We start from the raw sequence: 57671 nt of genomic DNA, 5'->3' as shown, positions 1-57671 counted from the left end.
AATATAATAAAATGGGCGCTTGCATGGGGGGGAGCTAATTGAATACTTTTGTCGGATAAAAGTAAATTTTGTATTGATAAAATTTTACAAGCACCCTGTTCTATGAAATCCAGCACTGCTACCCCTTCCTCGCAAAGAAGCGGTGAAGGCTATGATATTTTCAAAGCTTATTTGAAAATTCTGCCGATACTGCTCATCTTTTGCGCCGGACTCTCACTGCCGCATGTGGTACATGCACAAACACGGTACACCCACGATTTTTCTACCCCAGCGACCCTAAGTGGTAAAACACAAGATTGGCCATGGAATACTACTGCCACGGTGAATATTGGTGGAGTGGAGTATGTACTAACCAATATCATAAATGACAGCTGGGTGAATAGGAGTAATGGCGGGGCCAATAATAGCGCCAGTTTATCTTTTAGTCCATACAGTACAACTGGTGCAACAATAAAACGCAAAGACGGCCAGCGATTCAAATTCTATGGACTCTGGCTAAGTTATGTTTGCTCTGGCGGTGCCTATACCCCACCTCACCTTACCGTGACCTATAGCGGAAGTAACTTGCCGCAGGATGTATTTAACCAACAAAGCCAACAGGGATTGGTGCTTTCAAAAGATGTGGAGGTTAGTTCGGTAACATTCTACTTTTCTGGGCTAAATACCTTATACCTCGATAACCTGGTCGTAGGACCTGCTGGAGCAACCTTATCCAGTAATGCCAATCTCTCTAACCTGGCTCTCTCAGGTACTACGTTGTCACCGGCATTCAGCGCTAATACAGTCAACTACACGGCAAGTGTAGCCAATGCAGTAACATCGGTTACAGTTACTCCCACTAAAGCCGACGCCAATGCTACCGTGAGTATCAACGGAACAGTGCTGACTGGTGGCGCTACTTCCAGAGCAGTTAATCTGAATGTAGGGGCTAACACAATTACTGTTGTTGTCACTGCCCAAAACGGAAGCACTAAAACCTATACCGTTACCATAACACGGGCTGCTGCACCATCAGCTCCCCCTGTGGCTGGGTATGTCAATGCGCTTCAGTTCGACGGTGTAAACGATTATGTAGAGATTCCTTCTCAACCTTCCAACCAGTTCAACTCTGAAACAGAATTTACTGTTTCGCTTTGGTTCAAGGCAAACAGTATGAGCAGAGCTGGTCTTTTCAGCAGACCTTCAGGCGGTGGTGGCGATATGCAGTTCTGGCTAAGTGCAGAAAACGGCACATTTACTTACGGAATCGACAAACATGGCACTGGCTGGACCTGGCTCGGTACTGGAACGGCTTATAAACTGGGAGAGTGGGTACAGGTAACCACTGTAAGGCGCAATGTCGGTGGCGAGCGCAGAATGGAAATCTATGCCAACGGCGTTTTAATTGGTTCAGATAGAGTAAACCACGCATCTTCAGCATCCAATGCATCTATACGTATTGGTACTGTCATCAATGCAGACGGTGGCTTTGCCAACGGACAGATAGACAACGTGTCGCTTTGGAAAAAGGCGCTGACTGCAGCAGAAATCAAAACACTTGGAGCCACTACCCTGAACGGCAATGAAGCGGGGCTAGCAGGTTACTGGCGCTTTGATGAGACATCGGGCAATATCGCGTATGATGCAACATCAAACGCAAACCATGGCACACTCAGAAATATGGATCTGGCAAATGCCAGAGTTAGATCAACGGCTGGTGATATCATCACCAAAAAGAATGTAGCCTACGCTGGCAAACTGACTGGTAGTGACCCCGAAGGTAAGCCTCTGACCTATGTTATGGTTATGGGTTCAACTAAAGGCACGCTCGTACTCAATCACAACACAGGAGCCTTTACCTATACGCCAAGAACTGATGCTGTTGGCGCTGATAATTTCTCTTACAAGGTTAGCAACGGAACAACCGAATCGAATACAGCTACTATTAATGTAACGATCGTTGAGCTGGCCGCCCCATCGGTGCCTGACCTGCTAAGCTCCAGCGATACAGGTATAAGCAACAGCGATAACATCACGAACGATAACACGCCAACTTTTTCCGGAAAAGCGGCGCCTGGCTACAACGTCACCCTGTATTCCGGAACTAATGCGCTTGGAACTGCTCAGGCTGATGCCTCTGGTAACTGGACAATAACAACAACCAGTAGCCTGGCAGATGGGGTCCATACCATAACAGCAAAAGCAGTAGATGGTACAGGAAGTCAAAGCCCTGCTTCAGCCGCCTTAACTGTAGTGATTGATACAACGGCTCCCAGCACGACCATAACCTTTATCTTGGCGGCTGTTACAAACGCCACCAGCGCTACCTTTCACTTGATAAGCGACGAAACTGCCAGTACCTTCCAGGCAAGCGTGGATGGCAGCGCCTATACCACCGTTACCACACCGCTTTCGATAACAGGATTAAGCGAAGGCACGCACACCGTGCAGATTCGGGCCATGGATGCAGCCGGAAATCTGGATCCTACGCCGGCCTCCTATACCTGGACGGTAGACGCGACGGCACCGACCGTGACAAGCATCAACCGCCACAACCCAGCATCAGCAGCTACTAACGCCAGCACCGTTACCTTCCTGGTTTCCTTCAGCGAGGCTGTTACTGGCGTAGATGCAGCCGATTTTACGCTGACAGCTACAGGAAATGCAGCAGGATACGTAACAGGGGTAAGTGGAGCGGGAAATAGATACGAGATAACAGTCTCTGACATAAGTGGAAGCGGCATCCTGCGTTTGGATATGAATGCGGGTGGAACCGGCATCACAGATGTAGTAGGAAACGGGCTGAGCGGAGGCTATACCACTGGCCAGACGTATACAATTGATATCACCAGCCCGGTTATCACCTCCGTTTCTGTACCTGCCAACGCCACATACAGCGCAGGTCAGCAGCTGGATTTCGCTGTTAACTTCAGTGAAGCCGTGACTGTAGATACCAATAACGGTACCCCAGCGCTTGGCCTTACGATAGGCGCAGCTTCCCGGCAGGCGTATTACCTTAGCGGCTCGGGCACAACAGCGCTGACCTTCCGCTATACCGTGCAGCCAGGCGAGCAAGATACAGATGGTATCACACTGGCAGTTGGCGTTACCCTGAATGGTGGAACAATAACCGACGCGATCGGCAATGCAGCTGTCTTGTCGCTGAACGGGGTGGCCTCAACAGCCGGTGTTTTGGTCGATGCCGTTGCGCCGACCATTACGTCTATCACCCTTCCAAACGACGGTGTTTATAACCTGGATCGGGAGCGCTATCTGCTGTTTAGTGTAGCGTTCAGCGAAAACATGCAGCGCACGCAGGGTTCTTACCTTGAGCTACGAGTAGGAACACAAATCCGAAAGGCTACTTTAGACTGGGCCTATGAAAACTCTGCTTATTATGCCTATGCGGTGCAGGAGGGTGAGCAGGGGACAGGCCTGGAAGTGCTGGCCCTGAAATCGGACGCTACAATGCCGACCGATATGCAAGGCAATGCACTGAGCACTGGCTCAACGTTCCCAATAGTACGCAGCAATGTGCGTGTAGACGGTATTCGTCCACTTATCACGGGGCTAACGGTGCCAGCCAACAAGATCTACAAGCAGGGCGAGCACCTGGATTTCACGGTGCGCTTCAGTGAGAAGGTAGAACTCCGCGAGGCAGGTCCCATATTCGGTCCCCTGAGCGCCAGAGCTACAAGCGAGCCGGAACTGGAGTTGCCAGAACCACCAGCGGACGGAAATCCTTTTATTCCGCTCAAGATTGGTGAAAAAGTAGTGCTGGCCCTGTACAACCAAGGAAGCGGCACTGAGCAAATCTCTTTCCGCTATACCGTGCAGGAGGGAGAACTGGATATGGATGGTATTGAGGTAGCCCCGATGATTGTGACGATAGATAATCTCATTCCTGGTCCAAGACCTATGGAAAGTAGCTTGCCTGCCCTTGGCGGGTTTACCATTACTGACTTGGCAGGTAATCACGCTGATAATCTGGAGTTTGGGAGTGTTCCTTCCACCACTGGTGTATTGGTAGATGCTGTTGCCCCCTCGGTGGCAACAGTCACAGCACCTGCTAATGGTACTTACACACAGGGAGATGCCCTCAACTTCATGGTGCAGTTTACTGAGCCAATTGTAGTAACAGGCTCTCCACTGCTGCAGGTACTTGTGGGAGATCAATTGAAGCAGGCCGTATACCAGAGCGGTTCCGGCACAAGCACCCTTGCTTTCAGGTATACCGTGGGTGCAGGCGACCAGGACACAGACGGCATCAGCTTCCAGCAGAGCGCCATTACGTTGAATGGAAGCACGATAGCGGATGTGGCTGGAAATGCGTCCAAGCTCAGCTTTGGACCAGTAGATATGACAGGTGTTTTGGTAGATGCCGTTGCTCCAACCCTGCAAACCGTGCGCATTGCCTCCAGCAACAGCAACAGCACGGTAGCAAAAGTAGGAGACGTGATCATGCTGCAATTTGTGGCAAGCGAAGCCATCCAACTGCCAACCGTTCAGATAGCTGGTAATGCGGCATCAGTAGTGGCTACTTCAGGCTCGGAATACCGCGCGACTTATACGATGACGTCTGCCAGCAGTGAAGGCGTAGTGCCGTTTACCATCAACTTCAGTGACCTGGCAGGCAACGCGGGCACGGCTGTCAGCGGCACTACCAACGGCAGCAGCGTTACCTTCGATAAAACAGCACCGACCGGAACGATTGCCATTAACGGGGGAGCCCCTTATACTGCCTCTCCGGGAGTTACGCTCAGCATGACGGCGACAGACGCGCTAACCGGCGTGGAAGGCATGCGCTTCTCCAATGATAACACCACCTGGAGTACCTGGCTGCCTTTCGCGACAAGCCAGCCCTGGACCTTGTCTGCCGGCAACGGCAACCGCAAAGTATACGCGCAGTTGCGCGATGGTGCCGGCAACATTGGTATGATGGAGACGCAAATCATACTGGATAATGTGCCGCTCACGCTCACCCTTTCCAGTGATGTACAGGCCTCCACTAACAAACCATTCGAAGTTTTCTTCACGTTCAGCAAAGCCGTAACTGGTTTCACCAATTCGGATCTGACGTTAGTGAATGCTGCGGCTTCCAACCTGACGACTGCGGACAGCAAGGTGTACAAGGCAACCATAACACCTGCCTCTGAGGGCGAAGTAAACGTCAGCGTGGCAGCCGGTGTGGCGGTGGACGCTGCGGGCAACCTCAACGCAGTCTCTAATACACTCAGCACGCTCTACGACCGTACGCAACCTATCGTCACGCTGGCCTCTATAGCCCCCGGCTTGGTTCGCGGTCCTTTTGAGGTGACTTTCACTTTCTCTGAGCAGGTAGCAGGCTTCACCCTGTCTGACATCGCTGTGACCAAAGGCACTGCTTCGGCATTTGAGCAGGTGGGGGATAAGGCATACGCAGCCCTCATCACCCCTAATCAGGAAGGCGATGTAACGGTGGCAGTCGTGCCCGACGCAGCGCAGGACGCAGCTGGCAATAGCAGTGTGGCCTCCCTGGAACTGAAGCGTACGTTCGACAGCACCAAACCGGCTCTTGTAATCACTACCACAGCTTCGAATCCAACCAACGCTCCCTTTGACGTAACCTTTACCTTCTCTGAAGAAGTGAGCGGCTTTGAGCTGGCCGATATTGCCGTAGCAAACGGTACGGCTTCTAACCTGATTGCAACAGACGGCAGGCGCTACAGCGCGCGTGTCACGCCGGCAGCAAGCGGGGAGGTAACGGTGAGTGTGGCAGCAGAAAAAGCGCAGGACGCAGCCGGCAATCTTAATACAGCCTCCAACATCCTGAAGGTGCACTACGATGCCGAGAAGCCGACGGTGGTGCTTGCCACTTCGGCAGACGGCGCGGTGAACGCAGCCTTCCCGGTAAGCCTTACCTTCAGCAAAGAGATGAGTTCCCTGGCCGTTGGTAGCATCGCGGTGACCAATGGAACGGTATCCAACCTGGTGAAAGCGGACGCCAGAACCTATACGGCTCTGGTAACGCCAGTGGAAGAAGGCAGGGTAGAGGTGAGTCTGCCGGCTGATGCAGTACAGGATGCAGCTGGTAACGGCAATCAAGCTTCCAACAGCCTTGCATTGGTGTATGATAGCACTCCGCCAGCCGTCACGCTGGCAACTACAGCACCTAACCCGACCAACCGCGGTTTCGAAGTAAGCATTTCCTTCTCCGAGAAAGTGTCTGGTTTGGCCTTACAAGGGATAGCTGTAACGAACGGTACCCTTTCAGGACTCACTTCGACTGATAACCAAAACTTCACCGTGCAGGTAAGTCCGTCTGCAGATGGAGAAGTAAGCTTCAGCATACCTGCCGGTATGGTACAAGACGCGGCGGGCAATGGTAATCTGGCCTCTACAGAGTTAGCCCGACACTACGACGCCACGAAACCACAGGTAACAGTGGCCAGCACGGCCACCAGCCCGGTAAATGCAGCCTTTACAGCACAGTTTACTTTTACGGAGGCGGTTGCAGGCTTTGACTTGACTGACATCACTGTATCAAACGGAGCGGCTTCTGATTTTGAAAAAGTAAGTGCTACAGCTTATACTGCTCTTATTACCCCAGCCTCGAACGGGGAAGTAACTGTTGCCGTGGCAGCGGGCAAAGCCACAGATGAGGCGGGCAATGATAACCTGGCCTCCAACGTACTCAAAGTATCTTTCGACACAGCTAAGCCCACCTTATTACTGGCTACTGCGGCACCGGCTGCGGTAAATGCGCCATTTAACGTGAGCTTCACTTTCAGTAAGGCCGTGACCGGTTTCAATGTGGCTGACATTAACGTTACAAATGGTTCGGCGACTGACTTTGCAGTAGTAGATTCCAGAACTTTTGCCGTACGGGTGATACCTGCAGCGGATGGGGAGGTGACAGTCAGTGTGCCTGCCGACGCAGCGATGGATGCGGCCTCGAACGGCAATCTACCTTCCAACACCCTTTCCCTGCTGTATGACGCAGCACGGCCTGCCGCAGTGCTGGCAACCACGGCCCCAGACCCGACTAACAGGGCCTTCCAGGTAAGCCTCACGTTCACCGAGCCTGTGTCAGGTTTCTCCCTGCAAAGTATGGCAGTAGCAAACGCTGCACTCTCAGGTGTAACGACAACGGATAACCAGCACTTTACCTTTGAGGTGACCCCGCTGTCAGACGGGCTCGTGTCACTCTTGGTACCGGAAGGTGTGGTAGCAGACGCGGCAGGCAATCGCAATACGGCTTCTGAAAGGTTAACCAGAACCTTCAATGCCACCAGACCGGCCCTAGCCCTTACAACCAACGCCACCAGCCCAACCAACACTGCTTTCGGGGTAACCTTCACCTTCAGCAAAGAGGTAACTGGCTTTGAGCTAGGAGACATAGACGTAAGCAACGGGGCAGCTGCTGCATTTACGCAAGTATCAGCGCAAGTATACACAGCCCGTATTACACCGGATGCCGAGGGCGAAGTGATTCTTCATGTAAAGGAAAATGTGGCCCATGATCGAGCTGGTAACGGAAACACCGAAGCTACAGCCCTAAAACTGAGCATTGACAAGACTCAACCAACTGTAGTTCTGGCATCCAGTGCGCGGGAGAAGTTGAATGCAGCCTTTGAGGTGTCGGTCGTGTTCAGCGAAAGGGTAACCGGGTTTGTCGCTTCTGATGTGACCGTTGTTAATGGCACGGTAACAGGTTTCTCGGCAGAAGGTGACAAAGCATATACTTTGCAGATTACACCGCAGGCAGACGGTGAGGTGCGCGTAGCACTTGGCGCCGGCGTAGCACATGATGCGGCCGGTAACTCGAACCTTGCCTCAGAACAGCTCATCCGCTTCTATGACAGCACAAGGCCAGCAGTGGAAGTGGCAACAGCAGTGACTAGCCCTGTCAATGCAGCCTTTGCAGTGCGCTTCAGCTTCTCTGAAGCAGTGGAAAGCTTTGAGCTAACCAACATCACAGTAAAAAATGGCAGCGTTTCTAATCTAACTAAAGAAAGCGCTACGTTATACACCGCCCTCGTAACGCCAGGCGCAAATGGTGAAGTAGCAGTCGCCGTAGGTGAGAACCAGACGCAGGATGCTTTCGGTAATGGTAACCTGCCATCTAACCAACTGCAGGTGAGCTACGATGTGAGCCAACCAACGTTGGTGCTGTCGGCTACCGCAGCGGATGTGGTGAAGGCCCCATTTGAAGTAACCTTCACCTTCAGTAAAGAAGTAACAGGATTTGCGCTAGAGGACATCGTGGTGACGAATGGTGCTGCCTCAGCGCTGAAAGTGGTAAGCCAGGCAATCTACACAGCCCTGGTGACGCCGCTTGCCGACGGGGAAGTAAGTATAGCCGTGGCTGCTGATGTGGCCCGCGATGCGGCCGGCAATGGCAACCAGGCCGCTGGCGCCCTGACCAGAACTTACGATGCCACCAGACCGACGCTGGTCCTGAGCACAGAAACCTCCAGCCCGACAAATACAACCTTTGAGGTCATATTTACCTTTAGCGAATCTATTTCCGGCTTCTCCTTGGAGAACATCTCAGTAGAGGGCGGAGTTGTGTCTGGACTAGTACCTTCCATCGCCGGCAAAGTATACAAAGCCACCATCACACCATCGGCTGAAGGGGGGGTAGCCGTGAGCGTTGCTGCGGATGTAGTACAGGATAAAGCAGGTAACGGCAACCTGGCTTCCAATGTGCTGCGCATGCAGCATGACAAAACCCGCCCTACAGTTATCCTTGCCACCACTGCCCCAAGCCTGACCAATGTTGCTATACCGTTGACAATCGAATTCAGTGAGCCGGTAACAGGTTTTGCCTTAGCCGCTCTACAGGTAAGCAACGGAGCAGCCGCTGACCTTAAAAAGTTGAGTGAGACAAAGTATAGCGCCCTGGTGACGCCTGCCCGTGACGGCGAGGTAAGTATAGCTATCGCTGAAAATAAGGTAGTGGATGCGGCCACGAATGGCAACACAGCCTCCAACCAGTTGAACCTGACTTATGATGGCACGGCACCTGCCGGCTATACTATAAACTGGGGCGTTGCGCGCGTAGACGTGTCGAACCTGGACGCTATCACGCTATTGGTTACCGGAGCTGAGCCAGGTACTACCTATACTTACCACATCACGAGCGGCCAGGAAAGTACAGTAGTGTCGGGTACGGGAGAGGTGACAGAGGAAAGCTTCCGCATCTCTAACCTTGACCTGGACAAACTCAAAGACGGGCAGCTGACGGTGAAGCTTTACCTGACGGACGAGGCCGGCAACAAGGGAGCGGAAGTAACGGCGCAGGTCCTGAAGGTTACCCGCAACATCGCTTCCGTAACAGTGCCGGAAATGATTCAGGTGCCCATCCGCACAACCTTCGAACAGGTTCCCCTGCCGTCCACGGTTGAGGTAACTTACTCTACAGGTGAGACAGCGCAAGTGAAAGTACAATGGGAAGCCGGAGCCTATGATGGCACCAAGGCCGGACAGTATACGCTAACCGGCGCACTGGAGCCTGCTGAGATGACTACTAACCTGGGCAACCTGACAGCTAGCATCCAAGTGGAGGTACAGCCAAACAAGGCGCCGGCCGCGCTTGCCTTCAGTGCTACCACCTTTAAGCCAGAAGCTACGGCCGATCAGGTGATAGGCACGCTCTCCACCACAGATCCGGATGACAGCGAGTTTGTCTATACTTTGGCAAGCGGCGAGGGCGACACGCACAACGCACTGTTCGAGATTCGCGGCGACCAGGTATACCTGAAGTCGAACAAAGGCCTGTCCGGTATGACAACCTTTACCATCCGCGTGCGCAGCACCGATCCCTACCTGAACACGATCGAACGCAGCTTCACACTCACCAAGCAAGCCTACGACCGCACCGTGGATCAGCTCAAGATCGTCAACGCCTTCTCACCGAACGGCGACGGCATCAACGACAACTGGACTATCCCGGAACTGAGATTCTACAACGAGGTCCATATCCAGGTGTTTGACCGCTCCGGCGTGCGTGTGTTCGAGACCCGTGACCCGGAGACAGGCTGGAACGGGCGCAGCACCGGCGGCCAGGTACTCAAAGGTCCATTCCTCTACATCATTGAGGTGAGGGATATCAACTGGGTGAAAAGAGGTGTGGTGACAATCCTTAGCAAGTAATTGACATGAAGAAAATAGTTATAACCATTGCATTTGCACTTTCTGTTCTGGGCCTGCAGGCCCAGAACAGAAAGCATGTAGCCAACTTCCCGCTGTTTCAGCAGTACTTCAACCCCTCACTCACAGGATACGAGGGCTCCATGGTCAAGACCTATTACCGAAACCAGTGGACGGGCTATGAAGACGCCCCGAAAACCATTTTCGCTTCCGCCGAGCTGGACCTGGCCGACGTACGGGCCTGGCAGAGCGGCAGCCGCCTTCGAACAGCAAAGGCAGACCGCTACAGCCGTCAGGCAGGGGCGGCGCACGCCTTTGGCCTGGCCGTGCTGCGCGATGAGTTTGGTCCTTTCTCTGAAACCCAACTGCACCTGAGCTACGGCATGCGCGTGCGCCTTTCGGAAAAACTGGCCCTGCGGTGGGGGGGAGCCGCTACCTATCGTGCCAATAGGCTGGACGGCAACCGCCTGGTAGTGGACAATGAGAGCGACCCCATCTTCCAGGATTACCTGGGCAGCACGGGCCGCACAGGTAAGGCTGATGTCAACCTTGGGCTAACCATGAGCACCGACGACTTCTACCTGGGGTACGCGATGCAGGACGTGCTGGGGGGCAAATTGCTTCAGCGCGGAGACAGTTACCTGGATGGGACTTACGCGCGCCACCACGTAGTGCAGGCCGGCTATCGCACGGCCCTCTCCGAGCAGGTGGGGCTTGTAGCCAACTCCGTGTTCCGTTACGATGACTTCCTGAAAGAGACGGTGGAGGGGCAGCTGAAGGGCGTGTTTGCCAACACCTTCTGGGCCAGCGCCGGTTACCGCAAGGACCTTGCCTATACTTTCGGGGCGGGTGCCAGGCTCAGCCAGTTTCAGGTAAGCTATATCTATGAGGCTCCGGTGCAGGATGCCGGCTACATGGGGCGGGCCACTAACGAGGTGAGCCTTACTTATAACCTGATACCGGTGAAATACCCGAAGTATAGCAGAAAAATAACCCTCTGGTAAACGAAAGGAGCAGAAAAGATGAAGAAAACGATATACTCGGCTGTTCTTGTGCTGGCGGCCATAACGGCAAGGGCACAAACACCTGTTTTGGAAACGCGGGAGCCTTTAGCCGATGCCATTTTGATAGGGGATGACCTGATGGTTTATACTAAAAAGGAAGCCTTGGGGCAATTTTTGTATCGAGCGGATAAAAGCAGCGGTCAGTTGGTTAGAGATACACAGCTAAACGCTGGTGCTATCAATGCAGTAGTGGGGACTGACCCTGCTACCGGTGAATTTTACGTGTACCAGCAGACAGGGTCTAAGGCTGGCCGTATTGCCATCTACCTGCCCGTGGAAGATGGGTTTACAAAGACAGGCGAACTTCCCGTGCCGCGGTTTAAGAACAACTCCGAGCAACTGGGCATGCACCTGACTTCAGACAGGCAGCGGCTATACCTTTCGGCAGAGCTGGGCAAGTCGGAGGGGTATGAGGATTTATACTTGAGCCAGTGGCAGAATGGCCGCTGGACAAAGCCCCAGCTCCTGGCAAAGGCGGTGAACACCAGATCTCCTGAGTTCGCCCCCTTTGTAGCGGAGGGCACGCTATACTTCTCCCGCAAGGAGGGGGAGGCCTCCTATACTTATGCCGTTGCCCTGGAAGATGGTAAACCGAAGGGGGAGCCTGTGAGGCTTCCTGCCCCAAAGAACCAGGACGGTGTCTTTCAGGCTTCCTACAGGAAAGTAGGGGAGCGGGAGCTGTGGATGTCCGGCAAGGACGGCCTGCAGACCGTTTATTTGCTTGGTCCATCCTTGGAGGCCGGCGCCAACTCACTGACTGATGCAGCAGCGGCTGTGGCGCCTGCACCAGAGCAAAACGTGCCCCGAGCCGAGAACACTGAGGAAGTGGCCCCACCAGCGCTTGCTTTGACTGCCGCTGCGCAGGACATGGCGCCGCTGGTGCCGGAAAGCCCCACTGTAAGGGAGACAGCGCCCGGTGGCGACGTGATTGCGGAGGTATTCGAGGGCCAACAACTCTACTATGCCCTCAACCAAGTATTTATGGGACCTGCGGAAGAGCGTGCGCTAAGGGCCTTTCTGAAGAACCTTCCATCCGCCGCCTCCATCACGATTACGGGATACTCCGATGCCATCGGTTCTACCCGGGCCAAGGAACGTGTGAGCAGGCAGCGGGCAGCACTTGTTAAGGGATATATTAACCAGCACTTTGCGGGACGGCGGTTTACTCTTGTTACAAAACATCAGGTGCTGACGGAGCGCGGGAAGAGTGCCCGGCGCGTCGATCTGCAGGTGAGGTAAGCAGGGTGTCTTGTCTCGACATAGGGAACCTGTGGGCAGTTGCTCACAGGTTTTTTTATTTCCTGCAGGGGAGGTCGCAGCCGCAGCTTAGGGCACGCCTGCCATTACTGTTCATAGGCCAGGGAACACGGAGCAATGAGGTATGGTGCTTTATGTTAGTCAACCTCCCGGTGCTCATTAAAAAACATAGTTCCATCTTCAGGGAATAGGCCCCATCAAGTATGGAATGCAAGTATAGCTGCAGCAACTTCCTCGGAATGCCGGAAGGTGATATAAAGTAAGTTTAGCGGCGGATGCTGAAAGCCGGGGTACCACTTACCTGAACGGTTAAATAGCTGGTGATTTTTAAGCATCATCGGCTCTCAGGGCCGTATACTATAGGGTATTTTTACCAAGGCCCTATGCAGCAGGACGCATCCACCGCCGTGGCTCCATCGCACGCACCTAAGCTGAAAGAGCTGGCGGCTACAGCCATCTGCGGGAACGATATAACCTCTTCCTGCCTGTACGTGTCCGCACTGGCCATCATTTATGCCGGGCAGTATGCCTGGGTAGCGCTGCTGATGGTTGGGGGTGTGTTATTTCTGTTCCGGAGTATATATGGCGAGGTAGTGGGCGCCCTGCCCCTGAACGGAGGGGCTTACAATGCTTTACTCAATACCACTAGCAAAAGCACTGCCTCGTTGGCGGCATGCCTCACCTTGCTTTCCTATATGGCCACAGCGGTAATATCAGCCAGCGAGGCGATGCATTACGTGCACCACTTCTGGCAGGGCCTTCCCATTTTATATGCCACTATCGGGCTGCTGGCCCTCTTCATGGGCTTAACTATTATGGGTATCGGCGAATCCTCTATCGTAGCGATCATCATTTTCATCACGCATATTTCCACGCTAACGCTTTTGGTGCTGGTCGGCTTCTTCTACCTCTTCAGCCAGGGGGTTGATACACTTGCCCTTAACTATAGTCAACCGCTGGAAGGAAGTATATGGAAGGCGCTGTTTTTCGGCTTTGCGGCTGCCATGCTCGGGATATCCGGTTTCGAGAGTTCAGCTAACTTTGTGGAGGAGCAGGCACCGGGCGTTTTCCCCAAAACCCTGCGCAACATGTGGCTGGCGGTCACCATCTTTAACCCGCTTACCGCCTTTCTGGCAATTGCCATCATTCCCATCGCAGCCGCTGTCGAGAACCAGACAGCCTTATTGGCTTACCTGGGCGAGGTGGCGGGGGGCAGTTGGCTTGCTGTGCTTATCTCCGTGGATGCAGCCTTGGTGTTGAGCGGGGCCGTGCTGACCTCCTATGTTGGGATGACAGGGTTGGTGCAGCGCATGACACTGGACCGCTGTCTGCCCCAATTTCTGTTGAAGATGAACAAAAGAGGATCCGCTTACCTGATCATGATCAGCTTTTTTCTGCTGTGCGTTTCCATCCTGTTCCTCACGCGCGGCGACATCGGGGCTCTGGCAGGTGTGTATACTATCTCCTTCCTGTCCGTGATGGCCTTGTTTGGCCTGGGCAACATCCTGCTTAAGTTTCGCAGGAACAGGCTTCCGCGTCCGGTGCGCGCTTCCGCGCTGGTGCTGTTTGTGGCTATTTCAGCTGTTTTGGCGGCGCTGGCAGGTAATGCCATCCTGAACCCGGCCTATGTGTGGGTTTTCCTGGAGTACTTTGTCCCAACGGTAGCTGTGGTCTTTATCATGCTCTACCGCATTGAGTTGCTCATTTTTGTGGCCTACCTGCTGCGGCAAATAGAGCGGCAGCTAAATAAAAGGCTCCCTTTTACCTCCCACAAAATAATCCGCCTGATCCACAGAATCAGATCTCAGCAATTTGTCTTCTTCACCAGGGGCGACAACATCGCTAACATTAACAAAGTGATGCGCTACATCGTGGAAAACGAGCACACCAACCGTATCAAGATTGTGAACGTGCTGAAGGAAGGGGAGGAACCCCCGAAAAAGCTAATGCACGAGGTGGAGGTGCTGGATCTGGCTTACCCGGAACTTGAGGTGGATTTTGTCATCCTCCGGGGACATTTCGGGCCGAAGCTGGTCCAGGAGCTCTCCAAAAAATGGGGAATACCCAAAAATTTCATGTTCATTGGCTCGCCCGGCGACCGCTTCCCTTACGGACTGCAGGAAATGGGCGGTGTCAGGTTAGTTATCTGATGTCAGAAGTATAACCTTTATCCAGCCAGCTGCCGGCACAGTGAGAACCGCAGGAAGCAGTATAATAACACCCACTCCTATACTTTACCGGAAATAAACCCATAGCGCGCAGGCTCTAGTAGTTTTATACTTATACTTTACTCCAGCGGGACGCGGGCGGCGTTTTCTGCCAGCCATACGTCAAATGACTTCAGCTCGGGGTTCAATGCCCTGGAGAAGCTAACATCCCGGACGCTGTTGCACACCTCATCAAAATCGCGGTAAAACTGGAACATGTTGCCCAGGTCATCCGAGCCGGGGAAACCAAAGTTGCGGAACGTCTCCGGGGACACGCTGTTATACAAGACCTCCTGGCCCAAGGCTTTGGTAAAGGCCGCGGCCATCTCCTGACCGGTCAGTTGTTCGCCGGCAACGCCCACTGTTTTACCGATTAGTTCTTGCACTCTCTTAAAAATCCCGTAGGCGCACTTCCCGATATCCTCTGAGGCGATTCCTGCCATTTTTTTATCACCCATGGGGAGGGTTAGGTATAGCTTGCCGTCCGGTCCTTTTTTCGGTCCCATCCCAAAATATACAAAGTTGTCCCAGTAAAAGGATGCCCGCAGGAAGGTGGTGGGCACACCCAACTCTGTGAACAGGTGGTCGGCTTCGCCTTTGGCATCAAAGTGCGGTACTTTATACTTGCCCTGCAGCGTGGGCATCCGGTCGTCATCCAGCGGTACCCACTGGCGCGTGTCTTCCAGTGTAGACCAAATCACGTGCTTCAGGCCTGCTGCTTTGGCGGCCTCTGCCATACTTTTGGCTTCGGCATACTCTTTCTCCGGGGAGAAGTGCGCCCAGAAGAACGTAACGCAGTAAGCCCCATAGGCACCCTGCAGCGCACGGTTTATACTTTCCTTATCATCGATATCGGCTGCCACTACCTCTGCCCCTAAGGCGGCAAGCGCTTTGGCCTTCTCAGAGTCGGGGTCTCTGGTGACGGCGCGTACCGCAAATTCGCTGTTGCTGTCCTGAAGAATTGCCCGTGCGACCCCGCCACCCTGGGCGCCTGTCGCACCAAAAACCGTGATGATCTTTTTTGAAGCCATACTGTTGTATTTGTATTTTATGTATGTATACTTATACTTACGAAGGAGGTGCGACTGAGGGTATCATACTTTGAAACTTAATAAGGAGCAAAAGACCTGGCTTGGTTTTGGGAATTCCGGCTACTCTTTCAAGAACCATCTCGTCAATATCAGAGCTGTCCAGCAGGAGCGCTTCATAGCTTTAAGGAATTTTGTTTATACCTGATAATGAGTGGGTAAGCCTTCAACCAGTTTCTGGCAATGGAGTATACATACTGATGTGAGTAGTGGTTCAAGGTAGCGGAGATAGTATGATAAAGTTATACCTGCTTATACTTTTAGTGCTGTGGAGTGGGATGCTTCAGGCCCAGACGAAACAAAGGAATGCTTCGCCTAAAAAAGTGTCAAACCCTTCCTGGGTGAAAAATATACCGGCAGACGACGTCGTCAAGTGGCGGCACCATATCCACCAAAATCCGGAACTGTCTTTTGAGGAGGAAAACACCGGCAAGTATGTGGAAGAAGTGCTGAAGTCCTTTCCCAACATAGAAGTCGTCAGGCCTGCCAAAACAAGCGTTGTCGGAATTCTGAGAGGCGCTAAGCCAGGTAAGACGGTCGCCTTCCGGGCCGACATGGATGCCCTGCCCATGCAGGAGGAAACTGGGCTACCGTATAGCTCGAAAGTGGAAAATGTGATGCACTCCTGCGGCCATGATGCCCATGCGGCCATGTTGCTCGGAACGGCCGCCACTTTATCCAAAATGCAGAGTCAGCTGAAGGGAACGGTATACTTTATTTTTCAGCATGCAGAAGAAACCCCTCCGGGTGGCGCTGTCGATATCATCAAATCAGGGGTTTTGAAAGATGTGGATGCCTTTTTCGGAATGCATGTGTTGCCTGATTTCCCCGCCGGCCATGTGGGTATTCTGCCCGATGGGGCCGCCTCTACTGCGCAGGATGTCTTCCATCTGACCATTATCGGGAAAGGATCGCATGGCTCCATGCCGCATTTAGGCATAGATCCGATTGTGGCTGGGGCCGCCATTGTAAGCGCGCTGCAGTCCGTTGTTTCCCGAAATGTTACGCCCGGCGAGATGACGGTGGTTACCATCGGGAAATTTCAATCCGGCGATGCTTTCAACGTGATTGCAGACAGGGCGGAACTAGCCGCCAGCATCCGCACCACGTCAGAGCCAACCAGGAAACAGGTGGAAGCCAGAATCAAGGAAATCATCGACAACATAATCGAGGCCTACGGCGCTGATTATAAGCTCGATTATATCCCCACTTACCCGGCCATACAGAACGATGCCAACCTGAACGCCCATGCCCGGAAAAGCGTTGTTGCCATTCTGGGCAAGGATCAGGTCTTTGACGCCCCCATGATGACTGCCAGCGAAGATTTCTCCTACTATAGAGAAATAGCCCCTGTCAGTTTTATGACTCTTGGCATTGGGGAAGGTGCCGCCAACCATAACCCCAAGTTCGCAGTGGATGACAGCGCCTTACCAAACGGGGTGAAAGCCCAGGTACAGATCATCCTCGATTATCTGAATAAATAGGAAACCAATTCCTTAAGGCATCAACTATGCCAACTCCTTCGTGGTAGATGAGGTGTATAATAACCAGACAAACAGCCGCTTCCTGGGCGTGCTGGCAACCTTTGGCGTAGAGCCTGAGGCGCTGCTGGACGTGGTGACCGGAAAGTATAATCCCAACGGTAAGATGCCACTCTCAACTCCGGTCAGTCAGCAGGCAGTGGAGCGTAATAGGGAGGGTTTACCCGGCTATATAGAAGGCGAGGGGGTATGCCTTGTTCAAGTATGGGGAAGGGCTAAAGTATGAGCAGTTATAGTAATTGACCGGCAAAGTATAGTTTATACTTACAAGCAGGGCTTCTGAATTTCAGTATGGGCATGTATGGGTTAGGGTGATGTGTAGATTGGTCATGTAGCTTTCCTTCCGTATGGGACTTCGACGAGCATTGATCCTGCAGTGCTTCCTGTTGGTTACGAGTCAGGCTGTAGCCCAGGAAAAAGAGCAGGCAAGGGGCCTTGAGGTGTACGGTTACATCAGGACAGACATAGGCTACAATTTTAATCAGATTGACCCAAATTGGTTCGACATATTGCGCGTGTCCAGCCTCCCCCAGTATAAGGATCAATATGCACCTGACGGAAGAATCTTCTTCAGCGTTCGCCAGACGAGGATGGGGTTTAACAGCTGGTCTGAAACGCCGCTGGGCCAGGCGAAGGCCAGGTTTGAGTTTGACCTTTTTGGGGTGGGGCCGGATGTCGGGCAAACTACCTTTCACTTCCGGAAGGCCTATGTAAATCTGGGCAGGTTTACCGTCGGGCTGACCGAAAGTACTTTTTCTGATCCCGATATACTTTCCACGAATCTGGATTTTGGGTCGCCTTCGGGCCTGGCATATTTGCGGACCATCCAGGTACGTTATGAGCACACCAGCGAACAGGGTAGATGGGCGATAGGACTGGAGCAACCTGGCGCTACGGCCGATGAGGGTATCTATGCCGAGCGGATAGAGCTTCAAAATGTGAAGGCAGAGTTTAAAGCGCCGGATCTGGCTGCCGAATACCGCAGGAACATCAGCAACGGGTACGTCGAAGTAGCCGGTGTAATAAAATGGATCAGGTGGGAGAATACGGTCAGCAGCCCTATCGATCTGAGTGGAGATGAAATCGGGTGGGGGATTAACATCAGCTCCACCCAAAAGCTTGGCCAACAAACCATTTTCAAGGGGCAGCTCGTTTATGGCAAGGGCATACAGAGCCATTTAACGGACGCCTCATTTAACATTGGCATAAAAAATAACTTTGATGACCCCACTACGCCCTTACTGGGTGTTGCCCTACCGGTAATGGGAGGGCTCGCCTTTCTGGAGCATAATTGGAACAGCAACTGGAGCAGCACGGCGGGTTACTCCAGAGTGCGCATCTACAACTCGGATGCCCAGGCACCCAATGCCTTCAGGAACGGCCACTATGCCATTCTGAATGTGCTATACCGGCCTTTCCCACAACTACTCACCGGGGCTGAAGTGCAATGGGGCAAAAGGGGTAACTTCAGCGATGGATTCAAGTCATCTGCCGTGAAGGTGGAGGTTGCCCTCAAGTATACTTTCTCCCATTTCCTTTTTGATCAGGGTGGGAAATAGTATGCTGTCCGGATAATATTTTCAACTACAAACGAATTATTTTGACCGGGTTATACTTCCCCGCCACTTCATGTTGGGGGGCGGGGAAGCTGCATTTAGCAGATGTTATTTTATGAGGGACAGAATAGCCGGAGCTATCAACAGGACAAGAAAGTATAGATACCTTCAACAGAGCCATTGCCCCGCACAACCTCATGCAGGAAAGATTCTTTCTTTGGCCTGTTTCTGGAACTGCTCCGGCGTTTGTCCGGTCATTTTTTTGAAGAACCTGCTGAAGTAGGACCTGTCTTCAAAACCAAGGCTGTAGCCAATTTCCTTTATCGTCTGTTCACTGATGATAATCTCCTTTTTGGCCTCAACTACGGTGCGTTCCTGCAGCAACTGCGTAATGGTTTTGCCGGTCTTCTGCTTCAAGATCTGGTTCAGGCGCTTGGGCGTGATGTTTAGCTTATCGGCATAAAAGCCTACGGATTTCTCTTCTCTGAAATGGTGCTCGAGCAGCAGCAGGAAATGGTACACCCGCTTCTCGTTCAGGCCCTGGCTGGTAAAGGTTTGTGCTTTATACTGCATCAGTTTTAATAGGAATGCCTTCAGCAGCGCCTTAAGCACCAGGAAGTTATTTTGCTGCTCGCCATACTCGTTCTTCAGGATGCGAAGAATGCCCTCCAGGGTCGTGGTCATATCTTCTTCCAGCAGTATGGTGGAGAAGCTACCTGCTCCTTTCCCCAGAAAAAGCCTGATGACATCCAGCGTAAACTCTTTTACCTCGTAGTCCAGCACCGACTTATGAAAGGCGATGAGTGTGCCTTTTTTACCCGACTTGGTGGGGCGCGGAGAGCGGTTGGCCGGAATCAGGTACATCCAGTCGCCTTTGATGTAGAGCGCCTCATCCTTTATAAAATGGATGGGTTCTTCATCCTTCAGCCAGGCAATCTCAAAGTAATCTTCCCGGTACGGGCTCTCGAAAAACACCTGTGGTATGGCGTTGATGGGGCTTATAAAAAACAGGTCCTTTTGCGGATTCATTGGCTGTGCTTAGTTGAGCAGATTTATACTTTCCGAGTTGCTTCTACTAGCTTTCTCATACCTGCTATACTATGAAATCATACTTTGTGGTTTCCTGGATATTTCCCTTTTGTCCTACTTTGTTGGAAGTCTGTACTACCCTTGGTGCCTGGTGTTGTTGTAAATTTGTAACAGATGCACAGACAGTTACAAGTTACATTTTTAACCATTTAAAGAAATAAAATTATGAGCACAGCAGTAGAATCAATTATTGAGAACGGAAAAGCCGAAAAGAAATTATACAAGTTTCCACAGCTGAAAGGGAAAGAGTTGCCACGCGATAACTTCATTGGCGGCCGATTTGTCCCACCAGTGAAGGGGGAGTATTTTGATAACATTTCGCCCATCAACGGGAAAGTTTTTGCGCAGGCAGCCCGTTCTACCAAGGAGGACGTGGAACTGGCGCTGGACGCAGCACATGAGGCCTTCCCAAAATGGAGCAAGACATCAGCCAAGGACCGCAGCAACACGCTGCTTCGCGTGGCCCAAACCATTGAAGACAATCTGGAATACTTGGCTACGGTTGACACCATCGACAACGGTAAGCCGATCCGGGAGACACGCGCAGCAGACCTGCCGCTCGTGATCGACCACTTTCGCTATTTTGCCGGCGTGATCCGTGCAGAGGAAGGCGGTGTTTCGGAGCACGACGAAAACACGGTGAGCATTGTATTGCACGAGCCGATTGGGGTGGTAGGGCAGATTATTCCCTGGAACTTCCCGCTGCTGATGGCCGCCTGGAAAATTGCTCCGGCGCTTGCTGCCGGTAACACGATTGTCCTGAAACCAGCAGAGCAAACCCCAACGAGTATCCTGGCCCTGATGGAGCTGATCGGTGACATTTTACCAGACGGTGTGCTGAACGTGGTGAACGGTTTCGGCGCCGAGGTGGGCAAAGCACTGGGTACTTCCCCAAGAATCAGCAAGATTGCGTTTACCGGCTCCACGGCGACAGGTAAACTGATTATGCAGTACGCCTCCGAAAACATCATTCCTTCCACCATGGAACTGGGCGGCAAGTCTCCGAACATCTTCTTCCCGTCTGTGATGGACGCCGATGACGAGTTCTTTGATAAAGCCCTGGAAGGAGCAGCGTTCTTCGCCCTGAACCAAGGTGAGATTTGTTCCGCACCAACCCGACTATTGGTGCACGAAAGTATAGCCGACGCCTTTACGGCCCGCGTGCTTGAACGTGTGAAAGCCATCAAAGCCGGAAACCCGCTGGATGGCGAGACGATGATTGGCGCGCAGGTGTCGAAACCGCAGTACGAGAAGATTCTCAACTATATCGAGATTGGTAAAGAAGAAGGAGCCGAAGTACTGGTAGGCGGCGAGGCGCAGAAGTTGGAAGGAGAATTGGCTAACGGTTACTACATCCAGCCAACCATCCTGAAAGGCCACAACAAAATGCGCGTGTTCCAGGAGGAGATCTTTGGCCCGGTGGTGGCACTGACCACATTTAAGACGACTGAGGAAGCCATTGAGATTGCCAATGATACCATCTACGGACTAGGCGCCGGCGTCTGGACACGTGACGCGCACGAAATGTACCAGGTGCCAAGAGCCATACAGGCAGGCCGTGTGTGGGTGAACCAGTACCACACTTACCCGGCGCACGCGCCGTTTGGAGGCTACAAGCAGTCGGGTTACGGCAGGGAGAACCACAAGATGATGCTCGACCATTATCGCCAGACCAAGAACATGCTCATTTCCTACGACAAGAAGAAGCAAGGCTTCTTTTAATCCAAAGTATGTCATTTATCCTGAAATCACCTGGGGCCTCCCCAGGTGATTTTTATTTAAAACTAAAACAGAAGTATGGAAAAGATAATAGCAACTGAAAAAGCAAAAGAAGTGATTGGGCAGCTGAAGGAGCGCTACGGCGAGCTGATGTTTTACATGAGTGGTGGCTGCTGCGAAGGATCGCAGCCCATGTGCTATGAGAAAGGTGAGTATAAACCCGGCTCCCGCGACGTGCTGATTGGGGAGGTGGAAGGCTGTGAGTTTTACCTGTCGGAAGAGCAGCACCAGTACTATGAGCACTCCCAACTGCTATTGGATGCGGCCCCCGGCATGGGTGGCGGCTTCTCGCTGGAAACTGTGCTGGGTATGGCGTTTAGCGTAACAACGCATGCGCTAATCGCGAGGGAGGATGGCGGAGTAGTATAGCTAGCCTGTCTTGCGTATATTTAACAAGTATAAACAGACCTAAGTATGCTGCACTTGCCTTTGTTCCCACGCCAGGTTGCCGGTAAAGCTCTCTCCGGGAAAGTACTGAAACTGGTGCCACTGTATAAGTTGAAACAAGTCAATGCACAGCCCGCTTCTTTTGCAGAAGCTTCCCCTGAATTTAGCAGCCCCGTCTGCTATGCGCATCTGAAGGGCTTCCGGGAAGGGTTTGAGGAGTAGGGGAGGCAGCCTATGCGCAGTGATGAAATAAACGACAGGATTCAGAAGTGAAGGGGCATGAAGCAAGGGGTTTACTCGTGGTTCGTGCCCCTTCACTTGTTATACTGCAATTTGAGGGCAGGCACGAGAGATATCGCGTAGAGATAAAGAATGCTGTATAAGGTGTATTTATTTATCGCATATCATGGAACAAATCAAAGGATACAGTTACGGGGATTCGGCGCTGGATAAGTCCCCTGTTACGATGCAGGACCTGGAACTGCTGAAGAAAACGCTTCTATGGAGTAAAGACGACGAGCGGTATCTGAATATGGCGGGCAAGGTGCTGCAGGATCAGACGGACCAGGTGCTGGATCTGTGGTATAACTATGTGGGCAGCCAGGAGCATTTGCTACACTACTTCACGGTGGATGGCAAGCCGAGCGAGCATTATCTCGCCGCGGTAAGAGAAAGGTTCAAGCAATGGGTGCTGGACCTGTGCAACCGCCCCTACGACCAGACATGGCTTGACTATCAGTACGAAATCGCCAAGAGGCATCACACTACCAAAAAGAACAAGACCGACAAGGTGGATTCGGTCCCCATCATACACTTCCGGTACATTGTGGCATTCATCTATCCCATCACCGCTACTATAAAAGATTTCCTGGTTAAGAAGGGAGATTCCCCGCAGGACGTGGAGGGCATGCATAATGCCTGGTTTAAGGCAGTAACCTTAACGGCGCTGCTCTGGTGTTACCCTTTTGTGCATCAGGGCGAATTTTAGCCGGGTGCGTTGCTCTATAAGGCGAATGGCAAGGCGACTATTTAAAAGTAGAGGTTTGTAAACTCGCCTTCGCCATTTGCTCTTTTCCAACTATACCGGGCTGCTATTTGTCGCCGTGGCTTACACCACAGTCTTTACATTGACAGCAATGAAGCCCTTTGGCCCCTTCTCAATCTCAAAAGTAACTTTGTCATTTTCTTTTATCGGGCTGGTCAGCTCGTTCTGATGGACAAAAATACTTTCCTGGGATTCATGGTCTTTGATAAAGCCATAGCCCTTTGACGAATTGAAATGGGTTACAGTACCCTTGCGGATCAGGTCTGCCGGATCAGGGTCCTCCTGCTTCGGCACCCCTATCTGGATATCCTCTTGCTTTACTACTTTCTTTTTCTTCGGATCCGGGGGCGTAGAGGTGATATTGCCATCATCGTCGATGTAGGCCAACATAGCATCCAGACCCTTTCCCTTGCTGGAATTGGTTCTGCGCTCCTCGCGTTTAGACTCTTTATCCTCTTTCTTCTTTTTTCGTTTTTTCTCTTTCTCTTTCTTGCTGAAGGTTTCCTGTGATCTACCCATACTTTCTTTATACTGGTTTATACTTTATACTTATTTTATCTCCCCTGAGATGCTTAGTAACGAAACAGGAAATTTGTTCCGTTGCGTATCCACTTCTCGAAGAAGGCGTTGTCGTTAAACTCGCCTGACAGTAACTCCTTTTCCGGAGCGCTTTTGCTCTCGCGGGTGTCCATGAAGCTCGTAAGAGAATCCTGGTTAATAGGAGACCATTCCCGTCCCTTTTGATGTGCCACGCACAGGTATTCCCGCGTTACTGTGTCAACAATATACTTTCTGTTCATCTTGGCTGCTGTTCTCTAAATCTGCCCATGGCTTGTCTGTTTCCGGGCGCAATAAAAAAGCCTTACATCATGTAAGGCTTTTCCTATGGGATATCTGCTAAACTAAACGCGCTTTACATTTACTGCGTTCAGTCCTTTCTTACCATCCTGAAGATCAAAAGTCACTTCGTCGTTCTGCTGGATTTCATGTATCAGACCAGATACGTGTACGAAATACTCTTGATTTGAATCTGCATCCTTAATGAACCCGAAGCCTTTCGTGTCATTGAAGAATTTTACTGTTCCTTTATTCATGTTGTTTTGTTTATTATATACCTACGACATTCTGGCAGGCATATACGTTCAATATTTTTTACAATATACGATAAAAAGCTTACAAAAACGGGATTGTTTTTGATTCGTCACTAAATGCTAACTATAACGCCTCTCAGAAAGCCTTATCCGGTGGTTCTGATACTAACAGGCGTTACCTGCCAGCTTCAGGGAGTTGCCACCAAGGCTTATCTGGCGTACACTGTCTGTATCTCGCTCAGCCGGGTAGTATAGCTAGGCGATTTAAACTCACTCTTGAGCTGCCACGAGTTGTCAACTCCCTGCGCCGCCACCCATACTTTTCCCCTGCCAAACCTGTCGGTGAGGCCGTCGACAGCCTCCATCAGCCTGCCATGCTTTTCCCTGTCCACGGTATCTAGCAGGTTAAGCTGTACCTGGCGCTCCGGCACTATCTCGGTCACGATAACCCCCGACTTCTTGAACCAGTAGCCCTCCCTGTAAATTTCCTTCAGGGCGATACCGGCATAGTGGATCAGCTCCATGTCTGAGTTAGTGGCCACGGGCAGGCAAATGGTTTTGCTGTTGTAGTATTGCCTGTCGTGCTCGGAGAAGGTGTTGGTGGTAACGAAAACGGTCACCAGCCTGGCGCAGCTTTTCTGCTGCCGTAGCTTTCTGGCGCATTTAGCGGCGTAGGAGGCGGTGGCTTCCTGCAGTTCATCCAGGGTTGTTATCTTCTTTCCAAAGCTCCTGGAGGTGCAAATGCCTTTCTTGGCCGGTAGCGCCTCCTCCAGCTCCAGGCAGGGTTCGCCCTTTAACTCTTTCTGCAGCCGCAACCCGACAATGGTCATGTGTTGCTTTACCCAGCTCTCCGGCAGGTTCGCAAAGTCGAGTGCTGTATGTATGTTATGCTTTTTCAGGAACTTGGCGTATTGCCTGCCGATGCCCCACACATCCTCAATTTTAGTTGCCTCCAGGGCTTTCTGAATATGGCGCGGCTCGGTTAGCACCAGCACCCCGCCCGCCTTTACCGATTTCTTGGAGAGCCGGTTGGCTATCTTGGCCAGCGCCTTGGTGGGGGCCACGCCCAGGCTCACCGGGATACCCGTCCACTGCTGCACCGTGCGCTTTATTGTCTTGGCGTAGGAGGGAAGGTCCACCCCGTACAGGGCGCCAAGGTCCAGAAAGCATTCGTCAATAGAGTATACTTCCACGTTGGGTGTAAACAGCGACAGCGTCTGCATAACCCGGTTGCTCATGTCGCCATACAGCACGTAGTTGGAGGAAAAGACATGCACCAGCCCGTGCTCGGCCAGGTTTCTGATCTTAAAGTATGGCTCGCCCATCGGAATGCCCAGGGCCTTTGCCTCGCTGCTGCGCGCAATCACGCAGCCGTCGTTGTTGCTGAGCACCACCACCGGCTTGCCCTCCAGCGAGGGGTCGAATACCCGCTCGCAGGAGGCGTAGAAGTTGTTGCAGTCGCACAGGGCAAAAAGCGATGTCATAGCTTTACAGGTTTGTGTAGCACCCACACCACCACGCCCCACACCCGCATGTCCATCTCCTCGGTTACTTCTATAGGCTTAAAAGCGGGGTTGGCTGGCATGAGAAAGGCCTTGTCTCCAGCCTTCTTAAAGGTCTTAACAGTAAACTCCCCGTTCAGAAAACACACCACCGGAACCCCGTCAGCTGCTTTCAGGGACCTGTCTATCACTAGAATGTCGCCGTCGTGGATGTTAGCCTCTTCCATGGAGGAGCCTTTCACGCGCATCATAAAGGTGGAGGTAGGGTTCTGCACCAGGTATTTCCCCAGGTCGATGCGGTCCTCCAGGTAATCATCGCTCGGGCTCGGAAAGCCGCACTCTACATACGAGTAGAAAAAGGGTATCTCTATGTCGCCCAGTAAATCAAAGTCAAGGGGCTCAAGTAAATGCGATGCAATAGGGACAATTTTTGCGCTGCACATATCAATTTATACTTTATGTTGTGCTAATATAGTTAGCAAATACGGAATTAAAGTAGATAAAAGCTAAATATATTAGTTTAATTGCTGAGAGCAAGGCGGACTGAGCAAGATAACACAGTGTATCCAAGAGGAGACTTGCCTGTGTTTGCTGAGGCTATTTGACCCGTTAGTATAAGCCTATGCGCTGGTTTTAAGAAGAGGGTAGGCTGTATGTTACCGAAGAAGCGCGATAAAAATTATCTTTCCGGTGCTGCATTGTTGTAAAATGTGCTATTTTTGTAGCAGTGTCCATGCCTGTTATCAAGAACATACCCTGTCTTTCGAAGCAATTTGTGTTGCTTTTTTCACTGTTTTGGGCATTTTTGCTCTGCGGGCAGGGGAGCCAGGCCTATGCCCTGGGTGCACCTGAAAGCCAGGTAAGCTCCCGGGGAGAGACCTTATCAGAAACCTCCGATACCTCTGAGCTGAGTATGGGAGATTTGCAGCTGGCTGAGGATGCTACCACTTCCTCAGGCTCGGTTAAGCCGCAGCAGGCCGAAGTATTCGGTAACTTCACGGCATTCCGGGCTCCCACTGATGAGAAAATTCCTCCTTATGCTGCCAGAGCACCGGGACAGAGCTTTCTGAACAGAATTTTCCCTACTACCATTCAGCCTAACGCTCCCTAGTTTCCCCATCTCCTTTTTTGTGCTGACTACAGGCCTGTAGTTACATAAAGCTAATTCTCATTTTCTGCTATTGCGGTGCAGGTTATACAGCCTCTGTGCTTGCCGTATGGAATGTTGGTGCCTGCAAAACGACCAGAGAAGGTGCGATCTATCAGTTGATAATCAGCTGATCGGATTAGCGATACTGGTCCTGTGTGCCGCAAATAGCTGCTCTTTGTGCTCGTTTCTGCAAACGCTCCTGGTGTTTTTTGCTGCAGGAGAAGCAGAAGCAGCCCAGCTCTGACGCATATCTGCGAGGAGCTCCTTTATACTTGCTTAAAATATTATCACTTAAAAACCATACTTATACTTATGGCTTACCCATCAATTTTCGCCTTCATAGGAGGCGTTGGCGGTACCGAGATGGTACTCATTCTTTTCGCGATTCTGTTGCTTTTCGGAGCCAAGCGCATTCCTGAACTGGCACGCGGCCTTGGGCGCGGCATCCGGGAGTTTAAGGATGCCACCAACGAGATAAAAAGCGACCTGGAAAACTCGATAAACGACAAAAACCAGGATAAAAAGTAAAGGCCGGTAAAGCTGGAAGTGCTGCAGGTATGGTGGTAGGGGCCAATAGGCGCCGGCTGCCATACCTGCTCAGCGCCCGAAGGCAGGGCGAACGCTCCTCTAAAGCTTCTTAAAAATGGAAATACTCCGGTTCTTAATAGATTTTATACTTCATATCGATCAGCACCTGGTGGAGCTGGTGCGGGAGTATCATACCTGGATTTACCTGATCCTGTTTCTGATCGTGTTCTGCGAAACGGGCCTGGTGGTGACGCCCTTCCTGCCCGGCGACTCGCTGTTGTTCGCGGTAGGTGCCCTTGCTGCGGTTCCGTCCTCGGAGCTGAGTCTGCCTCTGCTGATAAGCTTGCTTATTGTGGCGGCTATTCTCGGCGATTCCTTTAACTATTACACAGGGTCCAAAATCGGGAGCCGCATCTACTTGCGCGATTACTGGTTCATGCGACGTTCTCACATCGACCAGACCCAGCGCTTTTACGAGCGCTACGGCGGCCGCACCATTATCTATGCCCGCTTTGTGCCCATTGTGCGCACTTTTGCCCCCTTTGTGGCGGGGGTGGGGCAGATGGACTACAGAAGGTTCCTGTTCTTCAACGTGATAGGTGCCCTGGTGTGGGTAATCTTCTTCACGATGATGGGCTACCTGTTTGGCAACATGCCGGTGGTAAAAGACAACTTTTCCCTGCTGATTCTGGCCATCATCGTGCTTTCCATGGCCCCGCCCGTTGTGGGGGCAATCAAAAGCCACCTCAACAGAAAGAAAAAGACGCTTGCCAATTAACCCCACGATTTAAAGGTCAACCAATTTTTTTATGAAAAAATTATCGATTTTTACCTGGGCCGCTATCCTTAGCATTACGGTGGTGGCCATTGTCAATGTGCTACAGCAGTATGGGGTGCTGGCCCTTCCGGAAGAGGTGCTCAGGGTGGTGCGCTGGATGTGTATTGCCGTGCTGGTTGCTTTGGGGGTGCGGAAACGCTCCCTTACTGTCTGGATCCTGATCAGCATGGTGGTGGGTGCTGAGATCGGCTACGATTTCCCGGAGGTGGCCACTAGCCTGAACGTGCTAAGCAAGGTTTTCCTCAAGCTGATCAAGACCATCATCGCGCCGCTGATCTTTGCCACGCTGGTGGTGGGCATTGCCGGGCACGCCAACCTGAAACAGGTGGGAAGTATGGGATGGAAGGCCCTGCTATACTTTGAGGTGGTAACTACGCTGGCCCTGTTTATAGGTCTGGCAGCCATTAACATAAGCAAAGCTGGTGTAGGCATCGATGCTGGCCTGGCCCAGACCCATGAGGAAATACAGGCAGTGCCCGCACAGACCACGTCTGAGATCATCCTGCACGTTTTCCCGGAGAACATCGCCAAGTCTATTGCCGAGGGCCAGGTGCTGCAGATCGTGGTTTTCAGTGTGATATTTGCGATTGCCCTGGCCATGGTGCCGGAGAAGAAGCGCAAGCCCATGCTCGATTTTTGCGAGAGCCTTGCCGAGGTCATGTTCAAGTTCACCAAGATCATCATGTACTTCGCACCGGTGGGCGTAGGAGCTGCTATTGCCTACACGGTGGGGCATATGGGCTTTGGCATACTGCTGAACCTGTTCCAGCTGCTGGCCACGCTGTATGTGGCGCTGCTGGCGTTTGCGGTGCTGGTGCTGCTGCCGATTGCCCTGATTGCGCGGGTGCCGGTAAAGCGGTTTCTGCAGGCTATCTCAGGGCCGGTTTCTATTGCCTTTGCCACTACCAGCTCGGAGGCAGCCCTGCCCCGTGCCATGGAGGAGATGGAGAAACTGGGGGTGCCACGGCGTATAGTGGCCTTTGTGATGCCGACGGGCTACAGCTTTAACCTGGACGGGACGACGCTGTACCTGGCGCTGGCCTCAGTGTTCGTGGCCCAGGCCGCAGGGGTGGACCTGTCGCTGGAGCAGCAGCTGGTGATTGTGTTTACGCTCATGCTCACCTCCAAAGGGGTGGCCGGCGTGCCGCGCGCTTCGCTGGTGATTCTGCTGGGAACAGTTGCCTCGTTTAACCTGCCTGTGTGGCCGGTATTTGCCATCCTGGGTATAGACGAACTGATGGACATGGCCCGTACCTCTGTGAATGTGACCGGTAACTGCCTGGCTACTGCCGTGGTAGCCCGGTGGGAAGGTGAGTTTGACCCGCAGCCGGAGGTTGGGTTGGTAGAGACAACAAACCCTGAAGCTGAACCTTTAGTTGAACAAGAAAGCAAGATACATGTTTAGGGTGCAAATGAAGCCATTTTCTGAAGCCGGGCTTGTACATGGGCAGCGCCTTCCAAAGGTTCCCCGACACAGCCCCCAATTGTCTGATATAGTGAAAAGGGCTGCGCTAAGAGCAAGCGCAGCTGCAACACTTTTTTAGCAGTATAGGCGAATTTTGCCATTTAAAGTAGCTCAGGTTGATGTAACTTAGAGCCGTAATCCTAAAAAGTAACTAAACTCAGGCTCTTTGCGGGCCATCTCCTTTAGAAAATGGATAGTAATTTATCGTTCTGGATCTTCTTTAATTTATTTGTGATAGTAATGCTGGTGTTGGACCTTTTCGTCTTTCACCGGAAGCCACACGCGGTAACGCTGAAGGAGGCCCTGCTGACGAGCTTGTTCTGGATAGTGCTGGCCCTTGGGTTTAATGTGCTGGTGTACTACTGGCGCGGCGAGCAGGCGGCCATGGAATTTCTGACGGGCTACCTGATAGAAAAGTCGCTGAGCGTCGATAACCTTTTCGTGTTTATACTTATATTCGGCTACTTTGGTGTGCCGCTGAAGTATCAGCATAACCTCTTGTTCTGGGGTGTGTTCGGGGCACTGGTGCTCAGGGCTATCTTTATACTTGTAGGTGTGGCTTTGATCACGAAGTTCCACTTCCTCATCTACATACTGGGTGCCTTCCTAATATACACCGGCATTAAGATGGGCATGAGCAAGGGGGCCGAGGTAGACCCGGCGGATAACCCGCTGGTGAAGTGGGCCAGCCGCCACCTGCCCATCACCAAATCGGCGGTAGGCGGCAAGTTCTTTACCAAAGTAAACGGTAAATGGCATGCCACTCCTATGTTCCTGGTACTGATCATGATCGAGAGTACGGACGTGGTATTTGCGGTTGATTCCATACCGGCTATCCTGGCCATCTCAAAGGATCCGTTTATCGTTTATACTTCTAACGTGTTTGCGTTGCTGGGCCTCAGGGCCTTATACTTTGCCCTGGCCGGAATTATGCAGCTGTTCCACTACCTGCATTACGGGCTGTCGGTTATACTTGCCTTTATTGGTGTAAAGCTGCTGATCAGCGATTTTTATAAAATCGATATGGGGTACGCGCTGATGGCAGTAGGGGCCATTCTGGCCATTTCCGTCATCGCCTCGCTGCTCTTCCCGAAGAAAGACAGCGAACTGCCCACGCCGCCCAAACCAGACGAAGAGTAGGGTAATGGCTGCCGCATAAGGTGGCGGGCTGCTTCAGGGTCAGGCACGAGGCTGCCTATGAGATGCAAATGACGTGACGGCAAACCAGACAAGTAAACAAGGGAAATAATGTACATAACTTAAAAACAGCTAATGACAGTATCAGTAGAATTGGTTCTATTCGGGGTGTCCATCCTCTTCTTTCTAAGTATATTGGCCGGAAAGGCCGGCTATAAGTTTGGCGTACCTGCCTTGCTGCTCTTCTTATCGGTGGGCATGCTTTCAGGGAGTGATGGACTGGGAATTCAATTTGAAAATATATACGTAGCGCAGACCATCGGTACGGTGGCGCTCTGTATCATCCTCTTCTCGGGAGGGATGGATACCAAAATAGCTGACATACGCCCCATTATGGCGCAGGGGGTGGTTCTGGCCACCTTCGGCGTACTGGTAACCGCCTTACTGACCGGCGTGCTTATCTGGTGGATACTGGGCATGACCTTGCCCTCCGCCGGCATAGGGCTAGCCACCGCGCTGCTGCTGGCTGCTACGATGTCGTCCACCGACTCGGCCTCTGTATTTTCCATACTTCGCTCCAAAGGGTTGAACCTGAAAAACAACCTGCGCCCGATGCTGGAGCTGGAAAGCGGCAGTAACGACCCGATGGCCTATATCCTCACCATCACGCTGATCGAGATTATTAAAATAGAATCCGGGGTAAGCTACTGGGCTGCCGGCGGTATGCTGGTGATGCAGCTGGCCATCGGAGCCATCGCCGGTTACCTGCTCGGCAAGTTGGCCGTGCGGGCCATCAACTACCTGCAGATCGACAACGCCTCGCTTTACCCCATTTTGGTGTTTACGTTCTGTATCTTCATTTTCTCCTTCACCTACTTTATTAAGGGCAACGGCTTCCTGGCGGTTTACATCGGAGGACTTGTTATCGGTAACTCCAAGTTTGTGCATAAGCGCTCTTCGCTCAATTTCTTCGACGGCATGGCCTGGATGAGCCAGCTCCTGATGTTCCTTACGCTGGGCTTGCTGGTAAACCCGCGCGAGCTTGTTCCCATCATCATACCCGGCCTTTTAATAAGCATCCTGATGATTTTCGTGACGCGCCCGCTCAGCGTGTTTCTGTGCCTGGCGCCTTTCCGTAAAATGGGTATCAAGGATAAACTGTTTATATCATGGGTAGGGCTGAGAGGGGCAGTGCCGATCATCTTCGCGATTCTGCCACTGGCAGAAGGTGTGCCTCATGCCCGGCTGATGTTCAACATCGTGTTCTTCTGTACGCTGGTATCGCTGGTCGTGCAGGGCACCTCACTTTCTAAAATGGCCGTGTGGTTGGGGCTGGCCGATAAGCCTGATGAGCTACAGAAACTGAAGGACTTCGATGTAGAGTTCTCTGACGAGATAAAGTCTGTGATGACGGAGATGCGGGTAACGGCGGCGGCCTTTAAAGACGGAAACCGCCTGATGGACCTGCCCCTGCCTGACAAGACACTGGCCGTAATGGTGAAGCGGGAAGGGAAGTATTTCGTGCCTAAAGGCAGTACAGAGCTGCAGGAAAGCGATGTGCTCCTCCTGATAACCGATGATCAGCAGGCGCTGATGGAGACCATGCGGGGGATGGGCGTAGCCGGCACGACGGCCTAAACAAACATACGCTAGATCTGCAGAAAACTTATGGAAATCCTCATTCTGGTTCTTTTAACGCTGCTTAACGGCTTTTTCGCCCTTTCGGAGCTATCTATTATATCAGTCAACAAAAGCAGAATTGCCGAGAAAGCCCAGCAGGGGAACCGCAAGGCCCAGACGGTGCAGCGGCTGCTGGAGTCTCCCGAAGACTTCCTCTCGGCCATCCAGGTGGGCATCACGCTGATCGGTATCATCACAGGTGCTTATGGCGGGGCCGCCTTGTCGGACGACGCCAGCCAGTTAATTAGCCGATCTGCCTTCCTGGCGCCGTATGCGGATACCCTCGCCATTGTACTGGTGGTGAGCGTGATTACGTATTTCTCTATTGTGGTAGGGGAGTTGATTCCTAAGACCCTGGCCCTTGCCAACGCCGATACCATTGCCCTGACGGTGGCACCCATTATCAACGTCTTTGCCACTATCACCAAGCCTCTGGTGCACCTGCTGTCAGGTTCCACCAGCTTTGTGACAAAGGCGCTGGGGGTGAAGGAGCCGTCGGAGGAGAAGCTGTCGGCAGGGGAGATACGCCAAATCATCAAGACTGCCGGACGGCAGGGGGTGCTGGCCAAGGATGACCTGGTGCTGCACCAGAATATCTTCACCTTCTCGGGGCAGCGCGCCAAAAACCTGCGCACGCACCGCATGGAGGTGGAGTACGTGGATATCAACCAACCCCTGGAGGCGATAAAGGAAGTGGTGCAGCAAAGCGGCCATACCAAGTTCCCCGCCGTGAGCGGCAGCTTCGACAATGTGGTGGGCATTCTGACGGCCAAGCGCTTTTACGAGTACCTGGCGGAGGAGTCGGAAGCGCCCCTGGAGAGTATTTTGCAGGAGCCTATTTATGTACCCGAAACCATGCTGGCCAGTGCCGTACTGAACGTGTTTAAGCGGCAAAAGCAGTACCTGGGGATTGTGGTGGATGAGTATGGCACCGTGGAGGGCATTATCACCCTGCATGATATTCTGGAAGCCATTGTGGGTGATTTACCGGACCTGGAGGAGGTGGAAGAACAGGAGATCGTGGCACGGGAGGATGGCTCCTTGCTAATAAACGGTTCCATAGAGCTGATCGAGCTGAACAGGGCACTGCGGCAGGAGCTGTTTGCCGAGCACAGCGACCATTATGCTACTCTGGCCGGCTTTATCGTGTATACGCTGGGCAGGCTGCCCGCCACCGGCGACAAGCTGCAGTACGAAGGGTACGACCTGGAGGTAGTTGACATGGACGGGCACAGGGTGGACAAGGTGTTGCTGGCGAAGCGAGACACTGCTCAACCCGTTTCCTAGATCCTGCTTCTGTTAACTTTACCCGCGCATCTCCGGTGAAGTATAAAAACCCTGAGCCATACTTCAGGCAATCGCAAAAAACACATTCATGCTTTAAGAGCTTCACCAGCCAAGCCTTTGCAGCCTGCAAAGGCTTGTTTTGTTTAAGGCTTACCGTTGGGTTTATACTTCCGTGAGCTGGTTGCAGTGGCGGGGCAGCCTTGAGAAAGTATAATCTTTGCAGCAAGCAGAGGTTTTGGTGTTTAAAAAATATGTGTTTCTGTTAAACAAAATAACCGGAAGCGTGTAGTATAAACACTAAAATAAAAAGTGAATTATGAGGCTGCTGTTTATACTTGCTTTGCTACTGCCCACGCTAACCCTTGCCCAAACAGGCATCATCACCGGCACGGTACGGGACCGGAACACCCAGGAGCCCCTCATCGGGGTGTCGGTGCAGGTGGCGGGAACGCAACTGGGCACGGTGAGCAACGAACAAGGCGCTTTCAGGATAGAGGGTATACCGGTGGGCAGCTATACGGTGCAGAGTTCTTACATCGGGTATCAGCCGCAGTCCAGGTTCAACGTTAACATAACGGTGGGCAACGTGCAGATCCTTAACTTCGAGCTGGCACCGGCCACCAGCCAGTTGCAGCAGGTGGAGGTGGTGGCCAACCGCCGGCAAAGCGCCGCTGTAGCCGACCTGATTACGCCGCTCTCGGTGCAGAGCCTTACCACAGAGGAAATCCGCAGCAACCCCGGCGGTAACTTTGATATCTCAAAGGTGGTGCAGGTGCTACCGGGCGTGGCTACCAACGGTACCAGCGGCGGCCGCAACGACCTAATCATTCGTGGCGGCGCGCCCAACGAAAACGTGTACTACCTCGATGGCATCGAAATCCCGCTCATCAATCACTTCTCCACCCAGGGCAGTTCCGGCGGGGCCACGGGCATCCTGAACGTTTCGTTTGTAGAAGACCTGAAAGTAAGCTCCTCGGCTTTTGACGCACGTTACGACAATGCGCTGGCCTCCGTGTTTGAGTTCAGGCAGCGCTATGGCAACCCCGAGCGTTTTTCGGGCAACGTGCGGCTGAGCGGTTCAGAGTTCGCCACCACGCTGGAAGGACCGGTGGGGGCAAAAACGACGTACCTCGTGTCGGCGCGCCGTTCCTACCTGCAGTTTTTGTTCAAGCTGCTCGATTTGCCCATCCGCCCAAACTACTGGGATTTCCAGTACAAAGTAGACCACAAGCTAAACGATAAAACCTCCATTTCCTTTATTGGGGTAGGGGCCATTGATGACTTCTCGTTTGGCGTGCCGCGCGAAAGCACCCCGGAAAACGAGTACATCCTGCGCTCTACGCCTTACATCAACCAGTGGAACTATACCACGGGTGTGGCCGTGAAAAGGCTCATCACCGATGGCTATGTGAACCTGGCTCTGAGCCGCAACGCTTTCGACAACTCCCTGGACAAGTATGAGGCTGCCGAAGAAGGAGAGAACCAAGCATATACCTTGAAAACCAATTCACGGGAAACGGAAAACAAGCTGCGGCTGGACGTGAACAAGTATAAAAACGGGTGGCGCTATGCTTATGGTGTGTCGGGGCAGTATGCGCAGTTTACGAACGACATTTTCAGCGTGATCCGCAAAGAGCTGCGCGACGAGCAGAACAACCTGGTGCAGCCGGGCGTGACGCTGGACTACAACACGAACCTGGACTTTTTCCGCTACGGCGCCTTTGGGCAGGTGTCCAAGTCGGTGCTGGATAACAAACTGGGGCTGTCGCTGGGCATCCGCACCGACATGAACTCCTTTACCGAGGATGGTAACAACCCGCTGAAAACGCTGTCACCGCGTTTAGCCATTTCTTACCTGCTCAACGATAAATGGACGGTAAATGCCTCGTCGGGCATTTACTACAAGCTGCCTATTTATACCGTGTTGGGCTACCAGGAGGACGGCCAGTACCTGAACAAGCAGGCCGATTACACCCGCTCCATCCATTACGTGCTCGGTACGGAGTTTCTGCCGCGCCAGGATTTGCGCTTTACGCTGGAAACCTTCTACAAAGACTACAGCAACTACCCGGTGTCCGTTCGGGATGGCATTTCGTTGGCAAACCAGGGCGGCGACTTTGGCGCGATTGGCAACGAGGCAGTCGTGACGAACGGTAAGGGCCGGGCTTACGGGGCTGAGTTTTACCTGCAGAAAAAGCTGACGGGCACCGTGTTCTCGGTGCTGTCTTATACCTATGTGGTGAGCGAGTTTGCCGGACTGGATGGACGTTACGTGTCCAGCGCCTGGGATTACCGCCACCTGGTGTCGGGGCTGGTGGGCAAGAAGCTGCCGCGCAACTGGGAGTTCGGAGCTAAGTATCGATATGCTGGCGGTGCGCCTGCTACGCCTTTCGACCTGGAAGCCTCGCGCCGCAATTATGCCTCGCTGGGGGTAGGTATTCTGGATTACAGCCGCTTGAACTCCGAGCGCCTGCAGCCTTTCAGCCAGCTCGACGTGCGCATCGACAAGAAGTGGAACTTCAACCGCATCACCCTCGACCTGTTCCTGGACATTGCCAACGTGCTGGGCAGCAACACGCCAGGTTTTGACCGTTATACCTTCCAGCGCAACGAAAGCAACACCGGCTTTGCCACCACCGACGGCAACCCGCTGCGCCTGGACGGCAGCAACGCCATTCCGGTGGTACTGGAAAATACCGATGGCAACCTGGTACCCACGCTGGGCTTTATCGTTGAGTTCTAAAAGCCTTGCGTAAAGTATAAACCTAAAGCACCATGTACCTATACTATGAAAAATATCAAAACACTGGCCCTGCTGAATGCCCTGTTCTTTCTGGTGCATTTAGTGCCCTCGCAGCTAACACAGCTAAAGCTTTTTAATAACCAGACCATCGGCGATGTATCGGATAAGTATCCGGCGCTTTTTACGCCTGCAGGCATTACCTTCTCCATCTGGGGCGTGATTTACCTGGCGCTGTCCGCCTTCTGTATATACCACCTGCTCAAAGCCTTTAAAGAGCCGGCCCACCATGAGGCAAACGCAGACCTGCAGCGGCTAGGCTACTTATTTATAGGTAACAACCTGGCCACCGGCCTCTGGACCATTGCCTGGGTAAACGAGTGGCTGCTGGTGTCGGTGGTGCTTATACTTATCCAGTTGGTAACGCTGCTGGCCATGCACCTGCGGCTGAATATTTTAGATCATTTTCGCTCTGCAGCCTCGCGCTGGCTAACGCAGGTGCCGCTCAGTTTATACTTTGGCTGGATAATTATTGCCACGGTCGCCAATATCAGTTCGGCTTTAGTGGGCTTAGGTTGGGATGGCTTTGGAGTGGATGCAGCGACCTGGACAGTCATTATGATTGTGGTGGCCACGCTGGTTGTGGCGTTTGTCACTATCAGCAGGTCCAATCTGTTTGTGGGGCTGGTGGGCATGTGGGCACTTTACGGCATTATCCTGAAGCATCGCGAGCTAAGTATGGAAGCAAGCCCGCAAATTATACTTACCGCCTGGGTTGGCCTGGCGGTACTGGGGGTAACGGTTCTTTTTATACTTTACCGCAGCACGTTGGTAAGGGAAAGGGCCTCTGCTACCTCGAGCCAAGTATAAAATGTGGAGCGGGATTGATACCGCAAAGTATAACTTATACTTTCCCGTCTGGCTTTTTTGTTAAACTTTTCCCACTGCCGGTAGGCTAAACCCGTGCTTTGGCAAGGCCGGGCTTTCCAGTATATCTTTATAGTTTCTTTAGGCAGTATTGAAGTATAAAGCGTATACTTACATCTGGTATACAAAGGGTAAATGGAAGGACAGAAGCAGATAAGGGTTATTATAGCAGACGACCATATCATTTTGCGACAGGGCTTGCGCATGCTGCTGGAGCAGGATAAAGAGCTGGAGATAATAGGCCAGGCCAACAACGGCAGGGAAGTGCTCAGCAAGCTGGCAGAGTCCGGGGCAGATGTGGTGCTTATGGATATAAACATGCCGGAGATGGATGGCTTTGAAACCACAGAAGCGGTGGGGCGTCAGTTTCCGGAGGTAAAGGTAATTGCCCTGTCGATGCACAACAACCTGCCCTTTGTGCAGAAGATGCTGGCAAGCGGGGCCTCGGGCTACCTGCTTAAAACCACCAGCAAGGAAGAGCTTTGCGCCGCCATCAAGCTGGTGGCAGGAGGAGGCAGGTACATTAGCGGGGACATCTCGGTAAAACTGGTGGAGCAAGCGTCGCAACCGGTTCCTCAGGCGGCCAGCCAGCTCCTGGACGACAAAAAACTCTCGAAACGGGAGGTGCAGGTACTCACGCTCATCGCCGAGGGCTATACCAATGCGGAGATTGCCGAAAAGCTTTTCACCAGCAAGCGCACCATCGAAACGCACCGGCAGAACATCCTGGAGAAAACGCAGGCTAAAAACACGGCCAACTTGATAAAGTATGCCTTCGAGCACAAGATCATCGGGGTTGATAACCAGCTATAGCAAAAGAGCAGTTGCACAAAGTATAAAGGGGCGCCGGGGTACATAGCCCCGGCGCCCCTTTATACTTTGTGGCTTAGTGGTTTGTACTATTTACCCCCTGGAGCAGAGCTGCTTCATTCTACACTCAATGGCCTTAAACTTTCTGTTATTCTGCTAAGAAACTTGGTAGAAAGGAGGTTAAGCCTGCACTACAAGCCCCCAGGATCCTTTCAGGATGACAAGGTGAAGGGAATGTAATGGTTCTGCTTCAAAGGAGGGGACTTATTTTCAAGTATAACTCCCGTCCCTGGAGGGATTAGGTATAAGCCTACACCTTCCCCAAAGTATAAATCGCAACCTACGTTTTATACTTTTTGCAGGGACAGCGGATGAAGCGGCAGCCGGACCTCAACGGAGGTGCCCTGGCCGGGGGAGGAGCTAAGGCTGCAGGAGCCGTTCAGCAGCTTAACGCGGTCTTGTATAGAACTCAGCCCGATTCCCTTGGCAGGCAGCTTATCCGGGTTAAAACCAACGCCATTGTCTTCAGCCGTCAGGATGAGGGTGTCGTCCTCGTTCCGGAGCAGCAGGCTGGCGGCAGTGGCCTTGGCGTGTTTCAGAATATTGTTGGCCAGTTCCTGGGCAATCCGGTAAAGCACTATTTGCAGGTTCTTGTCCAGCTCTTTGGGCAGGTTGACCACCATGCACTGTAGCTTCAGAGACTTGCTGCTGAGCGAGTTGCCAATGTCGAGGAAGGCTGCCTCTAGGCCAAATTGCCCCAATACGGCAGGCGTCAGCTCATGCGAAAGGCTGCGCGTTTGGTTGATGGCCTGCTCCAGGATGTGGTCTACCTGCGCCAGGGCAGCCGCTGCCTTCGGGTCGGGGGCCATACGCTGGCCGTGCAGCAGGTCCAGGTGAATTTTCGCCGCGTACAGTTGCTGGCCCACGCCGTTGTGCAGGGCCTCCGAAATCCTGCGCCGCTCCTCTTCCTGTGCCTGAAGTATAGCCAGCAGCAAGGCCTTTTGCTGGTCCAGGCGCATTCTGTTGTTTTCGGCCTCCAGTTGCTTCAGTGCCGAGATGTCCTGCACCACGCTGATGTAATGGGTGGGCTTGCCGGCGGCGTCGCGTTTAAATACCTTACCCCTTGTCCTGTACCAGGTGGTCTTGTCCTCCTGCAGCACACGGTACTCCAGCGAGTATATTTCCCCGTCAGCGGCTGTGCGGAAGCGGTCTATATACCTGTTTAATAGTGTCCGGTCCTGGGGGTGGGCGCGTTCCAGAATCTTGGCGTAATCAAGGGTGAGGGTCTCGTGGAAACAGGGCTCGTTGCCCAGGTAGGCGCTCCTGTTCACGAAGTCCACCTTGTTTGTTTGCAGGTTAAACAGCATGATAAAGTCCGGCGTGGCGTCCATTATCTGCTCAATAAATATTGTATTCTCCCGCAGTTCCTGCTCTGCCTCCTTCAGTTGCGTAATATCGAAATAGGTTACTAGCACCCCATCGTCAAACTTGCGGGCATACACCTGCGACCATACTTCCCGATGTTCAAAACGCACTTGGGCTTCCCCCGTCCAGTCCTGGCCTAGCTCAACCACTTCCTTAAAGTTGGCAAGTAGCGCCGCAGGCAGCACGCCCAAAGCCTCCTCGCCAAACTTTCTGCCTACCAGGGAGTCGCGGGTGGCTCCGCGCAATAGGTTGCTGTTGGTTAGCACGTACTCAAAATCAGAGATCTCTCCGCTGCTGTCCCGGATGGCTTTAAGCACCATGATGTTGCTGGAGGTGTTCTCGAGTACGGAGGCCAGGAGTTCCCTGCTTTCCTGCATGGCCTCCGTGCGTTCGCTTACCTCCTGCTCCAGCAGGGCGTTATGGTTGGCAATCACCTCCTCGGCCAGCTTGTGCTCGTGTATGTCGGTGGCGGCCCCAAACCACTGCAAGGCCTTGCCCTGGGTGTCCTTTATGGGCAGCGCCTGTATCAGAAACCACCGATATGCGCCTGCGGCATTGCGGAGGCGGTATTCCTGGCGCAGCGGGCCGGCTTCTTCCGCCGCTTTCTCGAAGTTGTGCCATACATGCTTCTGGTCGTCCGGATGCAGGACCTTTAGCCAGCCAAAGCCCGCCAAATCCTGCTCTGTAAGCCCGGTATACTCAAACCAGCGCTGGCTGTACCAACTGATAGCGCCGGCAGCGCCGTTTATCCAGAGCAGGTCCGGCACCAGGTTCACCACCGTCCGGAAACGGTCTTCACTCTCGCGCAAGGCCTTCTCCGCTTCTCTTTGCTCGGTGATGTTACTGAACAGGACAGCGACGAGACGGTCATCGGGGTTGCCGATGCGAAAAGCATACACATCAAACCAGATACCGAGGGAATGCACTTCCTCCACCAGCCGTATGGGCTTGCCGGTTAGGGCCACCTGCCCATATTGCTCTATCCAGAATGGCTCTATGCCTGGCAGCAGCTCCCGAACTGTTTTGCCCTGCGCATTTTTGATCGATGTTTGCTGCTTAAAGGCGGGGTTTACCTCCAGATAGCGATAATCCACAGGCCTCTGGTGCTCATCAAAGTATAACTCCAGGATACAGAAGCCCTGATTTATGGAGTTGAACAGGGTATGATACTTATCCGCTGTGTTTGGCAGGGTTTCGTGCTCCTGCCGCCCGGATGGGGTTAGCTTAAGGATGATATAAAGTATAGCCCCAGCCTCGTCTGTTACGGGCGAAGATTGCACCTGCCATGGTTGTGCCGTCCGGCTTTGCAGGAGGCTAATGTGTTGCGACTCCTCTTGGCTCAGAGCCTTTTGCACCGCATCGTGTACCAGAGCTTCCACGTCATCCGGGGCAGTAGCGTCCGTACTGGTGAAGATATCGACCACCGACTTGCCCACCATACTTTTTCGGGAGGCCGACATGGCGTTTAGCAAGGCATCCGATGCCGTGAGCACCTCCAGGTCTGGAGAAAGAACCAGGTAAAGGTCAGGCACTTTTTCCAGCGCTCTTAGTATCGCGACAGGTATTTTAGCGGTAATGTTCATACTTTATTTTAAACGAGCAGCGTCTTCTAAAGGCTGACGGACGGCCCCATAAGTTATCTATAAAGCAGGCCCCGTACAACCTGGCGCTTAACTTCTAGTGCAAATGTGCTGTAAAAAGCGCTATACATAGTAACTTGCGATGTTGTTTTACGGGCACGCCCGGAAACACATACCAATTATAAATCCGGAAAGCCGGTAAATTTGCCATAAGTGCCTATAGCGTACTTTCCTGCCCTGCGGAAGTGCCGCCATCCTGTAAGAACTGTGGTGCAAGCAAACCAAAACAGGGGCGAGAAAGTATGAACTATAGCCAACGCCTGCAATCAACACACATGAGAACACACACCAAAGAAACCCAGGACAACCTGACACCCGAGAAAGCCCTTGAGATTCTGAAGGAAGGCAACCAGCGCTTTATCAATAACCTAAAGGCTAACCGCAACCTGCTGCAGCAGGTAAACGAAACCTCAGAAGGGCAATTCCCTTTTGCCGCTGTTCTGAGCTGCATCGACTCCCGAACGTCGGCCGAGCTGATTTTTGACCAGGGGCTGGGGGATATCTTCAGCATCCGCATAGCTGGCAACGTGCTGAACGAGGACATCTTGGGAAGTATGGAGTTTGCCTGCAAACTGGCTGGGTCCAAGCTGGTGCTGGTGCTGGGGCACACCCGCTGCGGCGCCATTTACGGTGCCTGCAACCACGTGGAGCTGGGACACCTGACAGGTCTGCTGGATAAGCTGAAACCGGCCATCGAGAGCGAAACAACCACCCCTGCAACCGAGCGCAGCGGTAAGAATACTGATTTCGTGTATAATGTAACGGTCAACAACGTGCACCACACCATCCGCCGCATCCGGGAGGAGAGCCCGATACTGGCCGCCATGGAGCAGGAGGGAAGCATTAAGATAGTGGGCGGCCTCTACGAAGTGGCAACAGGCCTGGTGACCTTCTACGAGGACTAACCCCACCTTAGCACATTAAGTATAATTTTCGCATCGTAATTAATACGGATGCCTTTACATGTTGCAGGCTGGCCTGGCAGAACCTCTGCCAGGCCAGCCTGTTCTTTTCTGCACCCCCTGTTTTGGGCATAGAAGGTCGATATGTCATTAATCCGCTATGCCACCTATAACACCTAGCCTGCGAATTGAATGCGGTCATATTTTGCGGTAAATACGTAGTGCCTGCGGGAAGCCGGTATTTCAGGGGTATTAAGCTGTAAAATGAGCCTGTCTGGCAGCTAGGCAAAGTATAGAACCGTAAAAATCTAGTAATATTGAGCTGTCGGGTTAGTGTTCTTAACGAGACTGACCAGGCTGTGAAAACTGGGAGCGGCCATACCTAATCTGGGTGCTGAGGATGGTCCTCCCTTTTTTCACATTAAAAGATACGATCATTGTTCTCAGATTTTCTTCTCTCCCGATGGCGTTGGAGAGGTAGAAACTATCATAGCTTCCTATAACCAGGCTTTCACATAATCTTTCATGTGATACCCCAACCCCAATGAACGCCTGGTACCAGAAACTTCTGTTTAAAGTCAAACAGTACAGCGCCGGTACTCTGTGCCGGCGCTGCATTTTTATGAATACAGCCCGAGTGAAACAATTTGAAGGCTGTTGGCAGTATCAGGAGGGGAACAAGAAACTATAAACCCCGAGGATATGGAAGAGAAAAGACAACTGAAAACGCTGGTGTCGGTGCTTGAGAAGGTGCGCCAGGAGGGTTATACCCTCGACTTCAGGGTAACAGACGAAGGCGTGCTGAGCACCATGGATAGCAAGCAGCAGTTTAGGCCCGAGCAGGTGCAAATCGTTAATTTCTACCGGTTTGAAGGCGAAAGCTACCCGGGCGACATGGCCATACTTTATGTGCTGGAAACAGATACCGGAGCCAAAGGTACCATCTCGGATGCCTACGGAACGTATGCTGACGACACAGTGGAAGCCTTTATGAGGCAGGTAAAAGACCTCGGTAAGGACCTGGACAAACACAGCCGTTAAGCCGACAGCTCAATTTGTAAGTGCACCCAACATTGCAAACGTTCACCCTTGAAAGGAGCGAGTTTTAAATGGCAAAGCGTAACGTAACAGAACAGCACAAAAACAAAAAAGAGGCCCCGTTGCCGAAAGGGCGCCTGTTGGCAATAGGAGGAAAAGAGAGCAAAGGGGGAGGAGAAGAGCTAAAGCCGGAGCAGTCAACCAACGTCGACTTTGAGAGCGAGGAAATTCTCAAATACTTTATTAATGCGCTAAAGGGCAGCAATCCCACTGTAGCCGTGTTGCCTACGGCTTCGAACTTACCCGAGGAAATAGGCAAGGAGTATACCAGGCTCTTCAAGGAGCTGGGAGTAGAGAACGTGGAGGTGCTCGATATCCGGACCCGCGAGGACGCGCAGGACCCCAAAAACTATGAAATCATCCAGAAAGCTGCGGGGATTTACTTTACCGGTGGCGACCAGTTGCGGCTGACCTCCATTCTGGGGGGCACCAGGCTGCTGCAGCTCATGAAAGAGCGCTACACTTACGAAGAGATCATCATAGCCGGAACCAGTGCGGGCGCCACGGCCCTGTCCACCCCCATGATCTACGAGGCCGATACCCACGGAGGCTTTCTGAAGGGCGATGTGCGCATCACCACCGGGCTGGAGTTCCTCAAGAACGTAGCCATTGACACGCATTTCATCGAACGCGGGCGCCTGGTGCGCATGGCCCAGTGCATTGTCACCAACCCCGGCTGTATCGGCCTGGGGCTGGAGGAGGATACTGCGGTCTGCGTTTCGGAGGGGCGCGAGCTGCAGGTGTTGGGCAGCGGCCTGGTCACCATCATAGACGGCATGGGTATGTCCAAGACAAATATCTACGACATCGGGACCGGAGAGCCCTTCTCAGCGCGTAACCTGTGCGTGCACCTGCTCAGCCCGGGCGAGAAGTATAGAATCCCTACCTGGGACGAGCTGCACGTGTAAAACAGGGCTATGGGCGCATCTACCATCCGGCCGGGGCCTAGCTTGGTGGCAATGCTGCAAGGTGGCTATTGGCTGATTACGGGTATCTGGCCATTCATCCATCTGAAAAGCTTTGTGTGGGTAACAGGGCCCAAGCAGGACTACTGGCTGCTGTACACGGTGAGCGTACTTATCACTGTAATTGGTGGGACGCTACTGGCGGCAGGCCTGCGAAAGCGGGTGACGCAGGAGATAAAAGGCCTGGGCATCGCCGCTGCGGCCGGTTTGATAGGGATAGATGTATACTACGCCCTGACTGATGTAATCAGAAACATATACCTGCTGGATGCCGTGGCCGAAGCCGTACTAATTGTACTCTGGTTTTGGGTAAGATCCGGGGAGATAAGCGAGAAAAGCGTATAACCACCACTGAAAACAAATTTTGGATGCATCATGCAAGGGAAGCCAAACTTCGCCCCAGACACTACCCGTTAATAACGGAGCTGAACAAAGAGGAGGAACAGGTACTGAACGGCCAGGCCATGAGCCGGAGAAGTATAGCTGTGAGCCTGCTGCAGGAGTACCAGACGCTGCCCCTGCAGCCCCGCCTGGTGCCGAGCGCTGACGGCGCCCTCAAGGCGTTGGCCTTAACCATACCTGCCTATGCCATGGCTGGCGAGGATAATCCCTACTGGAAAGTATACACCGACCTCATCCTTAAATTACCCTCTTACGCCAGGTTCTTTATACTTGCGCATGCCTCGGTAAGGGAGAGCGTGCAAGAATGGGTGCAGGAGCAGGCGCTGGAGCACCGGGTGCAACTGGCCACCGTGCCCGACGCCATAGAAATGACGGTGTGGGCGGAGGATGACTTTGAGCTGGTGCATGACCCGGACGGGGTACCCTATATGGTGCAGCCACACTCTAACCGCAGGGCCGGCGACGAGTTAGCTAGCTACTATGCTGCCCGGCAGTTTGGCTGGCAGCGGGTGAAGGTGCCGGTATACTTTGAGGGGGGCAATGTGCTGGTAGGGGATGATTTTTTTCTGCTGGGGGCCAACTACGGGGTAGATACTTTCCTGGACCTGCGCTACATGCTACAGGGGGAGGGCAACCATCTGAAGAAAAAGCTGACGGAGCTGTACCAGCAGTACCTCGACAGAGACAGGATTTTATACCTTATCTGCACCACGTTGCAGCTTCCGGCTGAACAGGAACGTCTCATCAAACTCAACGGCGAAGACTGGAAAGAGATACTGTACGCCAGGAATACCGAAGGTACCGTGCAGCCCATCTTTCACATCGATATGTTTTTGACATTGGCAGGCCGCAACGCGCAGGGCAAGTACCATGTGTTGGTCGGGGACCCGCGCGTGGCCTCCCGGATGCTGGGCAACAACTTTGACGACCTGGCCACGCCCGAGGCCTTCGACGAGATAGCCGAGCTGCTGGAAAGGCTCAAGTTTGAGGTAATACGGAATCCGCTGCCGCTGGTGTATGTGGACGATGCGCAGGAGAAGGTGCGGAAGTGGTACTACGCCTCCTACAACAATGCGCTGGTGGAAGTAAATAGCCAGGAGGAGAAAACGGTCTGGTTGCCAACTTATGGCCATGGCAACTGGCAGGAGCTGCAGCAGGTGGACCAACGGAACAAGGAAATCTGGGAGGGCCTTGGCTTTACTGTAATCTTGCTGGAGGACTACCACCCGCTGGCGGAGTTTGCCGGCTCCGTGCATTGTATTACAAAGTATGTGGAGCGGGAGTAGCCTTTATACTTGCTGCTCCCTTCTCCCCGTGTACTTTTTATACTTCCTCGTCATCCCACAGCGCTATCACAGGCTTTTGACCGTCCGTGCTGTAGCCTCGCTTCATCAGGTTGGTGTTAAAGGCGAAGGCTATTTCGGCCTCCCCGTTCAGCGATACCAGGCCCATGTCACCTTTCAGGAATTTTGCATGCATGGTGATGGCTTTTTCTGCGGCTGCCTGCAGTTGCTCCCCGCCATACTTTACCTGGGCATATACTTCGTGGGCAATGGAGCCACGCATAATGATGTCGCCCTCTCCAGTGCAACTGACGGCACAATAGGGGTTGTTGGCATAGGTGCCGGCTCCGATTATGGGGCTATCGGAAACGCGGCCTTTCATGCGGTTCATTAAGCCGCCGGTAGAGGTACCGGCCGCCAGATTACCCTGCTGGTCCAGGGCAACGGCACCCACGGTGTCATGCCCCGCTATTTGCTCCTCCAAAACACTCTCGTGCCAGGCTTTCAGCTTTTCCTCGGTTACAAAGTAGGAGGGCTCCTTCAATTCCAGCCCCTGCCGGAGAGCAAACTCCTCCGCGCCTGTACCTGCCAGAAAGGCATGCTTACAGTGCTGCATGATCTCCAACGCCAGTTTTATCGGGTTTTTCACGTAGCGTACACTGCCCACAGATCCCGAGTTCAGGTTGCGGCCATCCATGATGGCGGCGTCAAAGTCGGCTTCCCCGAATTGGTTCAGGCTGCCGCCCCGGCCCGCGTTAAAGTGCTCGTTGTTCTCCATACTTTCTATGGCAGCCACAACTGCCTCCACGGCACTACCGCCTTTCTTAAGGATGGCGTTCCCGGTCCTGAGAGCCTCTTCTATTCCTTTTCTGTAAGCCTTTTCCTGGGCTTTGCTCACTTCTTTCCGTTTAACGGTCTCGGCACCGGCATGTATGGCAATGGCAAATTTTTTCATGTATAGGGTATGTATTTTATAGGCAGTGGGTGCCAGAGCTTTTACGGCTGATGCTGTGCGTTGTTTGCCGGTTTTTGCACAGTCTTGAGTCTTGTGCGCCTGACCAGGTGCGGGGGCAATGGGCAGCACGTTAAAAACAGGAGCCCCTGACCGCGGCCAGGGGCTCCTGTTGTATTTGCCTACGTTTCTAAATATTATACATGGGCGGCTCGCCTTCACGATACTGGACTGGGGCGCCTTCGTGTTGCCGGACCGGGGTGCCTTCGTAACGCTGCACTGGAGCATCTAAATGGCCTTTTTTATTCTTCCTTTTGTTCATCAGAGCGATGGCTGCGGCGCTGGCTGCCGCCACCACCGTACCGGTAAGCACCGGGTGCATCGAGGCACGCGTATAGAGGCTCTTTTTCATGACATGGCCCTTGTGGTTGCCGTGTTCCCTGCCATCGGCGCCGGGCTGGTGCAGGGAGCCCTCTATATGACGGGCGGGCTCATCGGTTACCTGTGCCTTCGTCATGAAGGTTTTATTTACCCAATCCACCAGGCTGGGTGCATACTTGTTCAGGCTGCTCATCATCTTCGAGCCGCTGCCCACAAAAATGTCGCGCTCCGGGTGCGTGGCGGCATGCAGTATAGCCACGGCAACTTCTTCCGGCGCATACACTGGCGGCGGCAGGGTAAGCTCATGATCGGTATAGTTGCGGGCGTGCTGCGGGTAGGGAGTGTCGATACCGGCGGGCTTGATCAGCGTGACGGAGACAGGCGCGGCCTCTTCCTCCAGCTCCATGCGCAAAGCATCCGTAAAGCCTTTTACGGCATGCTTGCTGGCGGCGTACATGCCCTGCAAAGGTATGGCCACATCCGACAGCTCGCTGCCAAGGTTAATGATAGCCCCGCCACGGTTGCGCAGGTGGCTTGCCGCAATCAGCGACCCGGACACCACGCCCCAGAAGTTGGTGTCGAAAAGGCGGCGGTTATCCTCCTCGCTTACTTCGGCCAGCTTGCCGTAAATAGACACGCCGGCGTTATTTACCCAGGTGTCGAAGCCCCCGAAGTGCCTGATGGCTGTCTCGGCCAGGCGCTGCACCTCCTCGCGGTTGCCCACATCCACCACCACGTACACGGCCTCTCCGCCTTCCATCCTGATTTGCTCGGTTACCTGCTGCAAGGCTTCCTCGTTTCTGGAGGCCAGCACCAGCCGGGCTCCTTTCTTAGCGGCTGCACGGGCCGTTACAAGTCCAATTCCGCTGGAGGCTCCGGTAATAACCATCACCTGCTCGCGAAGGGGTTTCAATGATATTGCCATAATCTTAAGTTTGTTTTCGTGTTTATACTTTGTTGTCTTAGGTTCATACGTTGCACCCCTCCGGTTAAGTTGTTCGGAAGTTCCTGTATCACATTGAATTACTGAGGAGCGGGAAAGGAAATTCAGCCGCTTCGGTATCTCTTCCTTTGCCTTTACACTGTGATGGATGTACCCATCTCGCCTCCGCCTCTTAAAAAATATTAGTCGAACCATTGTGGGAGCTAGATGCGGCGTGCTTTGATAAGGTCATCAGGTTGGGCTAAGGGGCGGCTGTTAAAAACGTGGGATAAGAAAGTGTTTTTAATTGAAAGGTAACGTAAGGCGGTAGTGAAGAGTTAATAAAACAGGGGAGCAAAAACACTGGCAGGTTTAAACTGTTTGGTACTGGGGAAAGCTATTTTATACTTGGCTAGATCATCAGGCGGGAAGTATAAACTGCTTCCTCAGGAGCAGTTCCCTGTTTAAGCATAAGAGAATTATATACACCCTGAACGGAATTTAACCGAGAAACTGTAAGCGTAAAAGTAACAAAGTAAAGTATGGAATTAGCGACATTTGGTAATGGCTGCTTCTGGTGTACAGAGGCCGTTTTTCAGGAGTTAGAAGGGGTGGAAACAGTGATGCCTGGTTATACCGGCGGACAGGTGGAGAATCCTACCTACAAGCAGGTTTGTAGCGGCACCACCGGGCACGCCGAAGTGCTGCAGGTAAGTTACAACCCCGATAAAATCAGCTACGAGGAGCTGCTGGAGGTTTTTTGGGCCACCCACGACCCTACTACCCTGAACCGTCAAGGCAACGATGTGGGCACCCAGTACCGCTCTGCCGTTTTTTACCATAACCAGGAGCAGAAGCAACTGGCGGAGAAGTATAAACAGGAGTTGGAGGCCTCCGGCGCCTACGATGACCCAATTGTAACAGAGATCGTGCCGCTGGAGAAGTTTTACCCGGCCGAGAACTACCATGTTAACTACTACAACACGCACGGCCACGAGCCTTACTGCAGCTTTGTTATCCGTCCCAAACTGGACAAATTCAGGAAGGTGTTTCAGCAGAAGCTTAAAGCTGGAAATCAAAAGTAACTATATAGTTCTTTGATTATTATTTTATTTTCCAGTAACTTGGCTCGCTTTAAAGAGCAAAAGCCCTGTGGCGGGGGAACCACAGGGCTTGCCTAATCTAAACACAAACAACCAACAAAATCTATTAATTAAAGGGGAATTGGGGTATTATAGTACTTGAAGTTCTCTTGGGATTAGTAACGTATAAAGGGGGTTATACTTACCGAATCGTAGTTATCAGCCAGCCCTACAAAGTAGTCGCCGATGAAGATACCAGCACCGCTACTTACGGCACTGGAACCGGCGTGATAGGTTACCATGTTGCCGTCGATGGTGGCAAAGCCTACCTGCTCTTCTTCTTGCAGAGTTGTTTTTATACAGGAGATGCCCGGCAGTACTGATTGCACTATACAGCGCTCAGCCAATTGCTTGGGTGAAGGGTTTAAAGTAGATTTCATGTGACGATGGGGTTTTGGGTTCTAACACGATACAAGTATACGGACGCCCCCACTGTTAAAACAGGAATATTAGAGCTATATAGTAACTATAGTTATATTTATAATTATTTGTTTATCTGACACAGGTGCTGCGTTAGTTTGAGTAGCAAGTAGCCCAGATGCGGCCGTGAAATGCTTTAAAAACTATATGACAGGCATATTCTAAGTGGGTAACTATACTTCGGTGTGATATGAGAGGGAGGGAGTGTGAGTGATAAAGTAGCTGAAAGTAACGTTTTATACGCTGCTTTTTGAGCTAAAAATCTGCATAAAATAATAGCTGCAGGTATAAAGAGCCAGCACCGTAAAGCTTAATAGCCCACCGGGGAAGGCAACCAGCCACCAGGCGGAGGTATTGTTGCGTATGCCGGCAATGGTCCGTCCCCAACTTACAAGTGAGCTCGGTACACCGATGTTCAGAAATGACAGGGAAGACTCCAGTGCCAGCACTCCCCCCAATCCAAAAGTAAAAGCAACCAGCGTCGGGCCGATAAGGTTTGGAAGCGCGTGTCGCCAGAGCAGCCTGGAAGGGGTATTGCCTATACTTATGGCCGCCTCAAAGTATGGCAGTTCCTTTATCCGAAGCATCTCTGCCCGGGCCAGGCGGGCGGTCCCGGGCCAAAGTGTGAAAACCAGCAGCAGCGACAGCAGGGGCAGGGACGGCGGCAGAAACGATGCCAGCACCAGAATCAACACGAAGCGCGGAATGCTGTTTAATGCCTCTGTCAGTCGCATCACGCCCTTGTCTACGGGTATAGTCACACGGCTGCTCCAGACGGCGAGCCTCTTACCGAGCCACCCGAGCAGCAACCACAAGCCCAAAAGCAATCCGCTAAGTATAATCAGCGACCACCAGAAGTATGCGGGTGCCGCCCCCTGCTGGTAAACTTGCCAGGGGATGTATAGCCCGTAGTACGCCACCACTGGTACGGCCAGTAAGAAGAAAAACAACCTGTGTAGCGGACGTCTTAAGCCATTGTTCCCGAAATAACCTGCCGCTGTGCCCAGCACGATGCCTATGCCAGTAGCCAGTAGCATCACCGGCAAGCTGATCAGGAAGGCGGTGCGCGCGCCGTAAAGCGTGTTGGCCAGCAGGTCCCGGCCCAGGCCGTCGGTGCCCAGTAGGTGCCCACTTGCTATGGCCGCAGGTGTGAAGGGAGCGAGGTAAGGGTGTTCCAGGTCGAGGTATTCAGGTGGGTAGGGTAGCGGAAGCAGCGGCAGTACCAGTGTGAGCAGGTGCAGCAGCGCCAGGTACAGCAGCGCTAGCCTGAAGCCGATTTTGCGCCGCCACAACAGTTTTATACTTTGCCAGGCGTACCTCATGCCAGCTTCGGTTTAAGTCGTGGATCGGCCAGGGCGTAGGCGATATCTGCCAGAGTATAGGCAACCATCCGCACGACCAGCACGACCAGTACAATGGCCACCAGCACCGGGTAGTCCCGCGCCAGCACCGATTCTACGAGCAACCGGCCAATGCCCGGAATGGCGAAAATAGTTTCTACGAGTATAGAACCGCTGACAAGGGCAGGCAAAAAATCAGAGACAATGGTGATGAGGGGCAGGAGGGCGTTGCGCAGCGCGTGCCGCCGGATAACCAGGCGCTCTGGCAGGCCCTTTGCCCTTGCCGTGCGGGTATAGGCGGCCTGCAGCGCCGCCTGCAGCGAACTATAGACCTGGTTGGTGATGTAGGGCAGGTTTACAAGCACCAATGCCAGGTGCGGCAAGGCCATGTATTGCAGCCGCTGCCCCAACTCCTGCCAGAAGCTTAGCTGCCCCGGAACATAATAGCCCATGCCATAAACCGGGAAGAGCTGCAGAAAATCAGGGTTAGCCAGCAGCACCAGCAACAACAGTGACAGCACCAGCATCGGGATACTATCGATGAAGAAAAGTATGGGCAGCACCAGGCTGCGCAGCCACCTCAGTCGCTCGCGCGCCATTAGTATGCTAAGCTCCATGGCAAGTATAAGGGTAACCAGCATGCTTGCCAGCAAGAGCCAGAAAGTATTGCCAATGCTTTTCCAGATCATGTCCAGCACTGGCAGGCCCGTGCGGTAGGAGGTGCCCAGGTCCCCGGTGAAAACGCCTTTTAGCCAGCGGTGGTACTGGTTATCGGCGCCATGCCAGCTAAGCTGCGGGAAAAGGGAAATGTGCTGTGCCTGATCTGTATTTTTATTCGGAGAAGTGAGGCCGAAATAGAAAACTGGCAGGTTTTGCCCTGTTCTCTCCTGGTACTGCCTTAATGCTTCTTCCCGGCTGCTCTGGCTTCCTTTGCTGTAAAAACCGCCTTCCTGGTTCAGCAGCCGCTCCTCAGCAAAGGAACCCGGCAGCAGCCTGCTCAGCAGAAACACCAGGGTACCAAGCAGCCAGATGGCAGGTATGGCCAACAGTAGTTTCCTGAGCAGATAAGGGAACATAAAGCCTATTCTTCTTTTAAAGTAAAGGCGCTAACGTCGTAGTTGGGTCTGAGGCCGGAAATTTTGGCGTTGGTAAACCGGCGATGAATCGCCACGCGCTCCTTTACATAGTACATGGGGATGATAGCTGCTTCCTCGTGCAAGATTGCCTGCAGTCGCTTCAGTAGCTTTGCCAACTCCTCGCGGGAGTTAACTGTGCCGCTGATCTTATCGAGAATCTGGTCGCTTTCCGGTGTGCCGAAGCCGGTGTAGTTTAAACCACTCTCGGCGGCATACTCGGTGTGCAGCAGCGGCTTAAAATTAAAGGCAAAAGGATTGCCGCCCAGCGAGCGGTAAAATAAATCGAAGTCGTGCTGCCTGGATTTGCTGGCCAGTAGGCTGCTTTCCACGGCCTGTACCTGCACCGGAATACCCAGTTTAGCGGCGTTCTGCTGAAGTATAACGGCGGCATTTTCGTAAGTGGCTGAGCCGGCGCGGTACATGACCTCAAGCGTTAGTTGCTCCCGCTTACCATTGAGGGTTTGGTACCATCCTCCCTGCTCTTGTGCCCAGCCGGCGGCCTTCAGCAAATTCGTTACCTTTTCGGCATCAAAAGTATAAGGCTGCAGCTTGCTGTTGTAGAGGTCCGGGATAGAAGGCGGAACGGGACCGGCAGTAGGGGTGGCGTAGTTCTGCATCGCCACCTTAACCACGCTTTCGGTGCCCAGCAGGTGTGCAATGGCCTGGCGCGTGCGCTTGTTAGCAAACTTAGGGCGCCTGGTGTTAAGGCCGGCATACACAAACTCGTAGGCATCAGGCGTGTGCAGGGCGTAGTCCTGCAGAAAGGAGTCCTGTTTTTTAAGCTGTTCGAACTCGGCTGCCGGTATACTTTCCAGCACATCTAATTGCCTGTTCTTCAGGGCAAGAAGTGCTGTCGTAATGTCCGGGATTACCTGGAAGCTGACGCGCTGCGGAATGGCTGTCAGATGTTGTGTGTTAGATGTGTTGTTCCCCCACCAATCGTTTTTGCGCGTCAGCGTCAGGTATTGTCCTTTTTCCCAGTTCTCCAACGTATAACCGCCACTGCCTTGCAGCAGTTTTGGGTCCTGCCCAAAAGCAGGCGCGTTAAACCTGGCCGCGAATTCTTTTAGTTTCTCATCGTCTTCCAGCTCGGAAAGATCTCCGTTCAGGGTCGCTACAGCAAGGTGCTGCAGCAGGTTCTCAGGGTCGTACAGGTATGCCGGAAGGATGAAGAAGTCGCCTGTGAGCAACTCCATTTCCGGGGCATAGCCAGCGCACACAAACGTGAAGCGCCGTGGGTTTTCTGCATCAATCCTGATGTCTTGGATGAACTCCAGCTGAGGCCTCAGGCTCTCGTTGTTTAGCAACGGAGCTTTAGCCACCTTCAGCGTGAAGGCTACATCCTTGGCCGTAACAGGGCTGCCGTCCGTCCATTCCGCTTCCTCCCTAATGGTATAGGTAATAAGCGTCAGGGAGTCCTGTCGCTCCACCGTGGGCATGTCCTCCGCCAGAAACGGCTTGATTTCATTCGTGCCCAGGTCAGCGCCCAGCAAGCTCTGAAACAGCAGGTTTAGTATCTGTAGTGCGCTTCCATGGTTATAGCTGACCGGACTTAAGGTTTCCGGGTCAATCGATATCCTTACCCGCACCTCTTCAGGTGCGCGCTCCGGCTGGCTACAGAATGTAAAAAGTAATAAGAGAAAGCAGGTTAGTGCTACGTTGATCTTCCTCATGTACTTACCCTTGGCTAAAAGATTTTAAGGGCAAGTTAGGGAAAATCAGACAAAAGCCTATTTGTCTTTATCTATCCAAGTTCCAGTGCCGCCAAATGCAGAAACGGTCTCTGTAGAATTAGTTGGCTGAATCTGTTTGGTAGTAGTAGCAGTGGTAGTAGGGTTTGATGGACTAACCAGTGCAATGAAGATAGAGATAAGTAGCTCGATCATGTCTTTTAATGTTTAAGTGATACGCAAAGGTTGGTTAAAATTACTGCTCTTAAAAGGAATGTTTGTACTATTAGGTAACTATAATATGATTATTAAATAGTTATATTATACATTCTTTTGAGGTCCGTTGGTACTCACAGCTAATTATTTTCGATGAACGCCAAAAGTTAAAAAATGCGAAAAAGTAACTTAAGCATTCAAAATAAGCTATATTAGTCTGGAAAATTAAGTTTGCATCGCTTTATTTGTAAAGTCAATATACAAATTTAAAGTAACTATAACTATATAGATAAATTTTAGGGTTTGGAAGAGCTTGTACAATTAGTTGACGTTCTCAAGACGGGTTACAACAAGGAAAGTCTCTTTAAAAAGGGGCGAAAAGAAAGTAAGGAGTATAGGTTTATACACCTTATAGCCAATGGAGTACATGCAAGCGATGCAGCACTAGCTCAGGAACTCTACAATACCTCTCCTGATGACTTCAGGTACAAAATGCTCAAGCACAGAGTTAAAAGCAAATTATACGATCTATTACTTTTATATGAGTACGAAGACACCGAAACAAATTTAGTATACAGGAAGGAGCAATTCTGCCAGCAAGTCTTATTAAAAGCGAATGTTTTATTCCGTAACCATAAATTCATTCTGGCAGCCGAGTTGGCTAATAAAGTCATAGCCGTGTCTGATGAATACTCTTTTACAAACCAGAAAGTTCTCGCCTATGAAATTATTTTAGCCGCACTTTCTTTTACCGGAAAGCAGAAGGCATATGAAAGGCATCTGGAATTATACAACGATTTCTTAAACAAAAAACTTGCTGAGAGAGAAGCTCAAAGTATTTATCAATCTGTACGAGTCTCTGTTTTTAAGAGTGTTAAGAGCAGGAAAAACATAGTGGCTAGCCTGAATACGAAAGTAGAAGCCGTGAAAAAGCTTTGGGAAAGAGCAGGTACTTATGAAGCATTTAACTCTTACTATAAGCTCTCGATGCTATACTTTGAGTTAATCGGCGACTTTGACAGGATACTTCAGCTCACCTTCGATTCGGAAAAGCTGATAGCGGAGGGGGCTGTTAACCAACATAGATTTGACAGCCTGTACAACAAGTTTATTCTGGTGTACGCGCACCTCAGGCTAAAGAAGTACACTGCCGGCCTGAGGTATGCAAAGGAGTTTGTTAAGTTTTTTGATGAGAAGAGCATTAACTGGTTTTCATTCCAGGAGAACTTCTTCTTACTGGCTACCCATAGCAAGAACTATGATTTGGCTGAAGTAACACTGCACCAGGTGTTCAGTAACAGTTTGATGGATAAGCTTTCTGTTGCAGCGAAAGAGAGATGGAGAATATACCAGGCTTACTATGTGATGCTGAATCAGTCTAACGCAGCTTCATCTAACCTGATTAACCCGTTTTTGCTCTCTTTGCCGGAGTACAGTAAAGACAAGCAAGGATTTAACGTGGCCATCCTTATACTTCAGTTTGTCTACTATCTTCAGAAAAGAGACACAGAAGCCTTATTGTATCGGATCGAGAGTCTTAAAAAGTATATACTAACCCACTTAAAGGATACATTCAGCCTCCGGAGCAAGATATTTTTGAAGCTGCTGATCCTGATTGTTACAGAAGATTATGATGTGGAGTCATGTAGGAAGAAAGGCCACAAGTTGTATCAGAAACTTATCGAGACTCCTATACCTGGCGACGCATATGCCGAAATCGAGATTGTTCCGTATGAACACCTTTGGGAACATATTCTGGATACACTGCAAACGCATTACAAGTAGGACATTTCAATCATAATGAAGGAACTACAGAGGCTAATCAGGATCATTGACGAGAATACTCCTGCCACTTCTCCCTTAATAAACCTGCAGGAAAATAACACCCTTGAGTCGAAGCTTTTTTATCTGTTAAAGAATAACACTGCTTACTCTGATGAGGCGGTGGCAAAGGAGATATATGGAAGTGAAAAGCTAACCGGAACATACCGTACGCTAAAGTATCGATTCCGGAAAAAGCTTTACAATCATCTATACTTTCTTTATCAGTCGGCTGATAACGTGAAGAGCGGGAACGAGGCAACGTATGTTTGCCTTTCCCTCCTCACGCAGGCACAGGCGTTGATGTTGCATTCTGAAGTAAAGCTTGCAGTTAAGCTTTTAGAACAAGTTGCCCAGATAGCCGCAGAGCACGACAATACAGAGATGCACATACGGGCTTTGGAGGGCATAAAGGCTATCTACCAAGACCTAGGAAAACGCAAAGAACTTGCGAAATGCAATAAAGATCTAATGGATTTATACCGCATTCAGGGGCAAGAGCGTGAAGCCATCTTCCTTTATGATGATACGATGCTAGTACTGAAGGGGTACACAGCTGAGAAATCTCAAACATTGGACATGTTTCCGGCTGCTCTTGCAAGACTATGGGAGCTATGGGAAAAGTCAGGTTCTTCCAAGGTTTTCTCTAAATGGCATGTTTTGAATACGGCTTATCTTGAGCAATTAGGGGAGTATTCGAAAATAGCCGACTCCATAGCTCAGGCAGAGGCATTGGTTGAGGCAAAGAAAGTCAATACAAGTTGGTATAACCGGAAATTCAATTCCTACATCATCGTCTACGCCCTGCTGCAAAGCAGGCAGTATGAGAAAGGCCTCAGGTTAGCGGCCGAGAACATCAAGCTTTTTGGAAAACACTCTGCCAATTGGTTTGCCTTTATGGAGAACTATGTGCTACTGGCCATGCACAGCAAGCAGTACGAGCTGGCTGAGGAGTTGCTGAGAGACGTGATAGAAGGCGAGCATCTGAGGAAACTCGGGGACAGCAGCATTGAGCGCTGGGAGCTGTACAGGCGTTACTTCGCCTTTGCAGTGGCGCAAGAGCGGGAGGAGCAGTTGCAGGACTTATCCACCGGGATCACGACTAAGCTGCTCATTCTGCCTAACGATAAAGTTGGCTTCAACCTGGCTTTGCTGGTGCTGGATGTGCTGGAGAAACTGGCTGCCCCTCATGTGGAAGATCTCGCGCTGCACGCAGAGCGGGTACGAAAGTACACACGCAAGCACCTGAAAGGGGAGAAGGCCGAAAGGCCCCGGATTTTTATGCGGCTACTGTTGTTGGTGCTTACCAAAAGCAGCGCGGAGGCGCGTGCGCAAGGAGAAGAGCTGCTGGAAAAACTAAAGACGACCCCACTTCCCGGAGATGCCTTCACGGAGGTGGAAATTGTGCCCTACGAGCACCTCTGGGAACTGGCGCTGCACTTACTAAATCGGCGGGAGCAGCTGCTGTAGTGATGTCTGGCTGCGTTATTTTTACTACTTTTCGGGATGGAAAAAAATAACCCCACCGTTACCAGGGCCTGGTGTTTCTATGACTGGGCCAACTCGGTTTACTCACTTGTTATTACCTCCACCATCTTCCCGATTTATTTTAGCGCGGTAGCCAGAAAACCGGATGGCAGTTCCGTGGTCAACTTCCTGGGTTTTGATCTGGACA

At 52.2% G+C, this 57671-nt stretch carries 44 protein-coding genes (1 of these 44 only partly in view); 30 read left to right on the top strand and 14 right to left on the bottom strand.

Features of this window, described 5'->3' with window-relative positions; all coding sequences use genetic code 11:
- Window positions 1-564 precede the first annotated feature (564 nt).
- The 4 genes from BM040_RS17640 (at window position 565) to BM040_RS17625 (ending at window position 14584) form a co-directional block, all read left to right on the top strand.
- A complete protein-coding gene (locus BM040_RS17640; protein WP_175491109.1) occupies window positions 565-10116 on the top strand; it encodes an Ig-like domain-containing protein in 9552 nt (3183 codons plus the stop codon).
- Window positions 10117-10121: 5 nt separating this feature from the next.
- On the top strand, window positions 10122-11117 hold the full coding sequence (locus BM040_RS17635; RefSeq protein ID WP_092104295.1) for a PorP/SprF family type IX secretion system membrane protein: 996 nt from the start codon (window positions 10122-10124) through the stop codon (window positions 11115-11117).
- Between the two features lie 18 nt (window positions 11118-11135).
- Entirely contained in the window at window positions 11136-12416 is a 1281-nt protein-coding gene (locus BM040_RS17630) for an OmpA family protein (protein ID WP_092104293.1), read from the top strand.
- A gap of 401 nt (window positions 12417-12817) precedes the next feature.
- Complete coding sequence (locus tag BM040_RS17625; RefSeq protein WP_092104291.1) at window positions 12818-14584, top strand: APC family permease; 1767 nt, start codon at window positions 12818-12820, stop codon at window positions 14582-14584.
- A 137-nt stretch (window positions 14585-14721) separates the two neighbouring features.
- Here BM040_RS17625 and BM040_RS17620 read toward each other — a convergent pair whose 3' ends face one another.
- On the bottom strand, window positions 14722-15672 hold the full coding sequence (locus BM040_RS17620; RefSeq protein WP_092104289.1) for an NmrA/HSCARG family protein: 951 nt from the start codon (window positions 15670-15672) through the stop codon (window positions 14722-14724).
- Window positions 15673-16070: 398 nt separating this feature from the next.
- Between BM040_RS17620 and BM040_RS17615 the strand changes: the two genes are divergently transcribed.
- The 3 genes from BM040_RS17615 to BM040_RS17605 all read left to right on the top strand — a co-directional run bounded on the left by BM040_RS17615 (window position 16071) and on the right by BM040_RS17605 (window position 18829).
- Window positions 16071-17213, top strand: a complete 1143-nt coding sequence (locus tag BM040_RS17615) for a M20 metallopeptidase family protein (RefSeq protein WP_245756283.1) — start codon at window positions 16071-16073, stop codon at window positions 17211-17213.
- A gap of 40 nt (window positions 17214-17253) precedes the next feature.
- Window positions 17254-17496 carry a glycoside hydrolase family 3 protein gene (locus tag BM040_RS17610; protein WP_092104285.1) on the top strand — a complete coding sequence of 81 codons (243 nt, stop codon included), beginning with the start codon at window positions 17254-17256 and terminating at the stop codon, window positions 17494-17496.
- Between the two features lie 121 nt (window positions 17497-17617).
- Window positions 17618-18829: a DcaP family trimeric outer membrane transporter gene (locus BM040_RS17605; RefSeq protein ID WP_139217841.1), complete on the top strand. Its 1212-nt coding sequence runs from the start codon at window positions 17618-17620 to the stop codon at window positions 18827-18829.
- Between the two features lie 192 nt (window positions 18830-19021).
- Here the strand turns inward: BM040_RS17605 and BM040_RS17600 are convergent, their stop codons facing one another.
- Complete coding sequence (locus BM040_RS17600; RefSeq protein ID WP_092104281.1) at window positions 19022-19855, bottom strand: helix-turn-helix domain-containing protein; 834 nt, start codon at window positions 19853-19855, stop codon at window positions 19022-19024.
- A gap of 225 nt (window positions 19856-20080) precedes the next feature.
- Here BM040_RS17600 and BM040_RS17595 point away from each other — a divergent pair, with 225 nt between their 5' ends.
- The 4 genes from BM040_RS17595 to BM040_RS17580 all read left to right on the top strand — a co-directional run bounded on the left by BM040_RS17595 (window position 20081) and on the right by BM040_RS17580 (window position 23069).
- Entirely contained in the window at window positions 20081-21637 is a 1557-nt protein-coding gene (locus BM040_RS17595) for an aldehyde dehydrogenase family protein (RefSeq protein WP_175491108.1), read from the top strand.
- Window positions 21638-21712: 75 nt separating this feature from the next.
- Window positions 21713-22063, top strand: a complete 351-nt coding sequence (locus tag BM040_RS17590) for a DUF779 domain-containing protein (RefSeq protein WP_092104278.1) — start codon at window positions 21713-21715, stop codon at window positions 22061-22063.
- A gap of 45 nt (window positions 22064-22108) precedes the next feature.
- Window positions 22109-22303 carry a hypothetical protein gene (locus tag BM040_RS21595; RefSeq protein WP_139217840.1) on the top strand — a complete coding sequence of 65 codons (195 nt, stop codon included), beginning with the start codon at window positions 22109-22111 and terminating at the stop codon, window positions 22301-22303.
- 184 nt (window positions 22304-22487) lie between these two features.
- Window positions 22488-23069 (top strand): protoglobin domain-containing protein, encoded by a 582-nt coding sequence (locus BM040_RS17580; RefSeq protein ID WP_092104275.1) that lies wholly within the window; start codon window positions 22488-22490, stop codon window positions 23067-23069.
- A 120-nt stretch (window positions 23070-23189) separates the two neighbouring features.
- Here the strand turns inward: BM040_RS17580 and BM040_RS17575 are convergent, their stop codons facing one another.
- The 5 genes from BM040_RS17575 to BM040_RS17555 all read right to left on the bottom strand — a co-directional run bounded on the left by BM040_RS17575 (window position 23190) and on the right by BM040_RS17555 (window position 26162).
- Window positions 23190-23645: a cold-shock protein gene (locus BM040_RS17575; protein WP_092104272.1), complete on the bottom strand. Its 456-nt coding sequence runs from the start codon at window positions 23643-23645 to the stop codon at window positions 23190-23192.
- 53 nt (window positions 23646-23698) lie between these two features.
- Window positions 23699-23926 carry a hypothetical protein gene (locus BM040_RS17570; protein WP_092104270.1) on the bottom strand — a complete coding sequence of 76 codons (228 nt, stop codon included), beginning with the start codon at window positions 23924-23926 and terminating at the stop codon, window positions 23699-23701.
- A 102-nt stretch (window positions 23927-24028) separates the two neighbouring features.
- Window positions 24029-24220, bottom strand: coding sequence for a cold-shock protein (locus BM040_RS17565; RefSeq protein ID WP_092104268.1), 192 nt, complete (start codon window positions 24218-24220; stop codon window positions 24029-24031).
- Between the two features lie 206 nt (window positions 24221-24426).
- Complete coding sequence (locus BM040_RS17560; RefSeq protein WP_092104265.1) at window positions 24427-25701, bottom strand: Y-family DNA polymerase; 1275 nt, start codon at window positions 25699-25701, stop codon at window positions 24427-24429.
- Complete coding sequence (locus BM040_RS17555; protein WP_092104263.1) at window positions 25698-26162, bottom strand: LexA family protein; 465 nt, start codon at window positions 26160-26162, stop codon at window positions 25698-25700. The genes BM040_RS17560 and BM040_RS17555 overlap by 4 nt, the downstream gene beginning before the upstream one ends.
- Window positions 26163-26452: 290 nt before the next feature.
- On the opposite strand from BM040_RS17555, the gene BM040_RS17550 reads away from it, so the two are divergent.
- The 10 genes from BM040_RS17550 to BM040_RS17505 all read left to right on the top strand — a co-directional run bounded on the left by BM040_RS17550 (window position 26453) and on the right by BM040_RS17505 (window position 38284).
- On the top strand, window positions 26453-26830 hold the full coding sequence (locus BM040_RS17550) for a hypothetical protein (protein ID WP_092104261.1): 378 nt from the start codon (window positions 26453-26455) through the stop codon (window positions 26828-26830).
- A 351-nt stretch (window positions 26831-27181) separates the two neighbouring features.
- Window positions 27182-27397 (top strand): Sec-independent protein translocase subunit TatA/TatB, encoded by a 216-nt coding sequence (locus BM040_RS17545; RefSeq protein ID WP_092104259.1) that lies wholly within the window; start codon window positions 27182-27184, stop codon window positions 27395-27397.
- Between the two features lie 115 nt (window positions 27398-27512).
- Window positions 27513-28175, top strand: a complete 663-nt coding sequence (locus BM040_RS17540; protein WP_092104257.1) for a DedA family protein — start codon at window positions 27513-27515, stop codon at window positions 28173-28175.
- A 31-nt stretch (window positions 28176-28206) separates the two neighbouring features.
- Window positions 28207-29640 carry a dicarboxylate/amino acid:cation symporter gene (locus tag BM040_RS17535; protein ID WP_092104255.1) on the top strand — a complete coding sequence of 478 codons (1434 nt, stop codon included), beginning with the start codon at window positions 28207-28209 and terminating at the stop codon, window positions 29638-29640.
- Window positions 29641-29889: 249 nt separating this feature from the next.
- The gene (locus tag BM040_RS17530) at window positions 29890-30840 is read left to right on the top strand and encodes a TerC family protein (protein WP_092104253.1); all 951 of its coding nucleotides are present in this window, start codon (window positions 29890-29892) and stop codon (window positions 30838-30840) included.
- 132 nt (window positions 30841-30972) lie between these two features.
- The gene (locus BM040_RS17525; protein WP_092104251.1) at window positions 30973-32475 is read left to right on the top strand and encodes a potassium/proton antiporter; all 1503 of its coding nucleotides are present in this window, start codon (window positions 30973-30975) and stop codon (window positions 32473-32475) included.
- A gap of 30 nt (window positions 32476-32505) precedes the next feature.
- On the top strand, window positions 32506-33804 hold the full coding sequence (locus tag BM040_RS17520) for a hemolysin family protein (RefSeq protein ID WP_092104249.1): 1299 nt from the start codon (window positions 32506-32508) through the stop codon (window positions 33802-33804).
- Window positions 33805-34120: 316 nt separating this feature from the next.
- Window positions 34121-36547: a TonB-dependent receptor gene (locus BM040_RS17515; protein WP_092104247.1), complete on the top strand. Its 2427-nt coding sequence runs from the start codon at window positions 34121-34123 to the stop codon at window positions 36545-36547.
- A gap of 45 nt (window positions 36548-36592) precedes the next feature.
- Window positions 36593-37414 (top strand): hypothetical protein, encoded by an 822-nt coding sequence (locus tag BM040_RS17510; RefSeq protein WP_092104245.1) that lies wholly within the window; start codon window positions 36593-36595, stop codon window positions 37412-37414.
- A 192-nt stretch (window positions 37415-37606) separates the two neighbouring features.
- Window positions 37607-38284: a response regulator gene (locus BM040_RS17505; protein ID WP_092104243.1), complete on the top strand. Its 678-nt coding sequence runs from the start codon at window positions 37607-37609 to the stop codon at window positions 38282-38284.
- 344 nt (window positions 38285-38628) lie between these two features.
- Here the strand turns inward: BM040_RS17505 and BM040_RS17500 are convergent, their stop codons facing one another.
- Window positions 38629-41289, bottom strand: coding sequence for a sensor histidine kinase (locus tag BM040_RS17500; protein WP_092104241.1), 2661 nt, complete (start codon window positions 41287-41289; stop codon window positions 38629-38631).
- Window positions 41290-41621: 332 nt separating this feature from the next.
- Here BM040_RS17500 and BM040_RS17495 point away from each other — a divergent pair, with 332 nt between their 5' ends.
- The 5 genes from BM040_RS17495 (at window position 41622) to BM040_RS17475 (ending at window position 45999) form a co-directional block, all read left to right on the top strand.
- Window positions 41622-42251 carry a carbonic anhydrase family protein gene (locus tag BM040_RS17495; protein WP_092104239.1) on the top strand — a complete coding sequence of 210 codons (630 nt, stop codon included), beginning with the start codon at window positions 41622-41624 and terminating at the stop codon, window positions 42249-42251.
- A gap of 699 nt (window positions 42252-42950) precedes the next feature.
- Window positions 42951-43289: a hypothetical protein gene (locus BM040_RS17490; RefSeq protein WP_092104237.1), complete on the top strand. Its 339-nt coding sequence runs from the start codon at window positions 42951-42953 to the stop codon at window positions 43287-43289.
- A 68-nt stretch (window positions 43290-43357) separates the two neighbouring features.
- Window positions 43358-44254, top strand: coding sequence for a cyanophycinase (locus BM040_RS17485; protein WP_092104235.1), 897 nt, complete (start codon window positions 43358-43360; stop codon window positions 44252-44254).
- A gap of 9 nt (window positions 44255-44263) precedes the next feature.
- Entirely contained in the window at window positions 44264-44656 is a 393-nt protein-coding gene (locus BM040_RS17480) for a hypothetical protein (protein WP_092104233.1), read from the top strand.
- A 23-nt stretch (window positions 44657-44679) separates the two neighbouring features.
- Window positions 44680-45999 (top strand): amidinotransferase domain-containing protein, encoded by a 1320-nt coding sequence (locus BM040_RS17475; protein ID WP_092104230.1) that lies wholly within the window; start codon window positions 44680-44682, stop codon window positions 45997-45999.
- Between the two features lie 37 nt (window positions 46000-46036).
- On the opposite strand, the gene BM040_RS17470 is transcribed toward BM040_RS17475, so the two are convergent.
- Together BM040_RS17470 and BM040_RS17465 are read right to left on the bottom strand one after the other, a co-directional pair.
- Window positions 46037-46951, bottom strand: a complete 915-nt coding sequence (locus BM040_RS17470; RefSeq protein WP_175491107.1) for an isoaspartyl peptidase/L-asparaginase family protein — start codon at window positions 46949-46951, stop codon at window positions 46037-46039.
- 187 nt (window positions 46952-47138) lie between these two features.
- Entirely contained in the window at window positions 47139-48254 is a 1116-nt protein-coding gene (locus BM040_RS17465) for an SDR family oxidoreductase (RefSeq protein WP_092104225.1), read from the bottom strand.
- Between the two features lie 539 nt (window positions 48255-48793).
- On the opposite strand from BM040_RS17465, the gene msrA reads away from it, so the two are divergent.
- Window positions 48794-49336, top strand: a complete 543-nt coding sequence (msrA, locus tag BM040_RS17460) for a peptide-methionine (S)-S-oxide reductase MsrA (RefSeq protein WP_092104222.1) — start codon at window positions 48794-48796, stop codon at window positions 49334-49336.
- A gap of 173 nt (window positions 49337-49509) precedes the next feature.
- On the opposite strand, the gene BM040_RS17455 is transcribed toward msrA, so the two are convergent.
- From BM040_RS17455 to BM040_RS17440, 4 genes are all read right to left on the bottom strand, one after another.
- The gene (locus BM040_RS17455; protein WP_139217839.1) at window positions 49510-49773 is read right to left on the bottom strand and encodes a hypothetical protein; all 264 of its coding nucleotides are present in this window, start codon (window positions 49771-49773) and stop codon (window positions 49510-49512) included.
- Between the two features lie 276 nt (window positions 49774-50049).
- Window positions 50050-51135 carry an ABC transporter permease gene (locus tag BM040_RS17450; protein WP_092104216.1) on the bottom strand — a complete coding sequence of 362 codons (1086 nt, stop codon included), beginning with the start codon at window positions 51133-51135 and terminating at the stop codon, window positions 50050-50052.
- On the bottom strand, window positions 51132-52229 hold the full coding sequence (locus BM040_RS17445) for an ABC transporter permease (RefSeq protein WP_092104213.1): 1098 nt from the start codon (window positions 52227-52229) through the stop codon (window positions 51132-51134). The genes BM040_RS17450 and BM040_RS17445 overlap by 4 nt, the downstream gene beginning before the upstream one ends.
- 5 nt (window positions 52230-52234) lie before the next feature.
- Window positions 52235-53962, bottom strand: a complete 1728-nt coding sequence (locus tag BM040_RS17440; protein WP_245756282.1) for an ABC transporter substrate-binding protein — start codon at window positions 53960-53962, stop codon at window positions 52235-52237.
- A gap of 516 nt (window positions 53963-54478) precedes the next feature.
- On the opposite strand from BM040_RS17440, the gene BM040_RS17435 reads away from it, so the two are divergent.
- The 3 genes from BM040_RS17435 to BM040_RS17425 all read left to right on the top strand — a co-directional run.
- Window positions 54479-55960, top strand: a complete 1482-nt coding sequence (locus tag BM040_RS17435; protein WP_092104210.1) for a hypothetical protein — start codon at window positions 54479-54481, stop codon at window positions 55958-55960.
- 696 nt (window positions 55961-56656) lie between these two features.
- Window positions 56657-57466, top strand: coding sequence for a hypothetical protein (locus BM040_RS21840; RefSeq protein ID WP_175491106.1), 810 nt, complete (start codon window positions 56657-56659; stop codon window positions 57464-57466).
- A 36-nt stretch (window positions 57467-57502) separates the two neighbouring features.
- On the top strand, window positions 57503-57671 hold the start of the coding sequence (locus tag BM040_RS17425) for an MFS transporter (RefSeq protein WP_092104205.1). Its footprint extends 1163 nt past the window's final position; the window shows 169 of its 1332 coding nt (coding positions 1-169); the start codon lies at window positions 57503-57505; its stop codon lies off the right edge, out of view.

Source organism: Pontibacter chinhatensis (assembly GCF_900113285.1).
GTDB classification, from domain to species: Bacteria; Bacteroidota; Bacteroidia; order Cytophagales; family Hymenobacteraceae; genus Pontibacter; species Pontibacter chinhatensis.
Note: the sequence above shows the minus strand (reverse complement) of the source record. Positions and strands in the feature narration are given on the sequence as shown.

What these genes read in the sequence shown, in the direction of transcription:
- BM040_RS17630 (WP_092104293.1), top strand. Translation starts at nt 11,136, where the DNA reads ATGAAGAAAACGATATACTCGGCTGTTCTTGTGCTGGCGGCCATAACG.
- BM040_RS17480 (WP_092104233.1), top strand. Translation starts at nt 44,264, where the DNA reads ATGGGCGCATCTACCATCCGGCCGGGGCCTAGCTTGGTGGCAATGCTG.
- BM040_RS17565 (WP_092104268.1), bottom strand. Translation starts at nt 24,220, where the DNA reads ATGAATAAAGGAACAGTAAAATTCTTCAATGACACGAAAGGCTTCGGG.
- BM040_RS17595 (WP_175491108.1), top strand. Translation starts at nt 20,081, where the DNA reads ATGAGCACAGCAGTAGAATCAATTATTGAGAACGGAAAAGCCGAAAAG.
- BM040_RS17575 (WP_092104272.1), bottom strand. Translation starts at nt 23,645, where the DNA reads ATGGGTAGATCACAGGAAACCTTCAGCAAGAAAGAGAAAGAGAAAAAA.
- BM040_RS17490 (WP_092104237.1), top strand. Translation starts at nt 42,951, where the DNA reads ATGGAAGAGAAAAGACAACTGAAAACGCTGGTGTCGGTGCTTGAGAAG.
- BM040_RS17440 (WP_245756282.1), bottom strand. Translation starts at nt 53,962, where the DNA reads ATGAGGAAGATCAACGTAGCACTAACCTGCTTTCTCTTATTACTTTTT.
- BM040_RS17485 (WP_092104235.1), top strand. Translation starts at nt 43,358, where the DNA reads ATGGCAAAGCGTAACGTAACAGAACAGCACAAAAACAAAAAAGAGGCC.
- BM040_RS17535 (WP_092104255.1), top strand. Translation starts at nt 28,207, where the DNA reads ATGAAAAAATTATCGATTTTTACCTGGGCCGCTATCCTTAGCATTACG.
- BM040_RS17455 (WP_139217839.1), bottom strand. Translation starts at nt 49,773, where the DNA reads ATGAAATCTACTTTAAACCCTTCACCCAAGCAATTGGCTGAGCGCTGT.
- BM040_RS21595 (WP_139217840.1), top strand. Translation starts at nt 22,109, where the DNA reads ATGCTGCACTTGCCTTTGTTCCCACGCCAGGTTGCCGGTAAAGCTCTC.
- BM040_RS17555 (WP_092104263.1), bottom strand. Translation starts at nt 26,162, where the DNA reads ATGTGCAGCGCAAAAATTGTCCCTATTGCATCGCATTTACTTGAGCCC.
- BM040_RS17635 (WP_092104295.1), top strand. Translation starts at nt 10,122, where the DNA reads ATGAAGAAAATAGTTATAACCATTGCATTTGCACTTTCTGTTCTGGGC.
- BM040_RS17495 (WP_092104239.1), top strand. Translation starts at nt 41,622, where the DNA reads ATGAGAACACACACCAAAGAAACCCAGGACAACCTGACACCCGAGAAA.
- BM040_RS17605 (WP_139217841.1), top strand. Translation starts at nt 17,618, where the DNA reads ATGGGACTTCGACGAGCATTGATCCTGCAGTGCTTCCTGTTGGTTACG.
- BM040_RS17625 (WP_092104291.1), top strand. Translation starts at nt 12,818, where the DNA reads ATGCAGCAGGACGCATCCACCGCCGTGGCTCCATCGCACGCACCTAAG.
- BM040_RS17580 (WP_092104275.1), top strand. Translation starts at nt 22,488, where the DNA reads ATGGAACAAATCAAAGGATACAGTTACGGGGATTCGGCGCTGGATAAG.
- BM040_RS17590 (WP_092104278.1), top strand. Translation starts at nt 21,713, where the DNA reads ATGGAAAAGATAATAGCAACTGAAAAAGCAAAAGAAGTGATTGGGCAG.
- BM040_RS17520 (WP_092104249.1), top strand. Translation starts at nt 32,506, where the DNA reads ATGGAAATCCTCATTCTGGTTCTTTTAACGCTGCTTAACGGCTTTTTC.
- BM040_RS17570 (WP_092104270.1), bottom strand. Translation starts at nt 23,926, where the DNA reads ATGAACAGAAAGTATATTGTTGACACAGTAACGCGGGAATACCTGTGC.
- BM040_RS17500 (WP_092104241.1), bottom strand. Translation starts at nt 41,289, where the DNA reads ATGAACATTACCGCTAAAATACCTGTCGCGATACTAAGAGCGCTGGAA.
- BM040_RS17550 (WP_092104261.1), top strand. Translation starts at nt 26,453, where the DNA reads ATGCCTGTTATCAAGAACATACCCTGTCTTTCGAAGCAATTTGTGTTG.
- BM040_RS17540 (WP_092104257.1), top strand. Translation starts at nt 27,513, where the DNA reads ATGGAAATACTCCGGTTCTTAATAGATTTTATACTTCATATCGATCAG.
- BM040_RS17525 (WP_092104251.1), top strand. Translation starts at nt 30,973, where the DNA reads ATGACAGTATCAGTAGAATTGGTTCTATTCGGGGTGTCCATCCTCTTC.
- BM040_RS17465 (WP_092104225.1), bottom strand. Translation starts at nt 48,254, where the DNA reads ATGGCAATATCATTGAAACCCCTTCGCGAGCAGGTGATGGTTATTACC.
- BM040_RS17560 (WP_092104265.1), bottom strand. Translation starts at nt 25,701, where the DNA reads ATGACATCGCTTTTTGCCCTGTGCGACTGCAACAACTTCTACGCCTCC.
- msrA (WP_092104222.1), top strand. Translation starts at nt 48,794, where the DNA reads ATGGAATTAGCGACATTTGGTAATGGCTGCTTCTGGTGTACAGAGGCC.
- BM040_RS17505 (WP_092104243.1), top strand. Translation starts at nt 37,607, where the DNA reads ATGGAAGGACAGAAGCAGATAAGGGTTATTATAGCAGACGACCATATC.
- BM040_RS17450 (WP_092104216.1), bottom strand. Translation starts at nt 51,135, where the DNA reads ATGAGGTACGCCTGGCAAAGTATAAAACTGTTGTGGCGGCGCAAAATC.
- BM040_RS17600 (WP_092104281.1), bottom strand. Translation starts at nt 19,855, where the DNA reads ATGAATCCGCAAAAGGACCTGTTTTTTATAAGCCCCATCAACGCCATA.
- BM040_RS17515 (WP_092104247.1), top strand. Translation starts at nt 34,121, where the DNA reads ATGAGGCTGCTGTTTATACTTGCTTTGCTACTGCCCACGCTAACCCTT.
- BM040_RS17620 (WP_092104289.1), bottom strand. Translation starts at nt 15,672, where the DNA reads ATGGCTTCAAAAAAGATCATCACGGTTTTTGGTGCGACAGGCGCCCAG.
- BM040_RS17475 (WP_092104230.1), top strand. Translation starts at nt 44,680, where the DNA reads ATGCATCATGCAAGGGAAGCCAAACTTCGCCCCAGACACTACCCGTTA.
- BM040_RS17510 (WP_092104245.1), top strand. Translation starts at nt 36,593, where the DNA reads ATGAAAAATATCAAAACACTGGCCCTGCTGAATGCCCTGTTCTTTCTG.
- BM040_RS17545 (WP_092104259.1), top strand. Translation starts at nt 27,182, where the DNA reads ATGGCTTACCCATCAATTTTCGCCTTCATAGGAGGCGTTGGCGGTACC.
- BM040_RS17530 (WP_092104253.1), top strand. Translation starts at nt 29,890, where the DNA reads ATGGATAGTAATTTATCGTTCTGGATCTTCTTTAATTTATTTGTGATA.
- BM040_RS17445 (WP_092104213.1), bottom strand. Translation starts at nt 52,229, where the DNA reads ATGTTCCCTTATCTGCTCAGGAAACTACTGTTGGCCATACCTGCCATC.
- BM040_RS17470 (WP_175491107.1), bottom strand. Translation starts at nt 46,951, where the DNA reads ATGAAAAAATTTGCCATTGCCATACATGCCGGTGCCGAGACCGTTAAA.